Source organism: Halomonas icarae (assembly GCF_009901955.1).
Classification (GTDB): domain Bacteria; phylum Pseudomonadota; class Gammaproteobacteria; order Pseudomonadales; family Halomonadaceae; genus Halomonas; species Halomonas icarae.
On record NZ_WUTS01000001.1, the window covers coordinates 2,659,766 to 2,712,488 of the forward strand.

The 52,723-nt window shown below is 65.1% G+C and carries 43 protein-coding genes (1 of these 43 only partly in view); 17 read left to right on the plus strand and 26 right to left on the minus strand.

Annotated features, from left to right (window positions below):
- On the plus strand, window positions 1–295 hold the 3' end of the coding sequence (locus tag GRB80_RS12110; protein ID WP_161423749.1) for a CNNM domain-containing protein. It extends 725 nt beyond the left edge of the window; the window shows 295 of its 1,020 coding nt (coding positions 726–1,020); the start codon falls outside the window, past its left edge; its stop codon occupies window positions 293–295.
- A gap of 60 nt (window positions 296–355) precedes the next feature.
- Here GRB80_RS12110 and GRB80_RS12115 read toward each other — a convergent pair whose 3' ends face one another.
- Window positions 356–1,312, minus strand: a complete 957-nt coding sequence (locus tag GRB80_RS12115) for an arsenic resistance protein (protein ID WP_161423750.1) — start codon at window positions 1,310–1,312, stop codon at window positions 356–358.
- Window positions 1,313–1,572: 260 nt separating this feature from the next.
- Here GRB80_RS12115 and GRB80_RS12120 point away from each other — a divergent pair, with 260 nt between their 5' ends.
- The 9 genes from GRB80_RS12120 (at window position 1,573) to GRB80_RS12160 (ending at window position 11,532) form a co-directional block, all read left to right on the plus strand.
- On the plus strand, window positions 1,573–2,451 hold the full coding sequence (locus GRB80_RS12120; protein WP_161423751.1) for an AEC family transporter: 879 nt from the start codon (window positions 1,573–1,575) through the stop codon (window positions 2,449–2,451).
- 127 nt (window positions 2,452–2,578) lie between these two features.
- Window positions 2,579–2,779 carry a DUF1656 domain-containing protein gene (locus GRB80_RS12125; protein WP_161423752.1) on the plus strand — a complete coding sequence of 67 codons (201 nt, stop codon included), beginning with the start codon at window positions 2,579–2,581 and terminating at the stop codon, window positions 2,777–2,779.
- Between the two features lie 20 nt (window positions 2,780–2,799).
- The gene (locus GRB80_RS12130; RefSeq protein ID WP_161423753.1) at window positions 2,800–3,660 is read left to right on the plus strand and encodes an efflux RND transporter periplasmic adaptor subunit; all 861 of its coding nucleotides are present in this window, start codon (window positions 2,800–2,802) and stop codon (window positions 3,658–3,660) included.
- 5 nt (window positions 3,661–3,665) lie between these two features.
- Window positions 3,666–5,768: an FUSC family protein gene (locus GRB80_RS12135; protein WP_161423754.1), complete on the plus strand. Its 2,103-nt coding sequence runs from the start codon at window positions 3,666–3,668 to the stop codon at window positions 5,766–5,768.
- 217 nt (window positions 5,769–5,985) lie between these two features.
- A complete protein-coding gene (locus GRB80_RS12140; protein ID WP_161423755.1) occupies window positions 5,986–7,233 on the plus strand; it encodes a quaternary amine ABC transporter ATP-binding protein in 1,248 nt (415 codons plus the stop codon).
- Window positions 7,234–7,238: 5 nt separating this feature from the next.
- A complete protein-coding gene (locus GRB80_RS12145) occupies window positions 7,239–8,072 on the plus strand; it encodes an ABC transporter permease (protein ID WP_161424339.1) in 834 nt (277 codons plus the stop codon).
- 119 nt (window positions 8,073–8,191) lie between these two features.
- Complete coding sequence (locus GRB80_RS12150) at window positions 8,192–9,061, plus strand: glycine betaine ABC transporter substrate-binding protein (RefSeq protein WP_161423756.1); 870 nt, start codon at window positions 8,192–8,194, stop codon at window positions 9,059–9,061.
- 293 nt (window positions 9,062–9,354) lie between these two features.
- Window positions 9,355–9,783: a universal stress protein gene (locus GRB80_RS12155; RefSeq protein WP_132041907.1), complete on the plus strand. Its 429-nt coding sequence runs from the start codon at window positions 9,355–9,357 to the stop codon at window positions 9,781–9,783.
- 75 nt (window positions 9,784–9,858) lie between these two features.
- On the plus strand, window positions 9,859–11,532 hold the full coding sequence (locus GRB80_RS12160) for a BCCT family transporter (RefSeq protein ID WP_132041908.1): 1,674 nt from the start codon (window positions 9,859–9,861) through the stop codon (window positions 11,530–11,532).
- Between the two features lie 189 nt (window positions 11,533–11,721).
- On the opposite strand, the gene GRB80_RS12165 is transcribed toward GRB80_RS12160, so the two are convergent.
- The 3 genes from GRB80_RS12165 to GRB80_RS12175 all read right to left on the minus strand — a co-directional run bounded on the left by GRB80_RS12165 (window position 11,722) and on the right by GRB80_RS12175 (window position 15,994).
- Window positions 11,722–12,441 (minus strand): 3'-5' exonuclease, encoded by a 720-nt coding sequence (locus tag GRB80_RS12165; RefSeq protein ID WP_132041909.1) that lies wholly within the window; start codon window positions 12,439–12,441, stop codon window positions 11,722–11,724.
- Between the two features lie 2 nt (window positions 12,442–12,443).
- A complete protein-coding gene (locus tag GRB80_RS12170; protein ID WP_161423757.1) occupies window positions 12,444–14,357 on the minus strand; it encodes a DUF294 nucleotidyltransferase-like domain-containing protein in 1,914 nt (637 codons plus the stop codon).
- Window positions 14,358–14,569: 212 nt separating this feature from the next.
- Window positions 14,570–15,994: an FAD-binding oxidoreductase gene (locus GRB80_RS12175; protein ID WP_202597220.1), complete on the minus strand. Its 1,425-nt coding sequence runs from the start codon at window positions 15,992–15,994 to the stop codon at window positions 14,570–14,572.
- 149 nt (window positions 15,995–16,143) lie between these two features.
- On the opposite strand from GRB80_RS12175, the gene GRB80_RS12180 reads away from it, so the two are divergent.
- Window positions 16,144–18,195, plus strand: a complete 2,052-nt coding sequence (locus tag GRB80_RS12180) for a BTAD domain-containing putative transcriptional regulator (protein ID WP_161423758.1) — start codon at window positions 16,144–16,146, stop codon at window positions 18,193–18,195.
- 34 nt (window positions 18,196–18,229) lie between these two features.
- A complete protein-coding gene (locus GRB80_RS12185; RefSeq protein WP_161423759.1) occupies window positions 18,230–18,835 on the plus strand; it encodes a hypothetical protein in 606 nt (201 codons plus the stop codon).
- Between the two features lie 177 nt (window positions 18,836–19,012).
- On the opposite strand, the gene GRB80_RS12190 is transcribed toward GRB80_RS12185, so the two are convergent.
- The 3 genes from GRB80_RS12190 to dctP form a co-directional block, all read right to left on the minus strand.
- Window positions 19,013–19,399, minus strand: a complete 387-nt coding sequence (locus GRB80_RS12190; protein WP_161423760.1) for a DUF4168 domain-containing protein — start codon at window positions 19,397–19,399, stop codon at window positions 19,013–19,015.
- A gap of 132 nt (window positions 19,400–19,531) precedes the next feature.
- A complete protein-coding gene (locus GRB80_RS12195; RefSeq protein WP_161423761.1) occupies window positions 19,532–21,730 on the minus strand; it encodes a TRAP transporter large permease subunit in 2,199 nt (732 codons plus the stop codon).
- Between the two features lie 140 nt (window positions 21,731–21,870).
- Window positions 21,871–23,031 carry a TRAP transporter substrate-binding protein DctP gene (gene dctP / locus GRB80_RS12200; RefSeq protein WP_161423762.1) on the minus strand — a complete coding sequence of 387 codons (1,161 nt, stop codon included), beginning with the start codon at window positions 23,029–23,031 and terminating at the stop codon, window positions 21,871–21,873.
- 408 nt (window positions 23,032–23,439) lie between these two features.
- On the opposite strand from dctP, the gene GRB80_RS12205 reads away from it, so the two are divergent.
- Window positions 23,440–24,363, plus strand: a complete 924-nt coding sequence (locus GRB80_RS12205) for a DMT family transporter (protein WP_161423763.1) — start codon at window positions 23,440–23,442, stop codon at window positions 24,361–24,363.
- Here GRB80_RS12205 and fdhF read toward each other — a convergent pair.
- From fdhF to GRB80_RS12245, 8 genes are all read right to left on the minus strand, one after another.
- Window positions 24,323–27,211, minus strand: coding sequence for a formate dehydrogenase subunit alpha (gene fdhF, locus GRB80_RS12210; protein ID WP_161423764.1), 2,889 nt, complete (start codon window positions 27,209–27,211; stop codon window positions 24,323–24,325). The two genes, GRB80_RS12205 and fdhF, sit on opposite strands and share 41 nt — an antisense overlap.
- 10 nt (window positions 27,212–27,221) lie before the next feature.
- Window positions 27,222–28,937: an NADH-ubiquinone oxidoreductase-F iron-sulfur binding region domain-containing protein gene (locus GRB80_RS12215; protein WP_161423765.1), complete on the minus strand. Its 1,716-nt coding sequence runs from the start codon at window positions 28,935–28,937 to the stop codon at window positions 27,222–27,224.
- 136 nt (window positions 28,938–29,073) lie between these two features.
- Window positions 29,074–29,457: a RidA family protein gene (locus GRB80_RS12220; RefSeq protein WP_161423766.1), complete on the minus strand. Its 384-nt coding sequence runs from the start codon at window positions 29,455–29,457 to the stop codon at window positions 29,074–29,076.
- A gap of 140 nt (window positions 29,458–29,597) precedes the next feature.
- Complete coding sequence (locus GRB80_RS12225) at window positions 29,598–30,392, minus strand: DUF3726 domain-containing protein (RefSeq protein ID WP_132041921.1); 795 nt, start codon at window positions 30,390–30,392, stop codon at window positions 29,598–29,600.
- Entirely contained in the window at window positions 30,389–32,149 is a 1,761-nt protein-coding gene (locus GRB80_RS12230; protein WP_161423767.1) for a hypothetical protein, read from the minus strand. The genes GRB80_RS12225 and GRB80_RS12230 overlap by 4 nt, the downstream gene beginning before the upstream one ends.
- Window position 32,150: 1 nt before the next feature.
- Window positions 32,151–33,839 (minus strand): BCCT family transporter, encoded by a 1,689-nt coding sequence (locus GRB80_RS12235; protein ID WP_132041923.1) that lies wholly within the window; start codon window positions 33,837–33,839, stop codon window positions 32,151–32,153.
- A gap of 83 nt (window positions 33,840–33,922) precedes the next feature.
- Window positions 33,923–34,930 carry a dipeptidase gene (locus GRB80_RS12240; protein WP_202597221.1) on the minus strand — a complete coding sequence of 336 codons (1,008 nt, stop codon included), beginning with the start codon at window positions 34,928–34,930 and terminating at the stop codon, window positions 33,923–33,925.
- A gap of 28 nt (window positions 34,931–34,958) precedes the next feature.
- Window positions 34,959–36,401 (minus strand): aldehyde dehydrogenase family protein, encoded by a 1,443-nt coding sequence (locus GRB80_RS12245; RefSeq protein ID WP_161423768.1) that lies wholly within the window; start codon window positions 36,399–36,401, stop codon window positions 34,959–34,961.
- 116 nt (window positions 36,402–36,517) lie between these two features.
- Between GRB80_RS12245 and GRB80_RS12250 the strand changes: the two genes are divergently transcribed.
- Window positions 36,518–37,420 carry a LysR family transcriptional regulator gene (locus GRB80_RS12250; protein WP_161423769.1) on the plus strand — a complete coding sequence of 301 codons (903 nt, stop codon included), beginning with the start codon at window positions 36,518–36,520 and terminating at the stop codon, window positions 37,418–37,420.
- Here GRB80_RS12250 and mtgA read toward each other — a convergent pair.
- The 3 genes from mtgA to GRB80_RS12265 form a co-directional block, all read right to left on the minus strand.
- On the minus strand, window positions 37,415–38,119 hold the full coding sequence (mtgA, locus tag GRB80_RS12255; RefSeq protein WP_161423770.1) for a monofunctional biosynthetic peptidoglycan transglycosylase: 705 nt from the start codon (window positions 38,117–38,119) through the stop codon (window positions 37,415–37,417). The two genes, GRB80_RS12250 and mtgA, sit on opposite strands and share 6 nt — an antisense overlap.
- Window positions 38,120–38,262: 143 nt before the next feature.
- A complete protein-coding gene (gene fghA / locus GRB80_RS12260) occupies window positions 38,263–39,120 on the minus strand; it encodes an S-formylglutathione hydrolase (RefSeq protein WP_132041927.1) in 858 nt (285 codons plus the stop codon).
- A 115-nt stretch (window positions 39,121–39,235) separates the two neighbouring features.
- Window positions 39,236–40,345 (minus strand): S-(hydroxymethyl)glutathione dehydrogenase/class III alcohol dehydrogenase, encoded by a 1,110-nt coding sequence (locus GRB80_RS12265; protein WP_161423771.1) that lies wholly within the window; start codon window positions 40,343–40,345, stop codon window positions 39,236–39,238.
- A 125-nt stretch (window positions 40,346–40,470) separates the two neighbouring features.
- Between GRB80_RS12265 and GRB80_RS12270 the strand changes: the two genes are divergently transcribed.
- Window positions 40,471–41,361: a LysR family transcriptional regulator gene (locus GRB80_RS12270; RefSeq protein WP_132041929.1), complete on the plus strand. Its 891-nt coding sequence runs from the start codon at window positions 40,471–40,473 to the stop codon at window positions 41,359–41,361.
- A 58-nt stretch (window positions 41,362–41,419) separates the two neighbouring features.
- On the opposite strand, the gene GRB80_RS12275 is transcribed toward GRB80_RS12270, so the two are convergent.
- The 5 genes from GRB80_RS12275 to GRB80_RS12295 all read right to left on the minus strand — a co-directional run bounded on the left by GRB80_RS12275 (window position 41,420) and on the right by GRB80_RS12295 (window position 46,186).
- Entirely contained in the window at window positions 41,420–42,403 is a 984-nt protein-coding gene (locus GRB80_RS12275; RefSeq protein WP_132041930.1) for a branched-chain amino acid ABC transporter permease, read from the minus strand.
- Between the two features lie 4 nt (window positions 42,404–42,407).
- Window positions 42,408–43,295 (minus strand): branched-chain amino acid ABC transporter permease, encoded by an 888-nt coding sequence (locus tag GRB80_RS12280; protein ID WP_132041931.1) that lies wholly within the window; start codon window positions 43,293–43,295, stop codon window positions 42,408–42,410.
- Between the two features lie 57 nt (window positions 43,296–43,352).
- On the minus strand, window positions 43,353–44,573 hold the full coding sequence (locus GRB80_RS12285; RefSeq protein ID WP_132041932.1) for an ABC transporter substrate-binding protein: 1,221 nt from the start codon (window positions 44,571–44,573) through the stop codon (window positions 43,353–43,355).
- Between the two features lie 84 nt (window positions 44,574–44,657).
- A complete protein-coding gene (locus GRB80_RS12290) occupies window positions 44,658–45,416 on the minus strand; it encodes an ABC transporter ATP-binding protein (RefSeq protein ID WP_374708599.1) in 759 nt (252 codons plus the stop codon).
- Complete coding sequence (locus tag GRB80_RS12295; RefSeq protein WP_132041933.1) at window positions 45,413–46,186, minus strand: ABC transporter ATP-binding protein; 774 nt, start codon at window positions 46,184–46,186, stop codon at window positions 45,413–45,415. Before GRB80_RS12295 ends, GRB80_RS12290 begins: the two co-directional genes overlap by 4 nt.
- Window positions 46,187–46,431: 245 nt before the next feature.
- On the opposite strand from GRB80_RS12295, the gene GRB80_RS12300 reads away from it, so the two are divergent.
- The gene (locus GRB80_RS12300) at window positions 46,432–47,088 is read left to right on the plus strand and encodes a hypothetical protein (protein WP_161423772.1); all 657 of its coding nucleotides are present in this window, start codon (window positions 46,432–46,434) and stop codon (window positions 47,086–47,088) included.
- Window positions 47,089–47,226: 138 nt separating this feature from the next.
- On the opposite strand, the gene rpoD is transcribed toward GRB80_RS12300, so the two are convergent.
- From rpoD to rpsU, 3 genes are all read right to left on the minus strand, one after another.
- Window positions 47,227–49,056: an RNA polymerase sigma factor RpoD gene (gene rpoD, locus GRB80_RS12305; RefSeq protein ID WP_161423773.1), complete on the minus strand. Its 1,830-nt coding sequence runs from the start codon at window positions 49,054–49,056 to the stop codon at window positions 47,227–47,229.
- Between the two features lie 249 nt (window positions 49,057–49,305).
- Entirely contained in the window at window positions 49,306–51,156 is a 1,851-nt protein-coding gene (gene dnaG / locus GRB80_RS12310) for a DNA primase (RefSeq protein WP_161423774.1), read from the minus strand.
- Window positions 51,157–51,307: 151 nt separating this feature from the next.
- A complete protein-coding gene (rpsU, locus tag GRB80_RS12315; protein WP_016416934.1) occupies window positions 51,308–51,523 on the minus strand; it encodes a 30S ribosomal protein S21 in 216 nt (71 codons plus the stop codon).
- 260 nt (window positions 51,524–51,783) lie between these two features.
- On the opposite strand from rpsU, the gene tsaD reads away from it, so the two are divergent.
- The coding region (tsaD, locus tag GRB80_RS12320) for a tRNA (adenosine(37)-N6)-threonylcarbamoyltransferase complex transferase subunit TsaD (protein WP_237561989.1) at window positions 51,784–52,723 on the plus strand (940 nt) is incomplete at its 3' end.

Genomic DNA, 52,723 nt, shown 5'->3' on the forward strand with positions numbered 1-52,723 from the left:
GGCCGATACCTACAGCGCCGACGAGGGCGCCGATCTCAAGTCGCTGATGCATCCGGTCAAGTCGGTGCCCGCCGAGGAGAGCATCGAGCAGATCTTCACCATGATGGTCCAGGACCGCCAGCACCTCTGCGTGGTGTATGACGACCTGGGTACCTGGGTGGGCCTGATCACCCTGGAGGACGTGATCGAGACCATCCTCGGCCAGGAGATCGTCGACGAGACCGACAATGTCGCCAACCTGCGCAAGTACGCCCGCCAGCGCTGGACCAAGAGCCTGAAGAAGACCGAAGAGTAGGCCGCTTATCCTGGCTGGGTGCTCTGGCTGGGTGCCTCGACGGTGTGTGCTGACAATGATCTAGCGATCGGGGATCAACCGGCCGGGTACCCAGCGCAGAAAGACGAGCATGCCGAACAGCTCGACCAGCGACTGGCAAACGACCACCACCACCGCGGCCTGCCAGCCCTCGGGCAGCGCCAGGGCGATGGGCAGCATCACGAAGGAGTTGCGGGTAGCGAAGCTGAAGGTGAGCGTGCGTGCCGCCGCTGGCCTCAGCCCCAAGCCGCGCCCCAGCCCCCAGCCCAGTAGCGCGGTCAGTGCCAGGTAGCCGATAAAGAGCGGCAGCACCTGCAGCACCACCCCACTCAACCCCTGCATGCCGGCGATCTGGGTCGCCGCCACCACCAACAGCACCATGGCCAGAAGCGGCACGGGCAGCCAGCCCAGCCCCTCTACCAGGCGACGCGCCGTGGCGCGGCGTCGCACCAGCCGCTGGGTCAGCCCGGCCGCCACCAGAGGCACCAGAATCAGCCCGACGAAGGCGCCGAGCAGCGGCGCTGCGATGGCGACCCCCAGCCACTGCAGGTCCAGAAACAGCCAGAGATAGAACGGCAGCGTCACCAGCTGCAACACCAGCAGCAGCGGTGTGGCGGCGATGGCGCGCCCGGCATCGCCCTTGCCCAGATGGGTGAAGGTGATGAACCAGTCGGTGCAGGGCACCAACAGCACCAGCAGCACGCCGAGCCGAACGGCCGGCGCCAGTGGCAACAACGCCACCAGCGTGCCCACCATCAGCGGTAGCAGCAGGAAGTTGCCTGCCACCAGCGCCGTGGCGAAGCGCCAGTCCTGCAGGGCCAGGGCGAGCCGCCCCAGCGGCACCTGGGTGAAGGTCGCGTAGAGCAGCACGCCGAGCAGCGGCCAGAGCCCGCCCTCGAGGGTGGCACTGATCTCGGGGCGCATCAGGCCCAGGCCCAGCCCAGTGATGATCGCCGCCAGGTAGAGCCACACCTGATGGCGTTCGAGATGGTCACGCATTCACTTCTCCCCCTTCTGCCTTGGCCTCGCTGACCCGGCGAGTCTTACCATGGATGGCATGGGCACTGCATGGCAGCTTGCCATGCAGTGCCCATCTGCTCGAACGGCAGCCGCAAACACACCCGCGCGCCCTCCGTTCGCTTTGCGCTTGAGCCCGACTCAGGCTCAAGCCCCGGGGCCAAGCGAGACTACGAGCGCCTTGCCAGGCCGTGCGGCGATTCAGGACAATGGCCGATCCTCCACACTCCTGAGGCGCTTGCATGCTTGCCGAACTCTTCGCGGTGATGGCTCCGGTACTGGCCGGGGCGGGTCTGGGTTTTTCCTGGGTGCGACTGGGGCAGCCCTATCCGGTCGAGTTCGTTACCCGCCTGGTCTTCAATATCGGGACGCCGGCGCTGGTCATCGCCTCGCTCTCCAGCGCCGAGATCGAGGCCGGCAACTTCGGCCGCACCATGCTCGCCACGGCGCTGGTGATCTGCACCATGGCGGCGATGACCTGGCCGCTGGCCCGCCTGCTGCGCCAGGACTGGCGGGTGCTGCTGGCACCGGCCATGTACCCCAATACCGGCAACATGGGCCTGCCGGTGGTGCTCTACGCCTTCGGCAACGCCGGCTTCGCCTATGGCATCACGGTGATGGTCACCGTCTCGCTGTTCCAGTTCACCCTGGGGTCGGTGATGGCCAGCAACAGCGGCAACCCGCTGCGCACCCTGGTGCGCACGCCCACCGTCTACGCCATTCTGCTGTCGCTGATCCTGCTGCTGACCGATACCGACCTGCCCCTGTGGCTCGCCAATAGCGTCGACCTGATCTCGGGCTTTACCGTGCCGCTGATGCTGATCACCCTGGGGGTGTCGCTGGCCAGCATTCAGGTCAGGAGCCTGCGCTCCGGCATCGGCTTCAGCCTGCTGCGCATCCCGGTGGCCGCGGCGCTGGCCTGGGGCATCGGCGCCCTGCTCGGCCTGCCACCGCTGGCCCATGGCATCGTGGTGCTGCAGATGAGCATGCCGGTGGCGGTATTCAACTACCTGTTCGCCCAGAAGGCACGCCGCGAGCCGGAGTATGTCGCCAGCCTCGTGTTCTGCTCGACCCTGCTCTCGCTGCTCTATCTGCCGCTGCTGCTGGCCTGGCTGATGTAGACCTGGCTGATGTAGGCCTGGTTGATATAGACCAGGGGCGGGAGAGCCAGCTACGTTATCCTGCGTGGATTTTGCGTCCCATGAACTTTGCTACCATACCGCTATGTCCAGCGCGCCAGGAGCGAGCATGCCACTTCGTGAAGTCGCCATCGGCGGGCTCTATCTCTCCCCTCTGCTGCTGTATGCCCTGATCGGGCTCGGCGCCACCCTGCTGATTCGTAGCCTGCTCTTTCGGCTGCTGGGCGCTAACCGCCTGTGGTACGAGGCCTGGTTCGATGTCTCCCTGTTCGTGATCTGCACCGCTGCCGCGGCCTATCTCTCGGCGTAGTCACCCGGAACCCTCATACCATGCGCACACTGCTTCGCAGCCTCGTCACCCTCGTCATTGTCGCCCTGGCCATCGCCGCCGGCCTGTGGCTGTGGCACTACTATCTCTACACCCCCTGGACGCGTGATGGTCGCGTAAGGGCCGAGATCATCACCGTGGCCTCGGACCTCTCCGGGCGTGTGGTCACGCTGTCGGTCGACGACAATCAGCGCGTTACGGCGGGCGACCCGCTGTTCGAGCTTGATCCGCAGCGCTACCGCTCGGCCCTGGAGAGTGCCCAGGCACTGGTCGCCCAGCGCGAGGTCGAGCTCGAGCGGCGTCAGCACGAGGCCTCGCGCCGCAGCCATCTGAGCCGCCAGGCAATCAGCGCCGAAAGCCAGGAGACCGCACGCCTCGAGAGCCAGGTGGCGCAGGCCCGGCTCGACCAGGCGCGTAGCCAGCTGGCCGGCGCCCGCCTCGATCTCGAGCGCACCACGATCGAGGCGCCGATCAGCGGCCATGTGCTCAATCTGCAGCTGGCCGAGGGCAACTACGTGAATGCCGGCAAGCCGGTGATGGCGCTGGTCAAGGCGGACTCCTTCTACGTTACCGGCTATTTCGAAGAGACCAAGCTGCCACGCATCCGTGTCGGCGCCCCCGCTCGCGTCATCCTGATGAGCGGTGACACCGAGTTGCGTGGTCATGTGGAAAGCATCGGGCGTGCCATCGCCGATCCTCACACCACGCCCAACGCTCAGCTGCTCCCCCAGGTGGCGCCCACCTTCAGCTGGGTTCGCCTGGCCCAGCGTATCCCGGTGCGTATCGCGCTCGATGAGATTCCCGCCGACATCTCGCTGAGCGCCGGCATGACCGCTTCGGTGCATATCGAGCCCCAGGAGTAGCCCGCATGTCGCCCTGGCTACAGGCGTACCTGACGCCCAGCAGCAAGGCCGTGCAGTTCGCCATCAAGGCGACCCTGGCCATGCTGCTGGCCCTCTATGTGGCGCTGTGGTGCGATCTGGAACGCCCCTACTGGGCGCTGATCTCGGCGGCATTCCTGCAGATTCGACCGATGAGCGGCATGGTGGTCGAGAAGGGGCTGAGCCAGATCACCGGCACCCTGGTGGGCTGCGGTGCCGGCATCGCCATCATGAGCCTGTTAGGCCAGGCCCCCGTGCCGGCGCTGATCGTCCTGACCCTGTGGATCATGCTGTGCACCTATGGCAGCTCGCTGCTGCGCAACAACGCCGCCTATGGCTGCATCATGGGCGCCGTCACGGCCATGCTGATCGTGGTGATCGGCGCCAGCCGGCCCGACGCCATCTTCGCCATCGCCGTGGCCCGCCTGTCGGAGCTGGCCCTGGGGGCGGTGTGTGCCACCCTGGTCAGTTCACTGCTGTGGCCGATCAGGGTCGGCGATCACCTGGGGCGCCAGGCCGACGAGGTCGTTAATCAGGCCTTCGTGCATGCGGCACAGCGGCTGACCGACTCCCAGGATCTCGGTGCACTCCAGACCACCCTGACCGGCAGCCTGGGGCCTCTCACCCTGCTCGAGGGCGACAGCCAGGCGGCCCGCTATGAAGGGCCGGAGGGACCGGGGCGAATTCGCGCCAGTCACGTGCTGACCCGCCATACCCTGCGAATGCTGGCTACCCTCCACGCTCTGCAGCAGCTGTTGCACCACGAAGGAAAGCGCCTCTCGCCGACGATCCACGATCTGGCAGCCGATCTGGCCGACGGCTTCCGCGGTTCGGCCGAGGGGAGTGGCGTCGCGGCGGCCCATCGGCGACTTCACGCGCTGCGTCATCGCGTGCTGGCGTGTCCCGATGAGGCTTTTTCCCCGATCGAGCAGCGCTGCCTGCTGGGCATGCGCGAGGCCCTGGGCCACGCCCTGGTGATGCTCGATGCCCGCGATGCCATTACCCGCCCCCACGGCAAACGACTGCGCGGCGTCGCCCTCGACTGGCATCGCGATCACCTGGTCGCCGGACTCAATGCCCTGCGCGCCGGGATGGTCTTCAGTGTGCTCGCCACCTTCTGGCTGACTACCGGCTGGAGCAACGGGCAGGTGGCCATGCTGCTTGGCACCCTGCTGTCGGCCTTCTTCGCCAGCCATGACAACCCGGTGGCGGTCTCCATGGTGTCCGCCAAGGGCATGCTGATGGCGATCCCCAGCGCCTTCCTGTTTGGCCATGTCCTGCTGGCTCAGGCCAGCGGCTTTCCGTTGCTGGCGATGCTGGTGCTTACCCCGCTGTTTCTCGGGCTGCTGGGGTCGGCCGATCCGCGACTGCTGGGCTACTGTCTGGCCTTTATCATCGGTAATATTCTGCTGACCATGCCCGGCAATGGCATGGACCTCTCCTTCGAGGCCTTCATCAACCGTGCCATCGCCGTGATGATTGGACTCGCCACGGTGGTAATGGGCTTTCGCCTGCTGCCCGGCCTGGGCGCCAACCTGCGCAAACGGCGTCTTATTGCCGCCATTGTCGGCGACTTACGCAGACTGGCGGGCTCGTCGGTGCATGAGGCCGAGGCACGCTTCATCGGTGCCATGGCCGACCGCATGCTGCATCTGGCCAAGCATGACGATGTGCTGCCGGAAGACCAGCGCCACCTCTTCAGCCTCGGCCTGACCGGCCTGGATACCGGCTACGCCTGCCTGCAGATCCGCCGACGCCTCGATGGCCTGACGGGCGGCGACCTGAAACAGGCCAAGCGGCGCTTCATCCTGGCGCTGGCCGATGCCTACGCCGACAGCGCCCGAGGCCAGACGCCTCGCGGGGTGCGCGAGGCGGGGGCCGCACTCACCGAGGCCGCCGGTCACCACCCCACGTTGAGCGAGCGTCATCAGGCCCTGCTCGCCGGGCTGATAGAGCGCCTCGATCTCGCCCTGCAGCGTCAGGCCCAGCGCGCGCATGCCTCCTATATGTCTCGCCAGGGGGATCAAGGTGCGGCCAGAGACGTGGCTCGCGACGGCGCGACGAAGCCCCCGGCGGATACCGCCAGATAGCGACGGCTGGCGTCATTTCACAGATCGCGTATCCTCATGACGCCGTTGACAGGCCCGCCCATCGCGCCGGGCCTTTAATTTGAATGATCGTTCAAAAAAAAGTAGGGTATAGGACCTTTCGCAACCGTCAACGCTCCCGCATGCCAAAATAGGCGGCATCGGCCGGCACATGCTGCGCCGTTTGCATTACGCCAGGGACTGACAAGAAGGCAAATCAATGAATGAGAACCGAAACGTCAAGATTCGGGTTCGCAACCTGAGCAAGGTCTTCGGCAGCAATCCGAAGAAGGGGCTCGAATTGCGTGACCAGGGCCTCAAGCGCGCCGAGATTCACGAAAAGACCGGACAGACACTGGGACTCTCCAATATCGACTTCGATGTCTATGAAGGCGAGCTACTGGTGATCATGGGCCTCTCCGGTTCCGGCAAGTCGACCCTGATCCGCTGCCTAAACCGCCTGATCGAGCCTACCGAGGGCGAGATCGTCATCGACGACGAAAACATTCCCGAGCTCGATGACAAGGCACTGTTGGAGTGCCGCCGTCGCCACTTCTCCATGGTGTTCCAGAATTTCGCGCTGTTCCCGCATCGTACGGTCATCCAGAACGCCGAGTTCGGGCTGGAGATTCGTGGTGTGGAGAAGGGAGAGCGGACCGACATCGCCCGCAAGGCACTCAAGCAGGTAGGCCTCGAGAGCTGGGAAAATGCCTATCCCAATCAGCTCTCCGGCGGCATGCAGCAGCGTGTGGGCCTGGCCCGTGCCCTGGCCAACGACTCCACCGTGCTGCTGATGGACGAGGCCTTCTCGGCACTGGACCCGCTGATTCGTGGCGATATGCAGCAGGAGCTGCAGGAACTGCAGAGCCGCATGCAGAAGACCACGGTATTCATTACCCACGATCTCGACGAGGCGCTCAACATCGCCGACCGCATCATCCTGCTCAAGGATGGTGAGATCGTGCAGATCGGCACGCCGGAAGAGATTCTGACCCAGCCTGCCGACGAGTACGTGAGACGCTTCGTGGAAGGCGTGGACATGTCCAAGATCCTTACCGCCGAGCATGCCATGCGCAAGGTGCGCGCCATCGCCCGGGATACCGACGGTCCTCGCACCACGCTGCGCAAGATGCACGAGAACAACATCGACTCCATCTACGTCACCCGCCGGGATCGCACCCTGGTCGGGCTGGCCGAGGTCGATGCCCTCGAGCAGGCGGCCAACGAAGGCCGGGACACCATCGCCGACTGCATGACCCAGGAGTTCCGTAGCGTGAGGCTCGACGAGCCGATGCATAACCTGTTCGCCATGTTCAGCGAGAAGAGCTACCCCATCGCGGTGGTGGATGCCGACAACCGGCTGCTCGGTGTGGTGGTCAAGGGGGCGGTGCTCGACCAGCTGGCCCAGGCCGCCGAGTCCTCGACGGTAAATGAAGACAATCTCACGGCAGCGGCAGGAGACCAGTGATGGCGATCGACATTCCCCGTATTCCCCTCGGCAACTGGATCGAAGGTAGCCTCGAGTGGCTGACCAGCGAGTACTCCATGGTCACCCGCGGCATCTCCCGCGTGACCCAGACCGGTATCGACGGACTCAACGATGCCCTGATGTGGCTCCCCCCCTGGGGACTGCTGCTGATCATCGTTGGCCTGTGCTGGTGGCTGGCCAACGCGCGCCTGGCGATCGGCGCCGCTGCCGGCATGGCCCTGATCTGGAACATGGACCTGTGGGATCCGATGATCGAGACCCTCACCCTGGTGGTGATCGCCACCCTGGTGGCGGTGGTGATCGCCCTGCCGGTGGGCATCGCCGCGGCGCTCTCCGAGCGGCTCTACCGTGTGATCATGCCGGTGCTCGACTTCATGCAGACCATGCCGGCCTTCGTCTATCTGATCCCGGCGATCCCCTTCTTCGGCATCGGCTCGGTATCGGCGATCTTCGCCACGGTGATCTTCTCCATGCCACCGGCGATCCGCTTCACCACCCTGGGTATCCGCCAGGTACCCGGCGAGCTGATCGAGGCCGCCGACGCCTACGGTGCCACGCGTGGCCAGAAGCTGATCAAGGTGCAGCTGCCGCTGTCGCTGCCCACGGTGATGGCGGGGATCAACCAGACCATCATGCTGGCCCTCTCCATGGTGGTGATCGCCGCCATGATCGGCGCCGACGGCCTGGGCAGCGAGGTGTGGCGTGCCATCCAGCGTCTGCGCCCGGGTGATGGCTTCGAGGCCGGCATCGCCGTGGTGATCCTGGCCATGCTGCTCGACCGCCTGACCCAGTCCCTGCGCAAGCAGCGCAAGTCCTGAGCCGGCAAGCAGCGCAAGTCCTGAGCCCGATGGCCGAAGGCTGCGTTGAGGGCCTCGGTTGAAAGCTCGAAAAGAAATCGCCAGAGTGTTGTTGTACATACTTGGAGGAAGGAACCACGATGAAGCATCTGCTTAACCGTCGCATCCGCCTCGCCGGCCTGGCTCTTGCCACCGGCGCCGCTCTCACCGCGGGCGCCGCGCAAGCCGAGGAGAAGGGTACCGTGCACCTGGCCTATGTCGAATGGGCCTCTACCGTCGCCTCCACCAACGTGATGCAGGTGGTGCTCGAACAGGCCGGCTACGATGTCGAGACCTCCTCGCTGTCCGCCGCCGCCATGTGGCAGTCGGTCGCCACCGGTGACGTCGACGCGCACCTGGCCGGCTGGCTGCCGATCACCCACGAGGACTACTACGCCAAGCTCAAGGATGACCTGGTCGATGCCGGCGTCAGCCTCGAGGGCGCCAAGCTGGGCCTGGTGGTCCCCGCCTACAGTGAAGCCGACTCCATCGCCGACCTGAACGATCACGTCGACAGCTTCGACGGCAAGCTCACCGGCATCGATCCGGGCGCCGGCGTGATGCGCCTGACCGAGCAGGTCATCGAGGATTACGACCTCGACTATGACCTGCTCAGCGGCAGCGGCGCGACCATGACCGCCGCCCTCAAGAATGCCATCGACAATGAGCAGGATGTGGCGGTGACCGGCTGGGCGCCCCACTGGAAGCTGGCCCGCTGGGACCTCAAGTTCCTCGAGGACCCCAAGGGCACCTACGGCGGTGAGGAGCAGATTCACACCATCGTCCGCCAGGGTCTCGAAGAGGAGATGCCCGAAGCCTACGCCATCCTGAGTGCCTTCAACTGGGACACCGAGATGATGGGCGAGGTCATGCTCATGCAGGAAGAGGGTGACGACCCCTACGCGGAAGCCAAGAAGTGGGTCGAGGAGAACCAGGACGTGGTTCAGGAGTGGCTCGACGCCGCCTCCTGAGGGCGGACAACGACTCACTCCTCCCTGGCTGATGATTGACCAGGTAAAGGGGAGGCACCAGCGTGCCTCCCCTTTTGCGTATCGAGATGCGACTACACTAATTTCAGCAAGGTCGGCTCAGCACGGTCGACACTCGGACTCGGAAGGAGAGCCACCGTTCCCGATCCGCCGCAGGCTAGCTCGTCGCAAGCAAGCCCATGGCAGGAAGAGCGTCGCAAGCAAGCTCGTGGCAAGAAGAGCGTCGCAAGAAGCCCCGTGGCAACAGTACGCATGGTAAACAAGGAGAAGCAGGCATGTTCAACAAGATCATGGTGCCGGTCGATCTGGCACATATCGAGGTGATCGAGCCATCGCTGAAGGTATCCGCGGACATGGCACGCCACTACCAGGCCGAGGTCTGCTATGTCGGGGTCACCGCCACCACGCCAGGCAGTGTGGCGCGCACTCCCGAGGAGTATGCCCAGAAGCTGGAGGCCTTCGCCCAGCAACGTGGGCAGGTGCATGGCCAGCCGGTCAGCAGCAAGATGATCTGTCGGGTCGATCCTGTCGCCGATCTGGTCGACACGCTGGTCAAGGCCATCGACGAGGTCGAGGCCGACCTCGTGGTAATGCCGACCCACGCCCACCGCCACCTGGATATTGTCATGCCGGCCAATGGCAGCCAGGTCGCCAGCCGCACCAGTGCATCGGTCTTCCTGGTGCGTCCCGACGCCAACGAATAACGACTTCACCACCCGCACTGGCGTACAACAACAGCTCGAACCTGCGCTTTTCACTCACCTGAAGGGAGATGTCTCGTGGCCAAATCGACCAACGACGACAAGCCCCAGGAGCCTCAGCAGGGTTCCGAGGGGATTCCGGCCCCGGAAGGGCCGGCAAACCTGATCGACACGGATTACGTGATCGGTCAAGACAATATCAAGGCGTCCCCGTTAGGGGTCGACGTGGATCTGCACAGCACGGTCTTCATGGTCTCCTCGGTCGTGATCCTGCTGTTCGTGATCCTGACGCTGGCCATGCAGGCTCAGATGGAGCCGATCTTCGATGCCATGTTCAGCTTCCTGACCACCAAGCTGACCTGGGTATTCCTGCTCGGTGCCAACGTCTTCGTGATACTCGCGCTGGTGCTGATCTTCACCCCCATGGGCAAGGTGCGCATCGGTGGCGCCCACGCCACGCCTGACTTCAGCTACGCCGGCTGGTTCGCCATGCTGTTCGCCGCCGGCATGGGCATCGGCCTGATGTTCTATGGCGTGTCGGAGCCCTTGGGCCACTATGGCACCGCTCTGGGTGGCGTCAGCCTGGGCGAGGATGGCCTGCGTACCGACTGGTCACCGCTGGGTGGCGCCGGGGGCGACCAGGCCGGCGCCGTTGCACTCAGCATGGCGGCCACCATCTTCCACTGGGGCCTTCACCCCTGGGGCGCCTATGCCATCGTCGGCCTGTCGTTGGCAATCTTCGCCTACAACAAGGGCCTGCCGCTGACCATGCGCTCGATCTTCTACCCGGTGCTGGGTGAGCGCATCTGGGGCTGGCCGGGCCACCTGATCGATATTCTGGCGGTCTTCGCCACGCTGTTCGGCCTGGCTACCTCGCTGGGGCTTGGTGCCACTCAGGCCTCGGCCGGTCTCAACTACCTGTTCGGCATCCCCGACAGCAACGTGACCCTGGTGCTGCTGATCCTGGGCATCACCGTCGTCGCCCTGGGGTCGATCATGCTCGGCGTCGACAAGGGCGTGCAGCGCCTGTCGCAGCTCAACATGGGACTCGCCCTGCTGCTGCTGCTGTTCGTGATTGCCGTGGGACCGACGCTGATGATCGCCACCGGGGTATTCGAGAACCTGCTGGGCTACGTGAAGAATCTGCCGGCCCTCTCCATGCCGTTCGGGCGTGAGGATGCCAACTTCAGCCAGGGCTGGACCGCCTTCTACTGGGCCTGGTGGATCGCCTGGTCGCCCTTCGTCGGCATGTTCATCGCCCGCGTCAGCCGCGGTCGTACCGTACGTGAGTTCCTGATCGCGGTGCTGGTGGTGCCGACACTCGCCTCGGTGGTGTGGATGACCGCCTTCGGCACCACCGCCATCGACCAGGTGATCAACCAGGGCATCACCGAGGTGCAGGATGCGGCACTGGAACTGCAGCTGTTCACCATGCTGGAGCATCTGCCGCTGACCACCATCACCTCCTTCGTCGGCATCGTGCTGGTGATCGTGTTCTTTATCACCTCCTCCGACTCCGGTTCGCTGGTGATCGATTCCATCACGGCCGGTGGCAAGGTCGATGCGCCCAAGCCCCAGCGCGTGTTCTGGGCGCTGATCGAGGGCGCGATCGCCATCGCCCTGCTGTTGGGCGGCGGCCTCGGCGCCCTGCAGACCGCCGCATTGACTACCGGGCTGCCCTTCACCCTGGTGCTTCTGGTGGGCTGTTACGCCATCGTCAAGGGGCTGATGAGCGAGCCCAAGGCCAAGTAGGTCGACAAGCAGGTGAGTCGGCAAGTTACACGACTCGGCAAGACGCAGAGAGGCGGCCTACGGGCCGCCTCTCTGCGGTTATGGCCAGTCGCCAGACTCAGCCTCCTGCCTTCCCAGTTACTGACTTCTCGACTCCTGACCTCGCAACGCCTGCCTCGCCAGCCTCTGCGGCTTCGGTTTTTTTGTTCCTCAGCTCCACAACTCGCCCACCGGCGTCTCGGCCGAAAAGCGGCTGGCCACCTGGGCCTGAAACAGCTCGGCCGTGGCCAGCGCATCCACCAGCGCATGATGCCCCTGATAGGCTGGCAGGCCATAGCGTTCACGACTGGCATTGAGGCGAATGGAGACCGGGGGACGCCCCAGCCAGCGCCGAAAGCGTGCCCACAACGATTGACGATGCAGCCGCGCCTCCAGCGACATGGTGTCGATCACCGGATAGAGCAGCCCCTCGCCCCAACGGTTACGCACGGCCGTGTCGATGAAACCGCGCTCGATATGGCGGTAGTGCACCACCGCCAGGCGCCCTCTCAGGACATCCAGCACCGCGGGCAGCACCTCCTGCAGATCGGGCGCATCGACCACCTCGCTATGGGTGATGCGGTGCAGTGTCACCGAGCTATCGGTCAGTTCGCGATAGGGCTTCAGCACCCAGTATCGCGCCTCGCGAAGGGGGATACGCGCCAGGCTAAAGGGCACCACACCGATGCTGACGATGGCGTGACGCCGCGGGTCGAGCCCGGTGGTCTCGATATCCAGCGCCACCAGCGGTACCTCGCCGATGGGCGTATCGGGCGCCGGGCAGCCAGCGGCGAAATACTTGGCCAGCAGGGGATGGCGCACCCGGTCGGCGCGATCGGCAAGATACTCCGGCCAGCCCGGGACGGGCTGGCGGATCTTCTTGAAGATCATGCCTAGCGCCTCCGTCGCTGAGAGGCGGGCGGCAGGGGATAGCGGAACTTGAGGAACTTCTGGGCGTTGCTCAGCACCTGGAAGGCGTCCTTCAGGGTGTGTCGGTCGCCGTCACTGATGTTTTCCGGTTCGATATTGTTGTCCGGTTCACGCTCTGCCTGAATATCGATCACCTGATGATGGATTCGCGTCATGGTCAGAAACTCCAGCGCATGGCGCAGCTTCTCGCCTACCCCATCCGGCAGCAGCTGGGTGTGGCTGATATCGTCCAGGCGCGCGAAGCTGTTCTGGGCATGAGAACCGCAGGCCAGGGCGTGAACCCGGATCAGGTCGGTCAGCGGTGCGGTGCCGCGCCGCTTCAGGTTGATGCTGTTGTTGTGCTTGCCATCCTTCTCCATCACGAAGGTGCGGAAGAACCCCAGTGGCGGCGTACGATTGAGGGCGTTACGAGCCATCGCCGCCAGGAACAGCTTGCTGTGGGGCGCCTGGTGGGCGACCAGATCCTGGAGCTGTTCCACGAAACTGTTCTCGCCATAGACCGCGTCCAGGTCGAAGAAGATCGAACTGTGCAGCAGCCGTTCGGGCGTGGGGTCGCGAATCCAGTCCTGGAAGTAGCCTTTCCACACGGATAGCGGCTGCCGCCAGCGGGGGTTGGTGGCCATGATATCGCCGGTGCAGTAGGCATAGCCGCAGGCGGCGAGACCATCGCTGACCCGCGTGGCCAACGCCATGAAGTAGCCGTCGTGGCGCGCGGGATCGTAGTCGTCGGACAGCACCAGGGCATTGTCCTGGTCGGTGACCAATGTCTGCTCATTGCGCGCCATGGAGCCCATGGCCATGTAGCAGTAGGGGACCGGCGGCGGCCCCAGCTCCTCCTCGGCCAGTTCCAGCAGGCGGCGCGTGAAGCTGCGGGCGATGGTGGAGAGCGCGCTGCCAATCATCAGCGAGTCGGCGCCATCCTCGACCATGCGCACGAAGGTGCCTTTAACATCCGGCGCCAGCCGGGCCAGGCCCTCCACCGTGGACTGGCTGTAGATATTGCTGACCAGATAGAGGCTGGAGTGGGTCTCGTAGCGAATGATGTCGGAGAGATGCACGATCCCCACCGGGCTGCGACGATGCATCACCGGCAGGTGGTGAATATTGTTGCGCAGCATGGTGAGCATCGCCTCATGCACCGACTCGCCGGACTGAATCGCCACCAGCTTCTTGTCCGCCACCTCGCCGATCGGCGTGCTTGGCGGGCGCCCTTCGGCCACCGTCCGGCGAAAATCGCTGTCGGTCAGGATGCCCCTCACCTGCCAGTCGCGCTCTTCGCTGTCACGCAGGACATAGCGGGAGTTCTCCTCCGGGGTATCGAGCACCAGCACCGCCGAGGCGCCGTAGTCGGTGATCTGGCTGGCTGCCTCCTGCAGCGTGGTGCTGGCCTCGAGCATCAATGGATAGCGGCTGAGCAGCTTGCGCACTCGGGTGACCAGCATGTCGTTCTGCTGCTTGTGCTGCTCCACCGCCGTCTCGAGGCGTGGACGCTCCACCTCGACGAAGTCGGCGAAGTCGTCGTCCTGCTCACAAAGCCGCTGGAAGACGGCATCCGGGATAAAGTAGATCAGGCTATCTTCCAGCGCACGGGCCGGAAAACGCACTCGGTAATTGCGCAGCAGGCTGAAGTGCCCAAAGATATCGCCCTCGCCGAGACGGTTATGGAGGCTCCCGTTGCGGCGATAGACCTCCACCGCGCCGCTGCGCACATAGCCGAGCTCCCTGACCTCCTCATCGAGCACCAGGATATCGCTGCCGGCCTGGAAGTAGGCTACCTCGACCTGGCTGGCGATCTCGTCGAGCAGCTCGTCCGACAGGGTATCGAAGGGCGGAAACTGCCCCATATGCTGGCGAATCTCCAGCCATTCCACTTCCATGGGTGCTCTCCCCTCTCAGGCGGTTTACGGCAAGTCTGTAAGAGTGCCACCCTGGTGTAAAGCAAGCACCCTCAAGGCCTGCGTCCGCTATCAGCAAGATAGCGGCAGAGACGCGTTATCCGCCACCCTCAGCCGCCGTGGGAGCGGTGATGACACACACCCTGCATCCTGGCGCGCGGTATCGGTGGTGGATGGAGGCCCGCGAGGCAGGCTTATGCTGCCTGGCTTGCCGGCACGATATTCTGGTTCAGCCGGAACAGGTTGGCCGGATCGAAGCGGGCCTTGATCCTGGCCAGCCGGTCGTGGTTCTGCCGATAGTTGTCGCGCACCCGGGCATGATCGTCGCCGGACATGAAGTTCACATAGCCCCCCGCCTCCGAGTGGGGCTGCAGCGCCTGATAGTAGGCGCGCCCCCAGGCGATATTGCGCTCGCTGTCGGCGGGATCCGGCCAGCTCGGCCCGAGCGCCGTGGCGAAATTGGCATCCCGATAGGCGAAGGCGGTGGCCTCGGGGGCGACACGACGACAGGCGCCGTCGAGGGGAAACAGCAGCGTCGCGGTCTGCAGGCAGGGTATCCGGCGGCCATACTCGAGATGCACCGCGATCGCCTCGTCGGTCAACTGCTTGGTGAAACAGCCCTTCCAATAATGATGGAGCCCGGCGGGCAGCAGGTCGTCGAACAGGGTATTGATCGCCGGGTACGGCATACGCTGCAGCGCCTGGCCGATCACGGGACCGAGGCCTTCGAGACGCTCGCGTATCGCCTCGTCCTCGCTCGCCGGACCGCTCCAGCAGGTCAGCACCACGATCACCGGCTGGCCCTGCCACCGCTCGGGCAGAAAGGGCAGCGGCGGGCCCAGGACGATGCCGAGGATCGCGCCCAGGGCCTCCGGCGCCTCGAGGATCCACTCCTGGTAGCGGCGCAGGATGTCACCCTCGAGGGGAAAGAAGGTCGGCCCGCCGAGGATATCCACCACCGGATGCAGGCGATACTCGAAGGAGGTGACCACGCCGAAATTGCCGCCGCCCCCGCGCAGCGCCCAGAACAACTCCGGGTGACGGTCTTCGCTGCAGGTCAGCAAGCGGCCCTCGGCGGTGACCACATCCGCCGAGAGCAGGTTGTCGCAGGCCAGCCCGCAGCGGCGAGCGAGATAGCCCAGGCCGCCTCCCAGGGTCAGACCGGCGATGCCGGTGGTGGAGACGATGCCGCCGGTGGTCGCCAAACCGAAGGCGGCGGTGGCGTGATTGAGGTCCGCCCAGGTGCAGCCGCCCTCGGCACGAACCCGCTGTGCCTCGGGTTCGACGCGAATGCCGCGCATCCGGCCGAGATCGAGCACCAGGCCATCGTCGCAGGTGCCGAAACCGGGAACGCTGTGGCCGCCGCCGCGAACGGCGAGCGGTAGTTCATGCTGCCTGGCGAAGGCGACGCCTGCCATCACGTCCGCCACATCGGCGGCTCGGACGATCAGCGCCGGGTGTCGGTCGTGCACCGCGTTGTAGACCCTGCGCGCCTCCTCATAGCGTGCATCCTGCGGCCGAATCAGTTCACCATGCAGGCGCTCGGCAAAGGCTTGAACCCTTTCCGCGCCCAAGGCGGCAGCGCTGTCAGCGGCCTGACGCATACTTGATGTTGTCATGACGCACCTCTGCTTGATGGCTTGTGGTTGTTCGGGTGACATTCACAAGCTATCAGGCAGGCGTCCCTGGGCCGTGACACGGGCGTGACAATCAGCATCTGGTCCTGCAGGTCAGCGGCACCTAGGCTGATGTTCAGGGGGTAGCCGTCATGCCATTGCTGCAGATCTCATTGCTCGGGGAGTTCGCCTGTTATGGCGCCGACGGGCAGCGGCTCGGATTTCCGACACGCAAGGTCGTGGCGCTGCTCGCCTATCTGGCGGCGAGCGCCGGTCGGCGCCACTCCCGCAGCAAGCTGGCGGGCCTGTTGTGGGAAGACATGCCCGAGTCCCGGGCACGCATCAATCTGCGCAAGGCGCTGTCGCGGCTACAGCATGCCTTGCCCCTGGAAGCGCGGGGCTGTTTGATGATCGGCTCCCAGGATATCGGCCTGAAAGCCAGCGCGATCATGGTGGATATGGAAGCCTTCGAGCGCTGGCAGGCGGATGGCACCCCGGAGACGCTGGAACGGGCGCTGGCCCTGTATCGCGGCCCTTTCCTGGAGGGACTGGCCGAGTGCGGCGAAGCCTTCGAGGAGTGGCTGGTCAATCAGCACCTGCGCCTGGACGAAGCGCTCCAGCAGGTGATGCATCGGCTGCTCGAGCATTATGTGGCCACCGGCGCCATCGATGCGGGTATCCAGCTCGCCCTGCGCCTGCTGGAAAGCGATCCGCTGGACGAGGGCGTGCAGCGCACCCTGATCCGCTTCTATCTCTACCAGGACCGCATCGGCGCGGCGCTCGACCAGTACCGGCGCTGTCGTCAGCGTCTCGCCGACGAGCTCGGCGTCCCCCCGGCTCCTGAAACCGAGCAGTTGAAAGCCGAGCTGATCGCCCTGCTCCCCAGAGGCGCCGATGAGAGGAAGCCCATGCCCCGGGAGCAGGACGATCTACCGGAGCGCGCCAAGATTATCGACGCCGCCGCCGCGACCCGCGCCCGACATCGCGCCAGGGCTACCGGTTGCCCTGGCCTGGCGGTACTGGCGTTTCTTCCCGACGAAGATGTCGGTCTTGATCGTCACCTTGGTGACGGTCTGGCGGAAGACATCGCCACCGAACTCGGCCGTTTTCGCGAACTCGAGGTGATCGGCCCTACCAGCGCCTTGGTATACCGGGATACACCAGCCACGCCGGCGCAGATCGGCAGCGAACTCGGGGTGGACTATCTGCTCGAGGGCCATGTCCGACGCCGGGGCGAGGGACTGCGGCTTACCGCTCGTCTGCTGGAGGCGGCCAGCGCTCGCCAGGTATGGGCCGAGCGCTACGACTGCCGTGCCGACGAGCTATTCGCCGTGCAGGACGATATGGTCAGTCATATCGTCGGCAATCTGGCCGGATGGATCGAGGACGATCGCCTGGTGGCGACGCGCCGCAAGCCGCCCCGGGACTGGCAGGCCTATGATCTCTGGCTGCGCGGCTGGAGCGCCCTGCGACGTCCCGACCTGGCGGCCATTCAGGAAGCCAGGCGCTACTTTCACCAGGCGCTGACCAAGGACCCCGGCTTCGCCCGCGCCTATGTCGGTCTCGCCCTCGCTCATCTCAACGAATGGGCGTGCTTTTCCTGGAACCACTGGGCCTTTCTCCGCCAGGAAGCCCTGGACCTCGCCCGCCGGGCCGTCGCCCTGGATGAGCACGACCATCGCGCCCACTGCATGCTGGGGCTGGCCGAGCTGTACAGCCAACGCTATGACGCCGCCAATCGCGAACTTTCGCTGGCGCTGACGCTCAATCCCAACGATGCCAATGTGCTCGCCCATGCCTCCTTCGCCCTGGCCCTGATCGGCGAGCCCGCCCGTGGCGTGGACGCGGCCCGCAAGGCGCTGCGCCTGGCGCCCTATCGCCCGGAATGGCATGCCGGCATGACCGGCATCGCCTTCTTCAGCGCGCGTCACTATCAGGACGCCATCGACATCCTGGCCTCCGCTCCCCAGGCCTTCTGCAACACGCCGGCCGTTATCGCCGCCGCCCATGCCCATCTCGGCCAGCCGGAACGGGGTGCTAGCCATCGCGACACCGTCTATCGTCATTACCGCTATCAACTGGCCCGGGGCAGCTTTCCCGAGCACCTGAGCTGTCTCGACTGGCTGCTCGCCCTGGACCCCTATCGCCAGGAGATCGATAGGGTGCACTATCTCGACGGATTGCGCCGGGCGGGGTTTGCGTAGCCAATCAGCTTCTTCGATTCACGATGAGGTCGCCATGCCATCACACCGTCTACCCCTCTGGCTCAAGCTGGCCTTCACCCTGTGGATCGCCATCTGGGCGCCGAGCTATTTCGCCAAGGTGGGCTGGCAGAATTTCCTGTGGCTGTGCGATCTGGCCAGCCTGCTGATTCTCGTCGCGCTGTGGACCGAGAGTCGCCTGTTGATGTCCGCCCAGTGGCTCGCGGTGCTGGTGGTGGGCATCCTGTGGAGCCTGGATGTGGGCGGGGCCTTGCTGTTCGGCGTTCACCCCATCGGCGGCACCGAATACATGTTCAACGCTCAGGTGGCGCTCTCCTTTCGCCTGCTTTCGCTCTTCCATGTGGTGCTGCCGGTGGTGACCAGCTATGCGCTGATCAGGCTGGGCTATGATCGGCGCAGCCTCTGGCTGCAGACGGCCCTGACCTGGCTGGTACTGCCCTTGACCCTGTTGCTCACCGATCCGGCGCGCAATATCAATTGGGTACATGGTCTTTTCGGCCAGCCCCAGGCCCTGCTCGACCCGCTCGTCTATCTGCTGGGCCTGATGATCGGCTGGCCGATCGTGCTGTACCTGCCCTCACACTTGCTGGCCATCGCGCTGCAGCGCCGGCAGGCAGGATGACGTCGCCTCATACAAGAAGCTTGTCGCATATCGTCGGCCTCGACAACGGCCCTTTCGAGCGCGGCCAGGAGGACGCCTTGTCCGGCCAGGTGCGCCATGCCTGGCGCACCATGAAAACGGCCACCCCGGAGGGTGGCCGTCAATGCCGATGGGAGCCGGCAGGGAGTCGGGCAAGCCTTACGACTGCGCCATCTCCTGGACACGCTTCATCAGCTCGGGGTCCTGCTGGATGGCCTGGCCGATGGCGTTGAAGGTGTCGACCTCGAGGCCGCTCTCCTCGACCACGCTGACCATCTCCTCGTTGGCCTCGACACGCACCTGCTGCTGCGCCTCTTCACCCTCGGCGGCCTGCAGGCGCTCGGTGTACTCCTGAGACAGCACGGCGATCTCCTGCGAGGCATCGGCGAACTGCTGGAGCTGGGTATCGGAGAAGTCCTGGGCCTGAACCGAGGCCTCGGCCGATACTGAGGCATTGGCTGCGGTGTCCTCCTGGGCATGCGCCGTGACCGACATCAGGCCGGCACTGAGCAGGGCGGCGGAGAACAGGGCAGTCATGCGTTTCATAGATACCTCCAGGGGTACGTCAAAATGTGTGTGCCCCCCTGTGACGCCCCCGTGTCCGGAGGAGTTCAGATCGTTTTGTGTGGGAATGTAACAAGGACGCCCGCAGGCGCCCTGCTCGTGAACATCTCCTCTTCAGCCGTATGCCAGATTGGGCAGCCAGGTGACCAGCGCCGGAAACAGGATCACCAGCAGCAGGCCCAGCGCCTGCAGTGCCAGGAACGGGAAGGAGGAGCGGAAGATCTGCGCCATGGTGATATGTGGCGGGCAGACCCCCTTGATATAGAAGAGGGCATAGCCGAAGGGCGGGCTGAGAAAGGACATCTGCATATTGACCAGATAGATGACGCCGAACCATAGCGAGACATCGGCGGGATCCACGCCCGGTAGCCCGAACACCCCGTCGAAGGTGAGCCCCTTGATCAGGGGCACGAAGATCGGCACCGCCAGCAGCAGGATGCCCACCCAGTCGAGGAACATCCCCAGCGCGACCAGCAGCACCATCATCAGCGCCAGCACCGCATAGGGACCGAGGCCGGCACCGGAGATCAGCTCCTGCACGAAGGTCTGGCCCCCCTGCAGGATATAGAAACCGACGAAGATGCTGGCACCGAAGATGATCCACATCACCATGGCCGACGCCACCAGCGTGGTCATGCAGGCGGCATGCAGGTTGGGCCATGTCAGCCGCTTGTGCATCGCGGCCACCACCAGGGCGCCGAAGGTACCGATGCCCGCCGCCTCCACCGGCGTCGCGATGCCGGTGAAGATGATGCCCAGCACCAGCACCACCAGCACGATGGGCGCCAACATATTGCGCAGCAGGCGCAGCTTCTCGCCCATGTCGACCCGGTCCTCGACCGGCATCGGCGGCGCCATGCTGACGTTCAGGGTGCCGCGCATCCAGCAGTAGAACCCATACATGAAGGCCAGCAGCAGGCCGGGGAGAAGCGAGCCGAGGTAGAGCTCCCCCACCGACTGCTGGGCGATGACGCCATAGATGATGGCCAGGATCGAGGGAGGAATCAGGATGCCCAGGGTGCCGCCGGCCATGATCGAGCCGATGGCGATCTCGGGGTCGTAGTTGCGCTTGAGCATCGCCGGAAGGGCGATCAGCCCCATGGTCACCACCGCCGCGCCGATCACGCCGACCATGGCGGCCAGCAGCGTCGAGGCGATGACCGTGGCGATGGCCAGGCCCGCCTTGAGCCCGCCCATCCACTTGTAGACGACATCGAACAGCTCCTCGATGATGCCCGCCTTCTCCAGCACCGAGGCCATGAAGATGAACAGCGGAATGGCGGAGAGCTGATAGTTGGTCATCATCGGGAAAATGCGCGAGGGCATCAGGTTGAGCATGGCCTGGTCGCCGACCAGATAGAGGAAGGCCACCCCCAGGCCGCCGGTGACAAAGGCCAGCGGCAGGCCCGCCACCAACACCACCATCAGGGTGCCGAACATCAGCAGGGTCAAACCACCGATGCCCAGCCGACTCAGGCTGTTCTCGAGACTTCCGGCCAGGCTCTCGTAGTCGGTGACGGCGATATTGACCATCTCGAACAGGACCCAGGCGGCCAGCAGCACGCCAAGCACCACCAGCAGCTGGGCGAAGCCGCGCCCCTGGCGCTCCCGTGCGCGATGATACCGAAACGCCTGGACGTCACGGATCAGCTGAGCGATGCCCTGCAGCAGCAGCAGCAGCGCCCCGAAGAAGAGCATGAACTTCACCGGGTAGTACTGCACCGCCCACTCGGTAAAGGAGACCTCGTTGGCATAGCTCGCGCCGAAGAAGAGGCGGTCGCTCACCGACTGTGAGAAGAACTTCCAGCCGGTGACCAGCAGGGCCACGGTAAAGATAAAGAAGAACACCGAGGTCAGCAGGTCCAGGGACGCCTTGGTCAACGGCCGCGCGCGCTGGTAGAGGATATCCACGCGCACATGGCCCCCCTCGCGCAGGGCGAAGGCGCCGGCCATCAGGTACTGCATGCCGAACATCAGGGTCATCGACTCGTGGGCCCAGTTGGTCGGCGAGTTGAAGGCATAGCGCATCAGCACTTCATAGGCGAACACGAAGGGCGCGATCAGCGACCAGTAGGCCACGTAGCGCCCGAAGAAGCCGGACACGCGATCGATGGCGAGGGTAAGGAGGTTGCCGGGAGGCTGATAGCCGACTGCCACCTCCTCGCCGGCCGGCACCTCGGCGACCTCGCCACCATCGATGCGGCCACCGCGGCGGAAGCTGCGATCGACGAAGAACATGACCACCAGCGGCAGGAAGATCAGCACCGACCAGTACAGCCAGTGGGGCAGGATAAAGTTGATCTCTAGATTCATTGAGACTCCTCCGCGATGCCATCACCTCCCGGCGAGAGCGACGGATCATGGACCCGGCAGATGCGGGGTTGAGCGTTATGCCCGGGGCCAGGGTGCTGCGACTCCTGAGACGCAGCACCCAGCCTGTTCGAGCCGGCGGGTCAGATATTGAGCTCGTAGTCCTTGATGTCCTCGGGCGTGATCAGCGCCACCGCGGGATCCATCATGGTGTCGAGGTGAGCCTTGAAAAGACGGGCGGCATCCGGGTCCTTGTTGGCCCACTTGAACCACAGCGGGATCGCCACCTCGCGGAAGCGGGTGGCATCCTCTTCGGTCAGGTGGATGATCTCCACGCCCTTCTCGCGGTACTTGGGCCAGGCCTCGGCGTTGGCCTTCTGAATGGCCGCATAGTGCTCGCGGGAGTAGGCGGCGACCAGGTCGTGCATCAGGTCCTGGGTCTGGGAGGACATGCGCTCGAAGACGCGCCGATTGACGGCGATATCCATGAGGTCGACGGATTGATGCAGGCAGGGTGTGGAGGGCGGCCCCATGATGATGTAGTCGGCCACCTGCCAGAACCCCAGCTCGTAGTTGACCGCGGCACCGGTGAAGTCGGCGGCATCGATGGTGCCCTTCTCCAGGGCCGGGTAGACCTCGGAGCCCGGCAGCAGGGTGGTACGCGCGCCCATGGCGGCAAAGGTCTCGGCGACGATCCCCCCGGGCATGCGGATCTTGATGCCATCGAAGTCATCGAAGCTGCGCAGCGGCACCTTGGAGTGGATCAGGTTGAGGTCGTGGTGGACATAACCCAGCAGCTCCTGGCCCTGCTTGCGGTAGAGATCCTTGGCAATATCCAGGCCACCATAGGCGCCGAACATCATGTCCCACTGGTGGGGCAGCGAGAGCCCCATGGGGTAGGCGGTAAGGAATACACCCGCGGGCATCTTGCCCGGCCAGTAGACGGTGAACCAGTTCTGGCCATCGAGCACGCCATTGCGCACGGCATCGGCGACCTCAAAGGCCCCGGCAACGGCACCGGCGGGAAAGGGCTCGATATTGACCTCACCGCTGGTGGACTCGACCACGCCCTTGGCCCAGGCCTCGAAGGTGCGATAGCCGACGGTGCCAGGCTGCCACGAGGACTGCATGCGAATGCGGATGCCCTCCTGGGCCTGGACATTGCCGATCCAGGGCGCCGCCACGGCGGCGGCGGAACCGACCGCGGCGGCCTTGAGGAAGCGGCGTCGATCGGGCTCGCGACGCTCGAAGGCCGCATCGCCGGGTGACGTCAGGATGCGTGATGGCTGCTTGTCATCTTGCATGGAATAAACTCCAGATGGCGGTGGCCGGCCCCGGCGGGGCATGGCCGGATCTTGTTGTTATCTTCCCTGGACCGATTCGCCGTTCATGGCCGCCCAGGCGACCCCGACGCCCCACGCTCGACTCCATCGTGCATGGTCGGTAAGCGCACAGGCGCTCACTCAAGAAGCTAGCGAAAGCCCCGTGCCCGGCCAACGCTGCGATTCAACGTTGCCCTGCCCGTCATCCGCGAACCACTGCCCTTCCATCGACGACAATATATTGTAAGCAATGGGAAAAAACTGGTCTGACTAGTTAGCCACTGGCCCCACGCTCTACGACCAAAGCACAAACCCTCGCGAGCGCCACGCCCCCTTGGCAGCCTGCTGCGAGGCGGCCAAGATGGTGGTCTCCCCTGCAAGGATGCCCCCATGCCCGCCATCTTCTCTCATCGCCTGTGGCTCGCCGCGATGCCGCTGCTGTTCGTGGTGCTGTGGAGCACCGGCTTTATCGGCGCCAAGTTTGGCCTGCCCTACGCCGAGCCCTTCACCTTTCTTTTTATACGCTCCGCCCTGACCCTGGCGCTGCTGGCCCCCCTGGCCCACTGGCTCTCCGGCGAGTGGCCCCGCGGCATCCGGCTGTGGGGACATATCGCGGTATCGGGCCTGCTGGTGCATGGCGCCTATCTGGGCGGGGTCTTCTACGGCATCTATCTGGGCATGCCGGCGGGGCTCGCCTCTCTGCTGGTGGGGCTGCAGCCGCTGCTGACGGCGGGGCTCGCCGGGCCACTGCTGGGCGAGCGTCTGACGATACGCCAATGGCTGGGGCTGCTACTGGGGCTGGTGGGGGTCGCCCTGGTGTTGGGCGGCAAGCTCGACCCGGGCGAGAGCCTCTTCCAGGGCTTCGGCCTGGGTGCGCTGGGGGCCGTGCTGGTCGCGCTGCTAGGCATTACCGGCGGCACCCTCTACCAGAAGCGCCACTGCACCGGCATGCCGCTGCTCTCAGGCACCGTGGTGCAGTACCTGGCCACCGTGGCGCTGTTTGGCATTGGCGCCCTGCTCTTCGAGGAGCGCAGCGTGGAGTGGGCCCCCGTGTTCGTACTGACCCTGGGGTGGCTGGTGCTGGTACTCTCGATCAGCGCCATCCTGCTGCTGATGGCGCTGATAAAGCGCGGCGAGGCCTCGCGGGTGGCCAGCCTGTTCTATCTGGTGCCACCGGTCACCGCCCTGCAGGCCTGGTGGCTGTTCGACGAGGCCCTGCCTTCTGCCTCGCTTGCCGGCATGGCCATTGCCATCGCCGGCGTGGTGCTGGTGGTCAAGGGGCAGCCGGCGAGAGCCGACAAGCCGCGTACTTGAACTCCGGGATCTTGCCGTAGGGATCCAGCGCCGGGTTGGTCAGCAGGTTGGCCGCCGCCTCCACGAAGGCGAAGGGCACGAACACCATGCCTTCGGGCATGCGCGGGTCGGAGCGCGCCGTCAAGGTGATCCTGCCGCGCCGGGTGGCGATGGTGATCGGCTCTCCCGGTGCCACGCCCAGGCGTCCCAGCTCCGCGGGAGCCAGGCTGGCCGCGGCCTCCGGCTCCAGGTCATCGAGCACCCGGCTGCGACGCGTCATGGCGCCGGTATGCCAGTGTTCCAGCAGCCGCCCGGTGGTCAGCACCGTCGGATAGTCGGCATCCACCGGCTCATCCGGCGGCAGCGGCCGGGTGGGCGAGAACTTCGCCTTGCCGCCCGCCCGCGGGAAAGCGTCGCTGAACACCACGTCCTCGCCCGGGGCGCCGGGGGCGAGGCAGGGGTAGATCACCGAGTCCTCCGTCTCGAGGCGCTCCCAGCTGATATGGTCCAGGGAGGACATGCCCTGCTTCATCTCGGCAAATACCTCCCGCGGGTGAGCATAGTCCCAGCCCAGCCCGAAACGCCTGGCCATCTCCTGGATGATCCACCAGTCGGGCTTCGCCTCCCCCGGAGGAGCCACGGCGGCACGCCCCATCTGCACCTGGCGGTTGGTGTTGGTGACGGTGCCATCCTTCTCCGCCCAGGCGGTGGCCGGCAGGATGACATCGGCGAACTGGGCCGTCTCGGTCACGAACAGGTCCTGCACCACCAGATGCTCCAGGCTAGCCAGCGCCTGGCGTGCGTGGTTGAGGTCCGGGTCGGACATCGCCGGGTTCTCGCCGAGGATATACATCCCCTTGATGGTACCGGCCACGATGGCATCCATGATCTCCACCACGGTCAGCCCCGGCTCGGGGTCGAGTTCGGTGTTCCACAGCTCCTCGAAGGCGGCGCGCAGCTGGGCGTCGCCCACCGGCTGATAGTCGGGCAGCACCATGGGGATCAGGCCGGCATCCGAGGCGCCCTGGACATTATTCTGGCCACGCAGCGGATGCAGGCCGGTTCCCGGCCGCCCGGTCTGACCGCAGGCGAGCGCCAGCGAGATCAGGCAGCGAGCGTTGTCGGTGCCGTGGGTGTGCTGGGAGATGCCCATGCCCCAGAAGATCATCGCCTTGTCGGCGGTGGCATAGGCCCGCGCGATCTCGCGAATGGTACCGGGCGAAACGCCACAAAGCGGTGACATGGCCTCGGGGGTCATGTCGACCACGCTCGCCGCCAGCGCCGCGAAGCCTTCGGTATGAGTGTCGATATAGGCCTGGTCGTAGAGGCCCTCGGCGACGATCACGTTGAGCATGGCGTTGAGCAGCGCCACATCGCCGCCCGGCGTGAAACGCACGCTGCGCCAGGCGTAGGCGTCCAGGGCCTGGCCACGGGGGTCGAGAATGATCAGCCGGGTGCCGTTCCTGGCCGCCTGCTTGAAGTAGGTGGCCGCCACCGGGTGGTTCACCGCCGGGTTGCAGCCGGTGAGAACCACCACATCGGCCTCGAGCGCCTGCATGAACGATGCGGTGACGGCACCGGACCCCAGGCACTCCATCAGGGCCGCCACGGAGCTGGCGTGGCACAGGCGGGTACAGTGATCGACGTGGTTGGAGCCGAAGCCGGTACGCACCAGCTTCTGGAACAGCCAGGCCTCCTCGTTGGAGCACTTGGCGCTGCCGAAGCCGGCGAGTGCCTCGGGACCGTTGCTGGCCTTGAGGCTGGTGAGCCCCTCCGCCGCCAGATCCAGCGCCTCCTCCCAGCTCGCCTCACGGAAGTGGGTCAGCGGCTCGGCCGGATCGAAATCGGGATCGACCCCCTTGGGCACGCCCTCAAGGCGGATCAGCGGCCGGGTCAGCCGCGCCGGGTGGTTGGGATAGTCGAAGCCGAAGCGCCCCTTGACGCAGAGCCGGCCCTGATTGGAGGGACCGTTTCTCCCGGTGACAAAGAGTATGCGCCCAGCTTCTGCATTGGACGGAGCTGATCCGGCGGCATGTGGCGCGTCATCCTTGACATGGTAGGTCAGCTGACAACCGACCCCGCAGTAGGGGCAGACCGAGTCGACGGTGCGGTCGGCCACGGCGGAATCGCCACGGCCCGCGTCGTCGATCAGGGTCGCCGGCATCAGCGCCCCGGTGGGACAGGCCTGGACGCACTCGCCACAGGCTACGCAGGTGCTCTCGCCCATGGGGTCATCGAAGTCGAACACGACCTTGGCCGCCGCCCCGCGATGGGCCAGGCCGATCACGTCGTTACCCTGCACCTCGCGACAGGCGCGCACACAGAGCCCGCAGGTGATGCAGGCATCCAGATTGACGTTCATCGCCGAGTGGGTGGCGTCATGCCCCCCGGCATGGGGCAGCGAGTCCGCCCTCTCGGCCACATGATGCACCGTGGGCGACGCCCGCTCCGCCCGGGCGGGCAGGCGTTCGCCCACCGCGGTGGCGTCGACGGCCAGCCGGTCGGCCATGGCCCACAGGTGGCTCGAGCGATCGGGACTCGCCTCGCGCTCGGGCTGGTCGGCCAGCAGCAGTGCCAGCACCTCCTCACGCGCCTCGCGGGCCCGCTCGGAGCCGGCGCTCTTCACCACCATGCCGGGGGTCGCCTCGCGGATGCAGCTGGCGGCGAGCACGCGCTCCCCCTCGATCTCCACCATGCAGGCGCGGCAGTTGCCGTCGGAACGGTAGCCGGGGGCGTCCTTGAAGCACAGATGGGGAATGGTCTCGCCGGCACGCTTGGCGACCTGCCAGAGGGTCTCGCCGGGCCAGGCGCTGACCTCGGCGCCATCCAGGGTCAGGGTAAAGCTTTCCATTACGCTCTGGTCACTCATCTCTCCCTCCTCACCCCTTGGCGATCAGATTACGGCCGGCAAGCTCACCGCGGAAGTCGCGCAGCAGGCTGATCACCGGGTTGGGCGCGGCCTGGCCCAGGCCGCAGATGGAGGCATCCATCATCACCCGGGCGAGCCGCTCGAGCTGCGGGACATCCCACTCGTCGCGTTCGAGCAGGGTGAGCATCTTCTCGCTTCCCACACGGCAGGGCGTGCACTGTCCGCAGGACTCGTCGGCGAAGAAGGCCAGCAGGTTGCTGGCCACGGCACGCAGATCATCCTGGTCCGAGAGCACGACGATCGCCGCCGAGCCAATGAAGCAGCCATGCTCCTGCAGGGTATCGAAATCGAGCGGGATGTTCGCCTTGCTGGCCGGCAGGATTCCCCCGGAGGCGCCGCCGGGCAGGTAGCCCAGCAGGCGATGGCCCTCGGCCATGCCGCCACAGTACTCCTCCAGCAGCTCGCGCAGGGTGATACCCGCCGGAGCCAGGTGCACCCCGGGGCGCTTGACCCGGCCGGAGACCGAGAAGCTACGCAGACCACGCCGACCATGACGTCCCTGGCCGGCAAACCACTCGGCCCCCTGCTCCCAGATACGCGGGACCCAGTAGACGGTCTCGACATTGTTGACCAGGGTCGGACGGTCGAAGAGCCCCCTCTGAGCAACAAAGGGGGGACGATGGCGGGGCTTGCCGGGCTTGCCCTCCAGGGATTCGATCAGCGCCGACTCCTCGCCACAGATATAGGCGCCGGCACCGCGACGCAGCACGATATGGCCCGGCGCCACCAGGCCGGCCTCCTCAAGCTCGTCGATGGCCTTGTGCAGCACCCGATGCAGGCCGGGATACTCATCGCGCAGGTAGATATAGAGCGCCTCGGCCTCCACCACCCAGGCGCCGACCAGGGCGCCCTCCAGGAAACGGTGGATCTCGCGCTCCAGATAGAAGCGATCCTTGAAGGTACCGGGCTCGCCCTCGTCGGCATTGATCACCGCATAGCGAGGGCCCGGCTCGGCGCGGACCGCCTGCCACTTCCGGTAGAGCGGAAAGCCGGCGCCACCCAAGCCACGCAGTCCAGCATGCTCGAAGGCCTTGATCAGCCTCTCGACGCTCACTTCGCCGTCGCGGCAGGCATTCAGCAGTCGGTAGCCACCGGCCTCGCGGTAGTCGGCCAGACGCTGCCAGAGAACCGTCTCGGGGTGGAAGTGGCCGGTATCGATCACCGCCTCGACCCCTTCCACGCTGGCGTAGCGGACATGGTGGTGCCCCACCTCCACCACCGGCGCGCTATCGCAACGCCCCATGCAGGGCGCGCGCACCACGCGAACCGCTCCCGGGGCGGCACCGGCCTCGAGCTCTGCCTTCAGAGCCTCCGCGCCGGCCAGCTGGCAGGAGAGTGAATCACAGACGCGCACCGTCACCGCCGGCGGCGGTGTCTCATCGTCGTGGACGACGTCGAAGTGGGCGTAGAAGGTCGCGGTCTCGTAGATGGCCGCCATGGGCAGGTTCATGTAGGCGGCCAGCGCCCGCAGCTCGACCATGGCCAGGTGGCCATGGGCATCCTGGATGGCATGCAGATGCTCGATCAGGCGGTCGCGGCGTTGCAGGCTGGGGTCGCTGCGTTCATCGCCCAGCAGGCGACGCAGCCCGGCGAGCGCCAGCGGGGCCAGTTCGCGGCCACGGGCCCTGCCGCGGCGACGCTTCGGTTGAGTGATCTCCACAGTCATAACGAGCTCGTTGTCATAATTGTTAAGAGGCGCGACGGTCAGCGGGTTCTATATTCGCGTGCGTTGATATGATTCATCTCTATGGTGGCACCTGCCCCGCGCCAGGACAATCTCCAGGCAGCCGCCAGCGCCTCCGTCAGCTTGCCTCATCGATGGCAGCGTAGGCCACCATCTCGACCAGCATCTCTTCGCGTGCGAACCCCGAGACGATGATGGCGGCACGATTGGGATAGGGAGCCTTCACCACCTCGGCGTAGAGCTTGTTGACCGTGGCGAGGTCTTCGCGCCGGGTCACGTAGATCAGTACTTGGGTCAGGTTCTCGACGCCACCGCCGGCGCACTCCAGGGTATGAACCAGATTGTCCAGCGTCTGGCGGGTCTGGGCTTCAATGCCGCCGCTGACGACCTCGCCCTGGTCGTCGATCGGAATCTGGGCGGTGAACAGGATGCCATTGCCCACGGTTGCCCATGACAGCGGGGCGCGGGAAGCGAACAGGTCGGTGATAACGGGCTGAACCATGCGGGTGTCCTTCTCTGGGGTGCTGGATAGGTGGATTGGTGGATAGGGGATGGGCGGACAGATCGATGGGAGGACAGCGAGGCCCCGGCGCTCCTCGTGGCTGAGCACCGGGCCTGGTCGTCACTCGATGAGTCGATGACTCAATCGTTGTCGGTGGTTCCGGCTCCGGCACCACCGCGGGAGGCATCGGTGGATTCGACCAGGATGCGGGCAGCCAGATCCTTGAGCCTGTTCCACACGCCGTCGTTGATGGGGATGCCATCGAGCATGGCCCGCTCGCGACAGGCCAGCAGCGTCGACTCCTCATGGCGGGCCAGCAGTTCGTAGTCGAACTCGGAGCGCATCGACGGCAGCAGGTCGACATGGTTGGCAAACACCAGCGTGATGCCGTCGTTTGGCTCGTTCTCCTCGGGTACCTGCTTCACCGCATAGACGCGGATCTCGGGCACCGAACTGTTGGCACGAAAGCCGACCACCTGCTCTGTCAGCGGCGGCTGGTCGCTGCCCTCCGGGGCCTGGGCGTTGCGCCAGAAGGCGGTGACGTTCATGCCTCGCCCGGCGATGCGAGCCAGATAGCCCATGATCAGCTGGCGATTGTGACAGCGCCGGATCTTGATCACCGAGAGGCCCCGGGCGCGCGCCTTGGCGAAGCCGAGCTCCAGCGCCAGGCTCGAGCTTCTGAGAACGCTATGACCCTGGCCATCGAGTACCGCGAGATCACCATCGGAATAGAGCTGCACCGGCGCATGCTCCTGGGCATGCTGCTCGGCCAGCAGATAATCGAGGCCACGGTTCAGGGCCTCCAGTCCATCGAGCTCATGGAGTTGCATCCAGGCGACCATGTCGGCGGCATCGCTGGCATCGCCATCTTCAAAGCCCAGGCCCAGAAAGGCCTTGCGGCAGAGTCCTTGGAGCTCGTTGTAGGAGACCTTCATGTCGTGACTCCGGTGGTAGTGGGGGTGGGGTTATCCTCGGCGTTGCTTGTCGATGGTTCGAGCGGAAAGCTCCAGTCGTCGAAGGCACGCAGGTCATCGGGCTCGGCATTGAGCTCCTCGACCAGCGGTGCCCCCTGGAACAGGGTGATGCGTACCCAGCGGTCCGACTTGGGGTCGAAGCGGCTGGCGCCGAAGAACGATAGCTTGGTGCGCAGCAGATGCATGGGCTTCATGTCGCGAGCCCAGAGGTTGGCCCGAATCTCGCCGAAAGGCGTTTCGACCATGGTCTGAATGCGGCGCACGATCTCCTTGTGACGCGAATGCTGGATCAGAAAGTCGACCACCGAGGCGCGAGGGTGGTTACCCAGATAGTCGCTGATGACGCGATGGGTATCCGCTACCCGCGGGGCGATGGCCAGCTTGAGCTCGCGGTCGGCACCGGGCTCGTGATCGCGCACCCCAAGCCGTGGCTCCTCCTTCTCGACGGAGCGATACCAGAACCAGTAGCGATTGTCGGGGTCGTCGAAGTCATAGGAGAGCGCCCAGTCATAGTGGGTCTCGATCAGCTGTTTCAGGCGCACCAGCGGCATTTCCGGCGTCAGTTCCATGCGCTCATCGACGCCCATGCGGTCCTCAAAGGGCTCGACGATGTCCGGGTAGATCTCCAGCAGCAGGGTGTTGATCAACTCCTGGGTCTCCAGCGACAGGGTCCGGTGACCCCACTCGACCAGCTCCTGCCAGAGGCCGTCGGTCAACGGCACCTGCTCGAGCCAGATGCGCACCTCGGGCAGGGCCGCCGCGGTTTCGACATTGCGCGCACTCTGTTCGACATCCTCGGTGACGGTCTGCTCCAGATGGCGCTGGGCACGGCTAACCAGTGCAATCAGCGCGGCACGCTGCTCCTCGTCGGGTTGCTGGGCACTGATCTGGGCCAGCGCCTGCTCACGACTCTCGACCCACTGCTCGATCAACTGCGGATGGTTGATCAGAAACGGGGCCATGCCGAGCCCGGTCGAGTTGCCGATCCCCAGATAGCGCCGCAGCGGGGTGGCGAGCCCGACGGCAGTCGCCGGCGCCTGGCGCCTGGCGATGTGCTCGATCTGCTCGATGGAGAAGTGGCGCAGCAGGTAGACTCCCAGCATCTGGGCCGAGAAGGGCCGCTGGAAGTCCGGGTTGTCACGCAGGCGGTCGAAGTCGGCGATGCCGAACTTGCCGTTACCGTAGACGGCCGTGGTGCGATACAGGTAGCCGACCCGGGTGATCCACCTGGGGTCGGGCTGCTGGCCGGCGCTGAGCGCCTCGCTAAAGGCGGCGAAGTTGCGCAGGCTGCGATTGGCCCGGGAGAGCACCAGCAGGCGCGGGTGCTGGCGGCCGGCTTCCTGCAGCGGCACGTTGGCCGCCATCTGCTCGAGCAGGGCGTCGTCCACATCTCCCTCGACCACGCCGAAGGTCACGTCCCAGGCCTCGGCGATGACGCGATCCGAACGCGCATCATCGGGCAGCGGCTGGGAGAAGATCACCCCATGATAGCGACCGCGCGGCGTCTGCAGACGATAGATGGCCGTGCCGTGGCCGTCGTCGTCGAGATCGAAACGCGTCGTGCTGATCTGCCAGCGCTGGCGTGCCATCTGGCGTATCAGGCTGCGCACGAAGCTCAGACGGCTGGGGTGCAGGCTGCCCAGGCGCTCAAGGTCCATGACCCGCTCCGGGGCACGCAGGCGCAGGCTCTCCTCGAGCGGAGAAACGCGATCGATCATGTTACTGCTCCTGAGAGGGCGCCGAGCCTGGCTGTGACGACGGCGCTGACGAGGCTGGCGGGACCGCGATCGGCCGCAGATCCCGGGAGACAAGCCCCTGATTGCGGGCCATGGCGATGGCGGCCTGGGGGCCAGTCCATAGTGACGGCAGCAGCACCAGCGACACCGGAATGGCGGTGAGCACGATGAACTGCTGCAGGGCGCTGATCTGACCGGAGCCCATGTACAGCAGGATTGCCGCCATCAGTGCCATGGTGATGCCCCAGAAGGCACGGATCAGCGAGCTGGGCCTGTCGTGGCCGGCGCCGACCACGGCGATGGCATAGCTCATCGAGTCGCCGGTGGTGGCAACGAAGATGGTGGTCAGCACCAGGATCGCCAGCGCCATGAAGGTGCCACCGGGCAGTGCCTGGGCCACGGTGAGGGTAGCCACGTCGAACTGGAAGTTGCTCAGTGCCTCGCTCAGGTCGATCACCCCGGTGAACTGATAGAAGATGCCCGAGCCTCCCAGCAGGGTGAACCAGATCGTGGTGGCGATGGGCGCCAGCACGGCAACGGTCAGGATCATCTGACGGATCGTGCGCCCTCTGGAGATGCGCGCGACGAAGATCGCCATCAGCGGACCATAGCCAATGAACCAGGCGAAGAAGAACACCGTCCACCACTGCATCCACCAGTCCGGTGCGCTCTGGGCGGTCATGGTCGACATGGTGAAGAAATTGGTCAGGTATTCGCCAAAGCCCTGGGTAAAGGCGTTGACCAGAAACAGCGTGGGGCCGAACAGGAAGATCACCGCCGCGATGCCGAGCGCCAGGAAGACATTCAAGCGGCTCAGCAGCTGGATGCCCTTGTCGATGCCGGTAACCGCCGAGGTGACATAGATGGCGCCCAGGCAGATCAGGATGATCAGCTGGGTGGTGTAGTTGTTGACCACACCGAGCAGCTCATGCAGACCGAAGCTCACCTGGGTGGCGAGAAAGCCGATGGGACCCACGGTACCGGCGACCACGGCGATGACGCAGAGCGCATCGACCACACCCCCGAACATGCCGCTCATGATGCGCTCGCCGAACAGTGGATAGAGCAGTGTCCGCGGCTGCAGCGGCTGGCCCTTGTCGTAGTGGGCGTGGGCCAGCACGATGGAGGTCAGGCTGCCCAGTACCGCCCAGGCCAGAAAGCCCCAGTGCATGAAGGACTGGGCCAGTGCCGGCGCGATGGCGTCGACAGTGCCCGCCTCGGTGTCGAATGACGGCGGCGTCGTCACGAAGTGGTAGATCGGCTCGCCAGCGGCGAAGAACACCCCGCCACCGGCCAGCAGGGTGCACATGATGATCGACACCCACTTGAAGGTGGAGAGCTCCGGCGTAAAGGTGTTGCCGATGCGTGCGCTGGCCATGGGCGTGCAGGTCAGACCGATGGCGACCAGAAAGGTCAGCAACAACAGCAACTGAAAGTAGGCGCCGAGGGCCTTGGCCGTCCAGGCGAAGCCTGCGCCAATGGCATCGGCGACGCCGTTGATATCATAGAGTGACAGGCCCACGAACAGCACGATAAAGCCGATGCTCAGGGTCAGCACGACGGGATCGCCCAGTCGGTGCTGGCCGGCAGGCAGCGAATCTTCGGTAGTGTCGGTATTGGTAGTGGCGTCGGTACTAGTAGCGATATTGGTATTGGTCTTGGTTGACGACATCAGAGTGGCCTCTGGCGTAGGGCCCCTAGGGGAGCGGGGCCGCTGTTGTGATTTTTATGTTTGTGACCGTTGATTTCTTCCCTTCAGGCGACCCGGTTCAGGCCCTGCTCGGGCGTGGCGGCACGCTCCAGCAGCGCCACCCAGTTCCGTCCCATGATCCCGGCGACCTCATGCTCCGCGAAGCCGACACCACGCAGCCCCTCGATCAGGTTGGGGAAGTCACGGCTGTCACGCAGCCAGGCCAGTGGCGTGGGCCAGCCGGCGTTGGTGGCGCTGCCTTCGCCGTAGTCCATCTCTTTCGACCAACGACCATTGCGCATCCAATCGAGGATCGAGGTGGGCTGGTTCTGGCAAAGATCGGTACCGATCCCCAGATGCTCCACCCCCATCAGGTCGGCAGTGCGAGCGATCATTTCGCAATACTCGCTCAGGGTGCAGTCCGAGCCGTTCCTGAGATGGAACGGGTAGGCGGAGAACCCCAGCAATCCATTGCACTCGGCGATGGCCTTGAGCACCGTGTCGGACTTGTTGCGCTTGGCCGGATGGAAGCTCGCCGGATTGGCGTGAGAGATGATCACCGGGCGGCTGGAGAGTTCGATGGCGTCCAGGGTCGAGCGCTCACCGCTGTGTGACATGTCGATGACCATGCCGACCCGATTCATCTCGCGAATCACCTGGCGCCCGAAGCGAGTGATGCCGCTATCCTCGGCCTCGTAGCAACCACAGGCCAGCAGGCTCTGGTTGTTGTAGGTGAGCTGCATGATCAGCAACCCCAGATCGCGCATCACCTCCACCATGTCGACGTCGTCTTCGATGGGCGAGCAGTTCTGGGCACCCAGGAAGATCCCTACCTTGCCGGCCTGACGCGCGCGTTCAATATCGCTCGCCTGGCGCACCGGCATGATCAGGTCGGCGTGCTCCTCGAAGCGCCGGTTCCACTCCCCCATCCGCGAGAGCGTCTCGCGGGTGGTTTCATGGTAGACCAGGGTAGCGTGGACGGCATCGACGCCGCCCTCGCGCATCTGCTCGAAGATCTCCCTCGACCAGTTGGAGTACTGCAGGCCATCGACCGTCAGCATCTGCTTGGACATCAGCTCGACTCCTCTCTTGGGCCCTGGCTCAGTTGGCCTTGACGTAGCAGGTCTTGACCACGGTGTAGAACTCGCGGGCGTAGCGGCCTTGCTCACGCGGGCCGAAGCTCGAGTTCTTGCGACCGCCGAAGGGCACGTGATAGTCGGTGCCGGCGGTGGCCAGGTTGACCATGACGCAGCCCGTCTCGGCGCGGGCCTTGAACTCGCTGGCCAGCGCCAGGGAGTCGGTGATGATGCCGGCGGTCAGGCCGAAGTGGGTGTCGTTGAGCACCTCAATGGCCTCATCGGCGTCGGCCACCTTGATCACGCAGGCGATGGGCCCGAACACCTCTTCGCGGTTGATCGGCATGTCGTTGGTGGTGTCGACGAACAGCGTCGGCGCCATGAAGTAGCCGTCGGTATCGCGCTCGAGGCGCTCACCGCCGAAGGCCAGCCTGGCGCCTTCACGCTGGGCGCGCTCGACCCAGGCCAGGTTCGACTCCAGCTGCCGGGCATCGGCGGCCGGACCGAAGCTCACGCCCTCCTCCAGGGCATGACCGACCTTGACCCGCTCGAGCCGCTTGATCAGCTTCTCGACGAAGGCGTCATGGACCTTCTCGGTGACGATCAGTCGCGAGGACGCGGTGCACTTCTGGCCAGTACCGGAGTAGGCCCCGTTGAAGGCGGCCTCCACGGCCAGGTCCAGGTCGGCGTCGTCGGCCACGATCAGGGCGTTCTTGGACCCCATCTCCAGCTGGCACTTGACCAGGTTGGCGGCGGTGGCGGCGGCCACGCGGCGACCCACCTCCAGCGAGCCGGTGAAACTCACTGCATGAATCTCGGGGCTCGAGATCAGCGCATCGCCCACCGAGCCGCCGGAGCCCATGATCAGGTTGAAGGTACCGGCAGGCAGCTCCTGGCGGCTGATGATCTCGGTCAGGGCCCAGGCGCTGGCCGGTACCAGGTTGGCGGGCTTGAACACCACCGCGTTGCCGAAGGCCAGTGCCGGAGCGATCTTCCACACCGCCGTGGCCATGGGGAAGTTCCAGGGGCTGATGATGCCGACCACCCCTACCGGCTCGCGACGAATATCGACCTCCACGCCCGGCCGCACCGACTCGGCGCGCTCGTCGATCTGGCGCAGCACCTCGGCGCCGTAGTAGTGGAAGAACTGCCCCGAGCGGTGGACCTCGCCCATGCCCTCGGCCAGCGTCTTGCCCTCTTCACGGGCGAGCAGTTCACCCAGCTCTGCCTTGCGCGCGATCAGTTCATCGCCGATGGCCATCAGCACGCCATAGCGATGCTCGAGGCCAGTCCTGGCCCACTGCTTCTGGCCCTGCCTGGCGGCGCTGATGGCCTCCTCCACCTGAGCGACGCTGGCCTGGGCATACTCGCCGACGATATCGCTGGTGTCAGAGGGGTTGACGTTGGCGATGCTGCCCTGACCCTCGACCCAGGTGCCATTGATGTAGAGAGCGTGAACGTGGGACATGGAAACCTCCTAGATATGATCAAAGCCATCCTAGGCGATGCCCGAAGATAAGAGGTAATCAAAAATAAAGATAAAATGATAAGGTCTTCTTATCACCCTGCCCCGCCGAGGTCCTCATGCATCCCGAGCTCAAGATACAGCCCCTCCGCTATGTGCTGGCCATCGTCGACGAGGGCGGCTTTCATGCCGCCGCCCGCCATCTGCACCGCACCCAGCCGGCGCTCTCCATGGCGGTACGTGAGCTCGAACAGCGGCTGGGCGAGCCGCTGTTCGAGAAGGGGGGCAAGGCGACGCTCACCCCCTTCGGGGCCTACTGCCTGCCGCGCTTCCGCGAGCTCGTGACACAGCACGATCGGGTCAGCCGGGACCTGGTCGCCCGGGTGGAGAAGCGCGCCGGGCATATCGACATGGCGGCCGTGCCCTCGGTGGCCAGCCGGCTGATGCCACGCCTGCTCAGTGATTTCATCCAGCGCTACCCGGATCTCAGGGTCAGCCTGCACGACGGCAACGCCGACTTCGTGGGCCGGATGGTGGCCGGTGGTGAGGTGGACCTCGGCATCTCCAGCCTGTGGCAGGCGGACGCCGAGCTGGATTTCTACCCGTTGATGCGCGATGCCATCGGGGTGGTATGCCGTGAGGACCACCGCTTCGCCGACCGCCAGGCGCTGAGCTGGCAGGAGCTTCAGGGAGAGGTATTGATCCGCAATGGCACCTCGCGGCTGCTCTCGGGAACCGGCGCCGAGCCTCTGCTCGCGCAGAGCGCTTTCGATATCTCCAACATGATCTCGCTGAATGCGATGCTGGAGGCGGGCATCGGCATCACCACCCTGCCGCGTTTGGCATTTCCCGAGGAGTGCGCGCGGCTGCGCTTCGTGCCGCTGTCGGAACCTTACGTGGAGCGTCAGATCGGGCTGATATGCCGGGTCGATGTCAGCCTGTCACCGGCGGCGGCGGCGATGCGACAGCACCTGGTGGAACACCTCGGGGAGCAGACTCGGGAAGCAGACAAGCCGTCATAGTCGATCGAGGTAAGCCGTCCCGCCAAGATTGCGCATCTGTCGGCGGATCCAGGCGCTTCGCTGGACCACCTCAGACGAGGGACGGGCGGCATCGCGGCCCCGCGGATCGGGCAGGATCGCCGCCAGTCGGCTGGCCTGGTGCGGCCCGAGCCGACCGGCAGAGACGCCGAAGTAGTGCTGGGCCGCGGCCTCCAGACCAAAGACGCCGCTGTCCCACTCGGCGATATTCAGGTAGACCTCTAGAATGCGCTGCTTGGGCCAGATCAGCTCGATCAGCAGGGTAAACCAGGCCTCCAGCCCCTTGCGGACCCAGCTGCGCCCGCTCCACAGGAAGAGGTTCTTGGCGGTCTGCTGGCTAAGGGTGCTGGCACCCCGCAGCCGGCCGCCGTTGCGACTCGCCTCCCAGGCACGCCGAATCTCCACCAGGTCGAAGCCGTGGTGGTCGAGAAAACGTTGATCTTCGGCGGCGATGACCGCCAGCTTGGCATGATCGGAGAGTGACTCCCAAGGCCGCCAGCGATGCTGAAGATCGATGGGTTCACGAGCAAGCCAGGAGTGTACCTTGCGCTCCACCATCACCATGGAGCCGAACACCGGCGCTTGGCGGAACAGCAGCACCAGCAGCACCGACAGCACCACGAAGCCCAGCGCGGCACGCCATAACCACCCCGTTACTCTACGAAGTAGCGTCCTGATCATGGCTGCCCCAATCGCATCGCATCTCTCTCCACTTGCGCCCCTCGTGCCAGGCCCGCTTGTCTGTTGTAGCTGGCAGTATACGGGCCTGGCACGTCACACACACGGGAGAACTTGGCGATCGGACTAGGCGACCGGACGCGTCATCAGCGCTTCTTGTGCAGGTGCTCGGCGTGGTAGCGCAGATGCTCCTCGATAAAGGAGGCGATGAAGTAGTAGCTGTGATCGTACCCCGGCTGTCGGCGCAGGGTCAGCGGATGGTCATGCTCGGCACACACCGCCTCGAGACGCTCGGGCTTGAGCTGCTCCTCGAGGAAGTCATCCGCCTCACCCTGGTCGATGAACAGCGGCTGGCTGGAGGCACCCCGGGCTACCAGCTCACAGGCGTCGTACTGGGTCCACTTGCCGCGGTCGTCGCCGAGATAGCTCGAGAAGGCCTTCTGCCCCCAGGGGCACTCGGTAGGATTGACGACCGGCGCGAAGGCCGATACCGAGCGATAGTGTCCCGGCCGACGCAGCGCCGCCACCAGTGCGCCATGACCGCCCATGGAGTGCCCGCTGATCGATTCGCGACCATTGACCGGGAAGTGCTGGCGCACCACCGAGGGCAGTTCCTCGGTCACATAATCGTACATGCGGTAATGGCGCTTCCAGGGCTCCTGGGTGGCATTGACGTAGAAGCCGGCCCCGGAGCCGAAGTCATAGCTGTCATGCTCGCCGGGAAGGTCGGTGCCACGCGGGCTGGTATCCGGACAGATGATCGCCACGCCGAGCTCGGCGGCAACGCGCTGAGCGCCCGCCTTCTGCATGAAATTCTCGTCGTTGCAGGTCAGTCCGGAGAGCCACCACAGCAGCGGCACCCGCTCGGTCTCGGCCTGGGGCGGCAGGTAGATGGCGAAGATCATCTCGCAGTCCAGCGCCCGGGAGCGATGGCGGTAGCGCTTGTGCCAGCCGCCGAAACTCTTGTTGGCCGATACCAGTTCGAGGTTCTCGGTCATGGTCATGAATTCACTCTCCTTGTCGGCCGGGAACTTCCGGCCGCCGATCGACAGGATGGCGCCCGATGCCTCAGCATCGGACGCCTATCAATCACCACGCGCGGTAACGGGCGCGTATCGATCAATAGTGCAGCACGGTGCGAATGCTCTCACCCTTGTGCAGCAGCTCGAAGGCCTCGTTGATCTTTTCGAACGGCATGTCGTGGGTGATGAAGTCGTCGATATTGATCTCACCGTTCATGTACTGCTCCACGTAGCCCGGCAGCTCCGAGCGTCCCTTCACGCCGCCGAAGGCGGAGCCCTTCCAGACCCGGCCGGTCACCAGCTGGAACGGACGGGTGCTGATCTCCTCGCCGGCACCGGCCACGCCGATGATGATCGACTCGCCCCAGCCCTTGTGACAGCACTCCAGCGCCTGGCGCATGACGTTCACGTTGCCGATGCACTCGAAGGAGTAGTCGACACCGCCGTCGGTCATGTCGACGATCACCTCCTGGATGCTGCCGGCGTGATCCTTGGGGTTGACGAACTCGGTGGCACCGAACTGCTCGGCGAGCTTGAACTTCTCGGGGTTGACATCGATGGCGATGATGCGGCTGGCCTTGGCCATCTGGGCGCCCTGGATCACCGCCAGGCCGATGGCACCGAGGCCGAACACGGCGACGGTGGAGCCCGGCTCGACCTTGGCGGTATTCATCACCGCGCCGATGCCGGTGGTCACGCCACAGCCGAGCAGGCAGATCTTGTCCAGCGGCGCCTCCTTGGAGACCACCGCCAGGGACACCTCGGGGACCACGGTATACTCACTGAAGGTGGAGCAGCCCATATAGTGATGCAGCGCCTTGCCGTCCAGCGAGAAGCGCGACGTGCCATCGGGCATCAGGCCCTGGCCCTGGGTGGCGCGCACCGAGCTGCACAGGTTGGTCTTGCCGGAGAGGCAGAACTTGCACTTGCCACACTCGGCGGTATACAGCGGAATGACGTGGTCCCCGGGACGCACGCTGGTGACGCCCTCGCCCACCTCCTCGACGATGCCGGCACCCTCGTGGCCCAGCACCGAGGGGAACAAGCCCTCGGGGTCGGCACCCGAGAGAGTAAAGGCATCGGTATGACAGACGCTGGTGGCGGCCATGCGCACCAGCACTTCACCGGCCTTGGGGCCCTCGACATCGATCTCGACCAGCTCCAGGGGCTTGCCCACTTCCAGGGCAACGGCGGCGCGTGACTTCATAATCGTTCTCCTCGCTTGGGAAAGTTCAGATACAGTCTAGGCGATAAACCGAACCGGTATAAACCGCACCAAAAGCATTACATTATTGCCATACAGCAACAATCTTGCATTCTTCAGGAGAGTCCATGCAGCGCTGGGATCGTATCGAAGCCTTCGTCGAGGTGGTGCGGCTAGGCACCTTTGCGGCGGCCGCGCGGGAGCTGTCGGTATCCAACTCGCATGTCAGCCGACTGGTCAGTCAGCTCGAGCAACAACTGGGCACCGCCCTGCTCTATCGCACCACGCGCCAGATCAACCTGACCGACGCCGGGGCGCTCTACTACCGCCACTGCCGCCATCTGTTCGACGGCTTTCGCGAGGCCGAGGCGGCGATCGATGACCTCCAGGACCGCCCCCAGGGGCGTCTCTCCCTGACCTCCGCCACCACCTTCGGCGAGCGCTTTCTCGCTCCGCTGGTCAACGACTTCCTGCTCGAGCACCCTCAGCTGGAGGTCCGCATGCACTTCACCAACCGCCAGGTGGATATCATCGACGAGGGGTTCGATGTGGCGATCCGCATGGGGCGACTGGAGGACTCGAGCCTGGTGGCCAGGCGGCTGTGCGAGCGCCGCGAATATGTGGTGGGCGCTCCCGCCTATTTCGAACATATCTCACAGCCCCATGCCCTGGCCGAACTCTCTCGCCATCGCTGTCTGATCGGCAGCCGCGACCAGTGGCGCTTCGCGGTGGATGGGGTGCGCCGCGAGGTACGCGTCAGTGGCCAGTGGCGGGCCAACTCGGGGCCTGCGCTGCTCGATGCCGCCCTGAAGGGACTGGGGCTGGCCCAACTGCCCGACTACTACGTGGATGAGCATCTGGCGAGCGGCGCCCTGATCTCGGTGCTCGATGCCTACCGCCACGACGACACGGCGGTCTGGGCGGTCTTCCCCCGCCATCGCCAGCGCTCGCCCAAGCTGCAGCGCTTTCTCGATCACCTGGTGAGCTACCTGCCGCAACGCCTGTCCAGCGCGCATTAAAAAGGCGCCCCGCGGGGCGCCATAGGTCTTCGTAATAAAACATCGCGGGAACCGGGGGTCACTTGAAGTTCTTGCGCACCACCTTCTGGATCTCGCCGACGATGCCGCTGCGGAAGCTCAGCACACAGATCACGAAGATGGCACCGAGGATCACGCTGACCCAGTTGCCGAGCGGCGACTGCGCCAGCTGGGTCTGCAGGCTGACCACCACGCCGGCACCCACCAGGGGGCCGAACAGCGTGCCCACGCCGCCCAGCAGGGTCATCAGGATCACCTCGCCGGACATGTGCCAGTGGGCATCGGTCAGCGAGGCGAGCTGGAAGACCACGGTCTTGGTCGAGCCCGCCAGACCCGCCAGACCGGCGGAGAGCACGAAGGCCACCAGCTTGTAGGCATCGACGTTGTAGCCGAGTGACACGGCACGAGGCTCGTTCTCGCGGATCGCCCGAAGCACCTGGCCGTAAGGCGAATGCACGGCACGCTGGATGATCGCGAAGCCGATCAGGAACACCGCCAGCACGAAGTAGTACATGTTGAGGTTGCTCTCGAGACTGATCACCCCGAACAGCTCGCCGCGCGGCACCCCGTGTAGGCCATCCTCGCCGCCGGTGAAGGGCGCCTGGACGAAGAAGAAGAACATCATCTGCGCCAGCGCCAGCGTCACCATGGCGAAGTAGATACCCTGCCGGCGGATCGCCAGGGCGCCGAACAGCGTGCCCAGCACCACGGCGGCGAAGGTACCGATCAGGATGCCAAGCTCGGGCGTCAGCCCCGGGTAGCTGGCCAGCATGATGCCGGTAAAGTAGCCACCGGTGGCCAGGAAGGCGGCGTGCCCGAAGGAGAGCAGGCCGGCATAGCCGAGCAGCAGGTTGAAGGCGCAGGCGAACAGTGCGAAACAGAGCACCTTCATCAGGAAGACCGGATAGGCCACGAAGGGGGCTACCAGGGCGATGGCGACCAGCGCCAGGTAGAGGAGGTTGCGACGCATCTTGGCCTTGCGGCGAAGTTTCATGGCAGGCGTCAGGGTCTGGGTTGCCGACATGGTGTCAAGCCTCCTTGCCGAAGAGTCCCGCGGGACGCAGCATAAGGACCACCACCATCACCACGAAGATCACGGTGTTGGCAGCCTCGGGATAGTAGACCTTGGTCAGGCCCTCGATCAGCCCCATGGCCAGGCCGGTGATGACGGCACCGATGATCGAGCCCATGCCACCGATCACCACCACGGCAAACACCACGATCAGCAGGCTCGAGCCCATGGTGGGCGAGACCGGATAGAGCGGTGCGGCCAGCACCCCGGCAAAGGCGGCGAGCGCCACGCCGAAGCCGTAGGTCAGGGTGATCAGCTGGGGAACGTTGACGCCGAAGGCCTGCATCAGGGCCGGATTCTCGGTGCCGGCGCGCAGGTAGGCCCCCAAGCGAGTCCGCTCGATGATGAACCAGGTCGCCAGGCAGACCGCAAGCGCGGCAACCAGCACCCAGCCACGGTAGATGGGCAGGAACATGAAACCCAGGTTGACGCCGCCCTGCAGGACGTCGGGAGTGGGATAGCTGGACCCCGAGACCCCGAAGAAGTTGATTAGTGACCCCTCGAAGATCAGCGCCAGACCGAAGGTCAGCAGCAGCCCGTAGAGGTGGTCGAGGTGAGCGATGCGGCGCAGGATAAAGCGTTCGATCAGCATGCCCAGCCCACCCACCACCAGCGGTACCACCAGCAGGGCCGCCCAGTAGTTGAGCCCCAGGTACTGCAGCCCCAACAGCGCCGTGAAGGCACCGAGCATATACATCGCACCATGGGCGAAGTTGACGATCTTCAGCAGACCGAAGATCACCGCCAGCCCGAGGCTGAGCAGGGCATAGAAGGCGCCGTTGATCAGGCCCAGCATCAGCTGACCCATAAATACCATCAACGGCACACCGAAAATCATTGTCATGCGATGGACCTCCCCTCAGGTGGCGGCGGCCGAAGCCGCCGCCGATTCTGCATCCACTCAGTTGTTGACCAGATCACACTGGCTTTCGGAAAGCGGACGGAAGGCCTCTTCGGCGGGAATCGTGGAGAGGATTTCGTAGACATCCCACTCGTTCTCGGACTCTTCGGGAGTCTTCACCTGCGCCAGATACATGTCGTGGACCATGCGGCCATCTTCACGGATATAGCCATTGCGAGAGAAGAAGTCCTCCACGGGGCGCTCGGCCATGGCCGCCCGGATCTGCTCGGGGTTATCGGTACCCGCCTCGGCCACGGTCTCCAGATAGTGCGCGGTGCTGGAGTAGATGCCGGCCTGCACCATGGTCGGCCGCTTGCCGGTCCGCTCGAAGTAGCGATCGGCCCACTCGCGCGCCTGCTCATCCATGTCCCAGTACCAGCCGGTGGTGAGCAGCAGGTTCTGGGTCGCCTCGAGACCCATGGAGTGGACGTCGTTGAGGAAGATCAGCAGGCCGGCGAGCTGCTGGCCGGACTGGGTCAGGCCAAACTGGCTAGCGGTGGTGATGGCATTGACGGTGTCGGCACCGGCATTGGCCAGCCCGACGATCTTGGCACCGGAACCCTGGGCCTGGAGGATGTAGGAGGAGAAGTCGCTGGTGGGGAAGGGATGTCGCACCCCACCGACGATCTCACCGCCATTCTCCTCCACCACCCTGGTCACGTCGCCTTCCAGGGCATGGCCGAAGGCGTAGTCGGCGGTGAGCATGAACCAGCTGTCGCCGCCCTGTTCCACCACTGCCTTGGCGGTGCCGTTGGCGAGCGGGTAGGTGTCATAGACCCAGTGAATATGGTTGGGGGTGCAGTGTTCGTTGGTAATGCTGGACGCGGCGGAACCGGAAACGATGCCCAGGCCATCGTTCTCCTCGATCACCTTGGTGGCGGCAATGGTCACCGAGGAGGCCACCAGCCCCGCCACCAGATCGACATTACGCGTGTCGAACCACTCACGTACCGTGTTGGCCCCGACATCGGCGCTATTGCGGTCATCGGCACTGAACACCTCGATGGGCACGCCATTGACCTCTCCGCCGAAGTCCTCGACGGCCATCTTCAGGGCCTCGAGGCCACCCGGACCGGCGAGATCACGATAGGTGCCGGACATGTCGGCGAGATAGCCGATGCGCACGGCATCGTCGCTCATGCTGGCCTGGGCGCCGGTCGCCATCAGGGTTGCGGCGGCTAGGGCTACGCTGGAGGCGAGAATCTTGCGATTGAAGGTCATGCTTGACTCCGTGGCCCACGCGGGGCGGTTTGTTGTTGTCGATACGGTTGACGCTAGGAAAACTGCCGGACGGCCAACGCACCGTCACACGCCCAGCAGGCTGTTGAGGTGATCGCGACGCGAGGGCAGCTCGGCGGCGGTGATCTCCTCGATGATACGGCCGTGCTCCATCACGAAGTGACGGTCGGCCAGGGGCGCGGCGAAGCGGAAGTTCTGCTCCACCAGCACGATGGTCATGCCACGCTCCTTGAGCTTGATCAACACCTCGCCGAGTGCCTGGACGATGACCGGTGCCAGCCCCTCGGTGATCTCGTCGAGCAGCAGCAGTCGCGCCCCGGTGCGCAGGATTCGCGCCATGGCCAGCATCTGCTGCTCGCCCCCGGATAGCCGGGTGCCCTGGCTACGCCGACGCTCATAGAGGTTGGGGAACATCGTGTAGATCTCGTCGATGGACATGCCTCCCGAACGCACCGTCGGTGGCAGCAGCAGGTTCTCCTCGACGTCGAGGCTTGAGAAGATCCCGCGCTCCTCAGGGCAGTAACCGATCCCCAGCCGCGGGATATGATGGGACTTCATGCCCATCGCCTCGTTGCCATTGATCATGATCGAGCCGGTACGTCGACCCACCATGTTCATGATCGCCTTGAGGGTGGTGCTGCGACCGGCGCCGTTGCGCCCCAGCAGGGTCACCAGCTCACCGCGCTTCACATCGAAATCGACGCCGTGAAGGATATGCGACTCGCCATAGAAGGCGTGCAGGTCACTGACCCGCAGCATCTCGGCGCCTTCATGATCCTGGTATTGGTGGACCGGATCCTGCATCGCTTCGGCTGTCTGGCTCATGCGCTGGCCTCCTCTGCCGCCGCTTCGCTGCCCATGTAGGCCTCGCGGACCTGGGGATTGCGCGATACCTCCTGATAGTCGCCCTCGGCCAGCACGGCGCCACGGGCCAGCACGGTGATGCGGTCGCAGAGGCGACTGACCACGCTGAGGTTATGCTCCACCATCAGCACGGTGCGCCCCGCCGAGACCCGCCGAATCAACTCGACGATGCGGTCGACATCCTCGGCTCCCATGCCCTGAGTCGGCTCGTCGAGCAGCATCATCGTCGGCTCGAGAGCCAGCGTGGTGGCGACCTCCAGGGCACGCTTGCGGCCATAGGGCATCTCCACGGTCAGCACATCGGCATACTCGGCCAGGCCGACCTCATCGAGCAGCTCCATGGCACGGTCGTTGAGATGATCGAGGCTGCGCTCGGATTTCCAGAAGTGGAAGGAGGTGCCCAGCTTGCGCTGGAGAGCCACCCGCACGTTCTCCAGGGCGGTCATATGACCGAACACCGCGGAGATCTGGAAGGAGCGCACCAGCCCCAGACGGGCGATCTCGTTGGCCTTCATGCGCGTGATGGGCTTGCCACGATAGAGAATCTCGCCGCGGGTCGGCGGCAGAAACTTGGTCAGCAGGTTGAAGACCGTGGTCTTGCCGGCCCCGTTGGGGCCGATCAGGGCGTGGATATGCCCTTCCTGGACCTTGAGGTTGACATCGTCCACGGCGGTGAAGCCGCGAAACTCCTTGGTCAACCCGCGAGTTTCCAGTATTAACTCCTGGGTCATGAGCCTTCCTCTTGGGGTCGCCACGCGACCCGCCGTGGTACTGTTATCGTTGTTGCCAGGCTTTACGTTAACGTAAGCTAGAGGATGCATTACCGCTCGGCAATAGGCTCTGCATAAAAACGCGACTAATGGTGTAGGCCCCTGAAATTCAATAGTTTGCAAACAAGTCGCCGGCGAAGTTAGCCACCCTACGGCGGAGCGGGTAAGATGCCCATCAACTGTTACCCTCCCACACGAATTCCGCCATGCCACATAAGTCTCTGCCTGCCCCCTCCTGGCCCATCAGCTTTCGCGCCACCTGCCTGCGCGCGACGTTCTATATCCTTCTCGTGGCGGGCATCGCCCAGGGAGTCTTCTATGAATCTCTCTACCTTTCCGATGCGCGCTTCTCGGAGCGCGGCTTTACCGAGCTGGCTCAGACCGCCCTGCTGGCCACCGCAGCCGGACTGCTGCTCTACAGCCACCTGGTGATCCGCACCCTGCCCTACATCAGCCTGCTGATGTTCGGGTTTCTATTCGCCTCGCTGATCCGCGAGCAGGACGCCCTGCTCGATACCTACCTCTTCGATGGTGCCTGGCAGCTACTGGTCAGCCTCACCGTTCTGCCGATCCTGTTCGTTGTCATCCGCAAGCGGCAGCGCTTCCTGGCCGAGTTCGCCGCCTATGCCAACAGCTTCTCCTTCGGGCTCTTCGCGGCGGGCTTCCTGACCACCTATGTCTTCTCGCGGCTCTACGGACGTGGCGACTTCTGGCAGGCGATCCTGCAGGAGAACTATGTTCGCGACTTCAAGAGCGCCGCCGAGGAGGTCGTGGAGCTGTTTGGCTATGCCGTGCTGCTGATCGCGGTCATCGAGCTGGTCCTGCTCGCCCGGCGCTGGGCCCTGGCACGACAGAACGGCTGAGCTAGACACCGGCCGCTCCTCCAGCGTCCACGAAAAGCACCCACGAAAAAGCCCCAGGGTTCAGCTCTGAACTGAACTGCACCCTGGGGCTTTTTCATTAGCAACGCTTGTTGCTGTTGTGACAAGCGCCTGGTGTTATTACTCGTCCAGGAAGGAGCGCAGCGGCTCCGAACGGCTGGGGTGACGCAGCTTGCGCAACGCCTTGGCCTCAATCTGGCGAATCCGCTCGCGGGTAACATCGAACTGCTTGCCGACCTCCTCGAGGGTGTGGTCGGTGTTCATGTCGATGCCAAAGCGCATGCGCAGCACCTTGGCTTCGCGCGCGGTGAGTCCACCGAGCACGTTGCGTGTCGCCTCTATCAGCCCCTCACCGGTGGCGGAGTCGATGGGCAGCACCATGGAGCTGTCCTCGATGAAGTCGCCCAGGTGCGAGTCGTCGTCATCACCGATCGGCGTCTCCATGGAGATCGGCTCCTTCGCGATCTTGAGCACCTTGCGCACCTTGTCCTCGGGCATCTCGAGACGCTCGCCCAGCTCCTCGGGGGTCGGCTCACGCCCCATCTCCTGGAGCATCTGCCGGGAGACCCGGTTGAGCTTGTTGATCGTCTCGATCATGTGCACCGGGATGCGGATGGTGCGCGCCTGGTCGGCGATGGAGCGGGTAATCGCCTGACGGATCCACCAGGTGGCGTAGGTGGAGAACTTGTAACCGCGACGATACTCGAACTTGTCCACCGCCTTCATCAGGCCGATATTGCCCTCCTGAATCAGGTCCAGGAACTGCAGGCCGCGATTGGTGTACTTCTTGGCGATGGAGATCACCAGGCGCAGGTTGGCCTCGACCATCTCCTTCTTGGCGCGACGTGCCTTGGCCTCGCCGATGGAGAGACGACGATTGACCTCCTTGATCTCCTGCACCTGCAGGCAGACCATCGCTTCCTCGAAGGCGATCTTGCGCTGGGCGCGCTGGATATCAGCACTCAGCGGCTTCAGGCGTTCGGCATACTTGGGGTGCTCGGCGGAGAACGCCTCCAGCCACTCGGGGTCGGATTCGTTGCCGGGAAAGGCCTTGATAAAGGTCTTGCGCGGAATGCGTGCCTTCTTGACACACAGCTGCATGATCGCCTTTTCCTGGGCGCGCACCTGCTCGACACTGATCCGCACCTGGTTGACCAGACGCTCGAAATGCTTGGGTACCAGCTTGATCGGCGAGAACAGCTCGGCCAGACGCGCCAGGGCATCCTGGGCCGCCTTGGAGTTGCGACCCTCGGCCTCGATGGCGGCCTTGGCGGCGGCATTCTTCTCGCGGATCTGCTCGAAGCGCGCGCGTGACTCTTCCGGGTCGGGGCCACCGACGCTCTCCTCCTCGGCCTCCTCGTCCTCATCCTCGTCCCCGACGCGGATCTCCTCTTCGGGCACCTCCGCCTCGGCTACCCCGGGAATGCCCTCGTCGGGATCGATGAAGCCGGAAAAAAGATCGGAGAGGCGGCCCGGCGCTTCCTCGTCCTGGGTGGCATCGTAGGCCTCGAGAATGGAATCCACCGCGCCAGGCAGGTAGGCCAGCGCCGACATGACTTCGCGGGTGCCCTCCTCGATGCGCTTGGCGATCTCGATCTCACCCTCGCGGGTCAGCAGCTCCACCGTACCCATCTCGCGCATGTACATGCGCACGGGATCGGTGGTGCGACCCACGTCGCTCTCCACCGCTGCCAGGGCCGCCACGGCTTCTTCGGCCGCCGACTCGTCGGTGGAGTGGTCCGACATCATCAGGGTATCTTCATCGGGGGCTACCTCGACGACGCTGATGCCCATGTCGTTGATCATGCCGATGATATCTTCCACCTGATCCGGGTCGGCGATATCCTCGGGAAGGTGGTCGTTGACCTCGGCATAGGTCAGGTAGCCCTGTTCCTTGCCGCGCGCGATCAACTCCTTCAGACGCGACTGTTGCTGCGCATTTCCAGCCATAGAAACCCTATCTCGACGAAGAAGAATGAAACACCTGAAGCGCTGGGTGGAGAAAACTCACAAAGCCGAACAGTATAGCGGCAGAAAGCACCTTTCTGCCAGTTCGATCTATTTGCGCGGTTACTCAGGTGTGTTAGGTTGTCAGGTTACGCCGGTGCCGAGCGCTGTCTCCTATGTGGGGATGTTAGGAGAGAAATCAACCGTACGGCCAGCCCGGAGTGTCCTCAGAATGTCTTTTTGACCTTCCGGTCAGCGGTGCAGTTCGGTGATCAACGCCATCAGGCGCTGCCTCTCCTCCCGTGACAGCCGCTCCCCTGCCTTCTCCCTGGCCAGCAGTGCGTCGAACTCCTCCTGAGGCGAGCGCCTGCGCCGATGCCTTCGAAAATGCCCCACCAGGCCCTCCAGCTCGGGACCACGCGCCGCCTTCGGAATCAGCAGCTCGCGCCGCGCCAGCGCCGCCAGACGCTCCCCTTCCGGGCTGCCATGAAAGTGTGCCAGCAGCACCTGAGGGCTGCGGTAGCCACCCGCCCTGAGCAGGCGAATCACCTCACGGCAGAGCAGACCATCCGGCTCCTCATCGGGACACCAGTCATCCTCCGCGGGCAGCTGCGCAACCAGCTCCGGCTCGTGCAGCAGCAGCTGCAGGGCCCTCGCGACAAGACTCAAGGCTCCGCCAGAGCGCTGCGGGAAGGCGCCCCTCCCCTGCTCCCGAGGAGGCGGTGGCGCCGATGTGCCACCTGCCGCCATGGCCGGCGGCGACTCATCGCCACGCGCCTCCCGGCCCGCGACGACCTCGCCCCTTGCCAGCAGGGCCGAGAAGTTCGCCGCCTCGACTCCGGTGCGGCGCGACAGCTCGGTCAGCATCAGCGACTTGAGCACACCCTCCGGCAGCCGTCCGATCGCCTTCAACACCTGGCTGGCGTAGCGCTCGCGCTCCTCGATATGGGCCAGGTCGCGCCCCGCCGCCGCCTGATCGAAGAGGAACTCCGACAATGGGCTGGCGCAGGTGATGCGGCCCTGGAAGGCCTCGGCGCCCTCCCGGCGCACCAGGGTGTCCGGATCCTCCCCCTCGGGCAGAAACAGGAAGCGCGCCTGGCGCCCGTCGATCATCAGCGGCAGCGCCGTCTCCAGCGCACGTGTCGCCGCCTGGCGCCCGGCACGGTCGCCGTCGAAGCAGAACACCACCTCGTTGACCATCCGGAACAGGCGCCCGAGATGCTCTTCGCTGGTGGAGGTGCCCAGGGTGGCGACCGCATTGCGGATGCCGAACTGTGCCAGGGCCACCACGTCCATGTAGCCCTCGACGATCACCACCCGCTCCAGGCGGTGATCGGCCTGGCGCGCCTCATAGAGGCCATACAGCTCGCGCCCCTTGTGGAACACCGGCGTCTCCGGTGAGTTGAGGTACTTGGGCTTGGCATCGCCCAGCACCCGGCCTCCGAAGCCGATGGTGCGCCCCTTGATATCCCGGATCGGGAACATGACCCGGTCGCGGAAACGATCGTAGGTGCGACCACTCTCCTCGCGATGCACCAGCAGGCCATACTCCACCTGCACCGGCTCGCCGATGCCGCGCTCACCCAGGTGCCGCTTGAGGCCTTCCCAACCATCCAGCGCATAGCCGACCCCGAAGGTCTCGAGCACCTCCGGCGCCAGGCCGCGACGCTCCAGGTAGTCCCGGGCGCCCTGCCCCTCGGGCATCTTCAAGCGCTCGCGAAAATAGGCGGCCGAGAGTTCCAGCAGGTTGACCCCCTCCTTGCGCTTGCGCTCGCGCGCCTGGGCCCGGGGGTCGTCGGCGCCCTCGCGGGGCACGTCCATGCCCAGCCGCCCCGCCAGCTGCTCCACCGCCTCGGGGAAGCGTAGCTTGTCGTACTCCATCAGGAAACGTAGGGCATTGCCGTGAGCGCCACAGCCGAAGCAGTGATAGAACTGCTTGTCGGCACTCACGGTGAATGACGGCGTCTTTTCCTGATGGAAGGGGCACAGGCCCGAGTAGTTGCGTCCGGCCTTCTTGAGCTTGACCCGCTCGCCCACCACCTCGACCACGTCGACGCGAGCCAGCAGGTCATCGATGAAGCGCTGGGGAATCTGTCCGGCCATGAAGTCGAATCACCTCGACGACTGCGGTGTGATCACCCTGGGGCGACGGCAGTCACCATCGACCCGGAAAAAACAAGCGGCCACCGGATGGCGGCCGCTTGGCGTCCTCCTGAGACCGCCCGGCCCTAGGGCCCGACGTCTCCAGTACGGATCAATAGAGCCGTTCGAAGCGCTTGCGCTCACGCTGGAGCTTCTTGGCGTGACGCTTGACGGCGGCCGCCGCCTTGCGCTTGCGCTCCGCAGTCGGCTTCTCGTAGTGCTCGCGACGACGCACCTCGGAGAGAACACCGGCTTTTTCGCAGGAACGCTTGAAGCGACGCAGCGCGACGTCAAACGGCTCGTTATCACGTACTTTAACAGAAGGCATTAAGCACTCACCTACCTTAGGTAACTAGAGTTCGGTTAGTACGCACACCCCTGTGGGTGGCACGTTTCGCGAAGAACAAACGCCCGGAACGCCTGAGCGCGCCGGAAAACGAGGGGTTCGATCGCGGTTTTCGCCACCTGGGTGCACGACCCAGTCTTGCAGCGCACGACATTCTAGACCCCACACCGAGTTCTTGCAAATGCTTTCCGTGTCCATAACGCGTAGAATGGCGGCCTTTTCCGAGTAAACGAGCCGACACCATGCGCGTACTGGGCATCGAGACCTCCTGCGACGAGACCGGCGTCGCCCTCTTCGACACCGAGCGCGGCCTGCTGGCCGACGCCCTCTACAGCCAGATCGCCATGCACGCCGAGTATGGCGGCGTGGTACCCGAGCTCGCCTCTCGAGACCACACGCGCCGCCTGCTGCCGCTGATCCAGCAGGTGCTCGACGAAGCGGGACTGACCCGCCAGGACCTCGATGCCATCGCCTATACCGCGGGCCCCGGCCTGGTAGGGGCGCTGATGGTGGGGGCCGCCACCGCCCACGGCATGGCCAGAGCGCTGAACATTCCGGTGCTCGGCGTCCACCATATGGAGGGGCACCTGCTGGCCCCCATGCTGGAGGAGGACCGCCCGGCGTTCCCCTTCGCGGCCCTGCTGGTCTCCGGCGGCCATACCCAGTTGGTCGAGGTGCGCGGGCTGGGTGACTACAGCCTGCTCGGTGAGTCCGTGGACGACGCCGCCGGCGAGGCCTTCGACAAGGCCGCCAAGATGCTGGGCCTGGCCTATCCCGGTGGCCCTCAGGTGGCACGCCTGGCCGAGCGGGGCGATCCCGGCCGCCTGCGCTTCCCGCGGCCGATGACCGACCGCCCGGGACTCGACTTCAGTTTCTCGGGCCTCAAGACTCACACGCTCACCGCCATTCGCAAGCTCGAGGCGGCCGGCGAGCTCGACGAGCAGGCCCGCGCCGATGTGGCGCGAGCCTTCGAGGAGGCGGTGGTCGACACCCTGGTCATCAAGTGTCGCCGCGCCCTGGACCAGACCGGCCTCAAGCGGCTGGTGGTGGCCGGCGGCGTCAGCGCCAATGCGCGGCTGCGCGAGCGCCTGGAGCACGAGTGCGAGAAGCGCAACGCCCGTGCCTTCTACCCCCGCGGGCGCTTCTGTACCGACAACGGGGCGATGATCGCCTATGTGGGCG

Bases quoted from the DNA above. Each gene is read 5' to 3' on its own strand.
- rpoD (WP_161423773.1), bottom strand. From the start codon at position 49,056: ATGGCTGGAAATGCGCAGCAACAGTCGCGTCTGAAGGAGTTGATCGCG.
- GRB80_RS12170 (WP_161423757.1), bottom strand. From the start codon at position 14,357: ATGGAAGTGGAATGGCTGGAGATTCGCCAGCATATGGGGCAGTTTCCG.
- mtgA (WP_161423770.1), bottom strand. From the start codon at position 38,119: ATGATCAGGACGCTACTTCGTAGAGTAACGGGGTGGTTATGGCGTGCC.
- GRB80_RS12140 (WP_161423755.1), top strand. From the start codon at position 5,986: ATGAATGAGAACCGAAACGTCAAGATTCGGGTTCGCAACCTGAGCAAG.
- GRB80_RS12225 (WP_132041921.1), bottom strand. From the start codon at position 30,392: ATGAAGGTCTCCTACAACGAGCTCCAAGGACTCTGCCGCAAGGCCTTT.
- GRB80_RS12235 (WP_132041923.1), bottom strand. From the start codon at position 33,839: ATGTCGTCAACCAAGACCAATACCAATATCGCTACTAGTACCGACGCC.
- GRB80_RS12265 (WP_161423771.1), bottom strand. From the start codon at position 40,345: ATGAAGTCACGCGCCGCCGTTGCCCTGGAAGTGGGCAAGCCCCTGGAG.
- dnaG (WP_161423774.1), bottom strand. From the start codon at position 51,156: ATGGCCGGACAGATTCCCCAGCGCTTCATCGATGACCTGCTGGCTCGC.
- GRB80_RS12185 (WP_161423759.1), top strand. From the start codon at position 18,230: ATGCCATCACACCGTCTACCCCTCTGGCTCAAGCTGGCCTTCACCCTG.
- GRB80_RS12125 (WP_161423752.1), top strand. From the start codon at position 2,579: ATGCCACTTCGTGAAGTCGCCATCGGCGGGCTCTATCTCTCCCCTCTG.
- GRB80_RS12220 (WP_161423766.1), bottom strand. From the start codon at position 29,457: ATGGTTCAGCCCGTTATCACCGACCTGTTCGCTTCCCGCGCCCCGCTG.
- GRB80_RS12135 (WP_161423754.1), top strand. From the start codon at position 3,666: ATGTCGCCCTGGCTACAGGCGTACCTGACGCCCAGCAGCAAGGCCGTG.
- GRB80_RS12230 (WP_161423767.1), bottom strand. From the start codon at position 32,149: ATGATCGATCGCGTTTCTCCGCTCGAGGAGAGCCTGCGCCTGCGTGCC.
- GRB80_RS12240 (WP_202597221.1), bottom strand. From the start codon at position 34,930: ATGTCCAAGCAGATGCTGACGGTCGATGGCCTGCAGTACTCCAACTGG.
- GRB80_RS12205 (WP_161423763.1), top strand. From the start codon at position 23,440: ATGCCCGCCATCTTCTCTCATCGCCTGTGGCTCGCCGCGATGCCGCTG.
- GRB80_RS12270 (WP_132041929.1), top strand. From the start codon at position 40,471: ATGCAGCGCTGGGATCGTATCGAAGCCTTCGTCGAGGTGGTGCGGCTA.
- GRB80_RS12295 (WP_132041933.1), bottom strand. From the start codon at position 46,186: ATGACCCAGGAGTTAATACTGGAAACTCGCGGGTTGACCAAGGAGTTT.
- GRB80_RS12275 (WP_132041930.1), bottom strand. From the start codon at position 42,403: ATGTCGGCAACCCAGACCCTGACGCCTGCCATGAAACTTCGCCGCAAG.
- GRB80_RS12175 (WP_202597220.1), bottom strand. From the start codon at position 15,994: ATGACAACATCAAGTATGCGTCAGGCCGCTGACAGCGCTGCCGCCTTG.
- GRB80_RS12195 (WP_161423761.1), bottom strand. From the start codon at position 21,730: ATGAATCTAGAGATCAACTTTATCCTGCCCCACTGGCTGTACTGGTCG.
- GRB80_RS12180 (WP_161423758.1), top strand. From the start codon at position 16,144: ATGCCATTGCTGCAGATCTCATTGCTCGGGGAGTTCGCCTGTTATGGC.
- dctP (WP_161423762.1), bottom strand. From the start codon at position 23,031: ATGCAAGATGACAAGCAGCCATCACGCATCCTGACGTCACCCGGCGAT.
- GRB80_RS12165 (WP_132041909.1), bottom strand. From the start codon at position 12,441: ATGATCTTCAAGAAGATCCGCCAGCCCGTCCCGGGCTGGCCGGAGTAT.
- fghA (WP_132041927.1), bottom strand. From the start codon at position 39,120: ATGACCATGACCGAGAACCTCGAACTGGTATCGGCCAACAAGAGTTTC.
- GRB80_RS12245 (WP_161423768.1), bottom strand. From the start codon at position 36,401: ATGTCCCACGTTCACGCTCTCTACATCAATGGCACCTGGGTCGAGGGT.
- GRB80_RS12285 (WP_132041932.1), bottom strand. From the start codon at position 44,573: ATGACCTTCAATCGCAAGATTCTCGCCTCCAGCGTAGCCCTAGCCGCC.
- GRB80_RS12280 (WP_132041931.1), bottom strand. From the start codon at position 43,295: ATGACAATGATTTTCGGTGTGCCGTTGATGGTATTTATGGGTCAGCTG.
- fdhF (WP_161423764.1), bottom strand. From the start codon at position 27,211: ATGAGTGACCAGAGCGTAATGGAAAGCTTTACCCTGACCCTGGATGGC.
- GRB80_RS12130 (WP_161423753.1), top strand. From the start codon at position 2,800: ATGCGCACACTGCTTCGCAGCCTCGTCACCCTCGTCATTGTCGCCCTG.
- GRB80_RS12300 (WP_161423772.1), top strand. From the start codon at position 46,432: ATGCCACATAAGTCTCTGCCTGCCCCCTCCTGGCCCATCAGCTTTCGC.
- rpsU (WP_016416934.1), bottom strand. From the start codon at position 51,523: ATGCCTTCTGTTAAAGTACGTGATAACGAGCCGTTTGACGTCGCGCTG.
- GRB80_RS12250 (WP_161423769.1), top strand. From the start codon at position 36,518: ATGCATCCCGAGCTCAAGATACAGCCCCTCCGCTATGTGCTGGCCATC.
- GRB80_RS12150 (WP_161423756.1), top strand. From the start codon at position 8,192: ATGAAGCATCTGCTTAACCGTCGCATCCGCCTCGCCGGCCTGGCTCTT.
- GRB80_RS12120 (WP_161423751.1), top strand. From the start codon at position 1,573: ATGCTTGCCGAACTCTTCGCGGTGATGGCTCCGGTACTGGCCGGGGCG.
- GRB80_RS12190 (WP_161423760.1), bottom strand. From the start codon at position 19,399: ATGAAACGCATGACTGCCCTGTTCTCCGCCGCCCTGCTCAGTGCCGGC.
- GRB80_RS12155 (WP_132041907.1), top strand. From the start codon at position 9,355: ATGTTCAACAAGATCATGGTGCCGGTCGATCTGGCACATATCGAGGTG.
- GRB80_RS12215 (WP_161423765.1), bottom strand. From the start codon at position 28,937: ATGACTGTGGAGATCACTCAACCGAAGCGTCGCCGCGGCAGGGCCCGT.
- GRB80_RS12290 (WP_374708599.1), bottom strand. From the start codon at position 45,416: ATGAGCCAGACAGCCGAAGCGATGCAGGATCCGGTCCACCAATACCAG.
- GRB80_RS12115 (WP_161423750.1), bottom strand. From the start codon at position 1,312: ATGCGTGACCATCTCGAACGCCATCAGGTGTGGCTCTACCTGGCGGCG.